Raw genomic sequence first — 55,238 nt, forward strand, 5'->3', positions numbered from 1 at the left:
TCTTCGTCTCGGGCTCGGCGATGCCACCCGATTTGGTCGAGCGCACCCTCGCCGAGTTCGGCCCCGTCCTCTACAACCTCTACGGCTCAACCGAACTCGCGGTCATGACCGTGGCGATGCCCGAAGATCTGAAGCACGATCCGCGCACCGCGGGCCGGGCCCCGGTCGGATGCGCGGTCCGCCTGTACGACTCGGCGGGCCGGCAGATCACCGAACCGGGTGTGATCGGGCGGGTTTTCGCCGGCAGCGACGTGAGCTTCGCCGGGTACACCGACGGTCGAACCAAAGAGTCGATCCATGGGCTGCAGAGCAGCGGCGACGTCGGCCATTTCGACGACACCGGTCGGCTCTACATCGACGGTCGGGACGACGACATGGTGATCTGCGGTGGCGAGAACGTCTACCCGCTGGAGGTCGAGAATTTGATCACCAGCCATCCCGAGGTCGACGAAGTGGCCGTGATCGGGGTCAGTGACGCGGATTTCGGTCAACGGCTCAACGCGTATGTGGTGCTGGTCGACGGGGCCTCTCTGGGCGCCGACGAGATCAAGGACTACGTACGGGCGAACCTGGCCCGGTACAAGATTCCCCGCGACGTCGAGTTTGTGAACACGCTGCCCCGCAACGCCACCGGCAAGGTGCTGCGCGGCCAGCTGACCGGGGGTGCCAAGTGAGCGGCTCAAGCATCCAAGAAGACAACATGAAGCGTGAGGTTGCCGGCCGGATGGGCGACGCGTTCGCGCCGATCCTCTCCGGTGAACTCGACCCCATCGCTGCCGCTGCCGAGGTACGCGCCCGGCTCAAGGCCAGCCGCCGGCCCGCCAAACCCGTGCCGGTGGCCGACATCACGGACCGGACCGTCCCCGGGCCGGCCGGTGACATTCCGGTGCGGATCTACCATCCGCTCGACCCCTCAGAGTCCGGCACCGGTCTGCCGGTGCTCGTGTATTTCCACGGCGGCGGCTTCGTGCTGTGCGATCTCGACTCACACGACTCGTGTTGCCGCAGGCTTGCCAACGGCATTGGTGCAATTGTGGTTTCGGTCGACTACCGGCTCGCTCCCGAGCATCCGTATCCTGCCGCGGTCGAGGACGCCTGGGCGGCAACCGAATGGGTGGCTGCCCATGCCGTCGAGCTCGGCGGTGACCCGGCCCGGCTCGTCATCGCCGGTGACAGCGCGGGCGGCAATCTGGCTGCCGTGGTGGCGATGACAGCCCGGGACCACGGTGGCCCGGCCATCGCATTCCAGGTGCTGATCTACCCGGTTGTGGATCAGCGTCGCAAATCGTCGCTGTCCAGCCCACACACCCGCAGCGGGGTGCTGACCGCCGAGCACATGCAGTGGTTCACCGCGCAGTACCTCGGCGACAGCGGCGCACAGACCGACGTCTCGGCATCGCCGATTCTCGGTGACATGACCGGACTTCCGGACGGGCACGTGCTGACCGGTGCCCTCGATCCGCTGTGCGATGAGGGTGAGGAGTACGCCCGGATGCTCGCCGCCGGTGGCGCGAAGGTCAGTGTCCGGCGCTACGAGCGCGGCTTCCACGGATTCTTCAACCTCGCCGATCACCTCCCCGCCGCGGCCGAGGCCACCGAAGACGTGTGCGCCGTCGTTCGCGACGCCCTGAACAGCCCGGCCTGAACAAACCCGACCACACCTCAAACCCACTGAAAGGCAACCCATGAAGCTGAGGAACTCCCGCGCTCTGGTCACCGGCGCGAGCCGCGGCCTGGGCAAGAGCATCGCCGAGGTGCTCGCCGCACGCGGCGTCGACGTCGCGGTGGTGGCGCGCGACGCAGAGTCCCTGAACCTGCTCGCCAAGGAGATCGACGGCAAGGCCTACCCCGCCGACCTCACCGATCCGGCCACTGTCGAGGCGCTCCTGGACCGGGTCGAGGCCGACGGTCCGGTCGACATCCTGGTCAACAATGCCGGAATCGACCGGGTCGGCCTGTTCCCCGATGCCAGCGCCGCCGACGTGCAGAACCTCCTGCAGGTCAACCTCGCCGCACCTTTGGAGCTGTGCCGCCAGGCCATGCCGCGGATGGTGCAACGGGGCCGCGGTCACATCGTCAACGTGTCGTCCTACGGGGCGATCGCGCAGGGCCCCGGGGTGACGTTGTACGGCACCTCCAAGGCCGGCCTGAGCCATTTCACCGCCGGTATCCGCGCCGAGCTGCGCGGCAAGCCCGTGGGCACCACACTCGTCCAGCTCGGCGAGGTGCGGACCGACATGATCGATCACATCCGGGAATTCACGCCCGCCCGCAAGACCATCGAGCGGTTCGAACGGCTGCGCATGCTGCCCTCGTCGGCACTGGAGCCCGAGGTGGTGGCCACCGCGATCGCCGACGCCGTCGAACGCAACAAGCGCCACGTCGTCATGCCGCGCCAGATCGTGGCGATGGCCAAGGTCACCGAGTTCCCGCGACGCATGTCAGAGATCCTGCTGACCGGCATCGACCAGAACGAGAAGTAGCGATGGCCGGCGCGAAGCTCATGGATCTGTCCGGCAAGGTCGCGATCGTCACCGGAGCCGCCCGCGGCCAGGGTGAAGCCGAGGCGCGGCTGTTCGCCGCGCTCGGCGCCAAGGTGGTGATGACCGACGTCCTCGACGAGGAGGGTGAGCGGGTGGCCGAATCCATCGGTCCCGCAGCACGTTTCGTCCAGCACGATGTCGGCAGCGAAACCGACTGGCACGCGGCCGTCGATATCGCGATGACCGACTTCGGACGCGTCGATGTGTTGGTCAACAACGCCGCCATCTGCAAGGTGGTGCCGCTGGCCGAGCAGGACGCCGACGGATTCGAGCGGATGCTGCGGGTGAATCTCATCGGCGCGTTCCTCGGCATGCAGGCCGTCACCGAACCGATGAAGGCCGCCGGTGGCGGCTCGATCGTCAACATTTCGTCGCAGGCCGGAGTGCAGGGACTCGCCGGCTACACCGCATACGGAGCATCCAAGTGGGGCTTGCGTGGCATGTCGAAGGTAGCGGCAATCGAGCTGGGCCCGTTGGGCATTCGGGTCAACACGGTCTATCCCGGCATGATCGACACGCCGATGATCGCCCATCTCGGAGTGGAACGCGGGCTCGGCGGCCATCCCGGTGCGCCACTCACCCGCGTCGGCACCCCTGACGAGGTCGCCGAAGTCGTCGCGTTCCTCGCCTCGGACGCGTCGTCGTACATCACCGGCGCCGATCTGACCGTCGACGGTGGCGCGAGTGCGGGCCGGATCCCCGTAACCCCGGCCCGCCACGACGTCACGCCCCCGGCAGCACCAGGATCTTGACGTGCGCGTCGGGGTCGCGCAGGGCCTCGAACGCGTCACCCAAGCCGTCCAAACCGACCCGCGCGGTGATGATCGCCTCCGCGTCGATCTCGCCGGACGCCAGCCGTGCCAGCACCTTGTCGTAGGCCCGGTCGTAGGGGCCGTGCCCGAAATTGATCGCGATCTGCCGCATCTGCGCGACCACCGGGATGATGGTCTCCTCGGCGAACGGCGAGGCCACCACCTGGATGCGCGAACCCCACGGCAGCGTGTGGGTCAGCGAGTTGAGGGTGCCGACCCGTCCGCTGCACTCGTAGGCGATCAGGAGGCCCTGCGGATCGGCCGGGTCGGTCTTCCCATTGCTTCTCAACTCGTCGTAGAGCGCAATCGGATCCTGCTCACCGGGGTCGACGACGATGTCGGCGCCCATCTTCGCGGCCAGCTCGCGGCGCTTGGGTGACGGCTCCGAGGCGATCACGGTGTGCGCGCCGGCAGCCTTGGCGGCCAGGATCGTGCCCAGACCGATAGACCCGCAGCCGATCACCAAGGCGGTGTCCGCCGGTGTCAGACCGGACTGCTGCATGTGCATCTCGCCGACGTGGAGCGGCTCGGCCAGGGCGGCGTGCTCCAGCGACAGGCCGTCGGGCACGTGCCGGGCCCAGAAGGCGTCAACGACGATGAATTCGCCGAAGGCGCCGTGGTATTCGTTCGAGTAGCCGATGATCGTCGGCATCCCGTTGCCGTGCTCAGTGGTGATGCCGAGCCCGGTGACCCGGTCCCCCTCGGTGAAATCCTCTACGCCCGGCCCGGTTTCGACGACGGTGCCGGCCCACTCGTGACCGAGCACCACCGGCCGGGTGGCGTCGAACACCGCGAACGGGTAGCCCGCGCCGGCAGCCACCTCGACAAACCGGCACGGATCCTTGGACATGCTCAGATCGCTGCCGCAGATGCCGCAGGCGGCAACCTTGACGCGCAGTTGCCCCGGCCCGGCGGCGGGCGGTTCGGTGACATCGGTGACGGTGAATTGCCCGTCGAAGTACTCCGCCGCGCGCATCACGCCCCCTGCCCGGCGAGCTGCTCGGCAGGCTGGCCGTAATAGTCGGTGTGCGCCTTGGTGATCGCGCCGATGAGACCGCCGAGAAGATATTCGCTGTTGTCCTCGGCGAACTGCAGGCTGGCCTGCCGGCCCGCGTTGCGGTTCTTGAAGTGCGGGACCACCTCGGAAGCGAAGAGTTCGTAGCTGCGCAAGGTGTCATCCCAGCCGGCCATGTCCACATGCATGATCAGCAGCGTGCCGAATCCGCCGGTCTTCTCGACGAGACGCTCGATCTGGGCGATCGCATCCTCCGGCGTACCGATGATCGCCTGGCCGAACTCGCCGAGATTGTCAGTGCGCCACTGGTTGATGATGCCCTCGGGAGTCTGGGCCCACTCGGGGTTGATGCCCTGTTGCCGGTTGACGTATTCGGCGATGGCATGTATCCGGCGGCTGACGGCCCGTTCGGCCTCGGCCCGGGTCTCGGCGATGAACATCGGATTGACCAGGCGCCAGGTGGCGCGGTCCGCCTGATGGCCGTTCTCGGCCGAAACCTTCTCGTACACACCCCAGTTGCGGTCGAGCACGTCGAATCCGCTCGGCGAGCTGGCAGCCAGCGACAGCAGCGACAATCCGTGCGTGCCGGCGAGCACCGATCCGTTCGGCGAGATGGTCGAGGCGGTCGCCACCTCGATGCCCGCGGGATCATAGGTCGGCAGCTGCGCCCGCGCATCGCGCAGAGTGAACCAGTCGGTCTCCATGTCGACGACCTCGCCGCGCAGCAGCCGCAGCACCGCCTCGAGTGCTTCGCCCTGCATGCGGCGCTGGTCGATCGGGTTGATTCCCATCATGTGCGCGTCGAGCGGGATCTTGCCCGGCCCGGTGCCGACGATCAGCCGCCCACGGGTCTGCAGATCGAGCTGGGTGATGCGGTCGGCGGTGACCAGCGGGTGGTGATACGGCAACGACATCACGCCGGTACCGAATCGGATCCGCTCGGTGCGCTCGGCTGCTGCCGCAATGAACACGTCTGGGGCAGGGACGATTTCGGACCCGGTCGAGTGATGCTCGCCCATCCAGGCCTCCTCGAATCCGAGATGGTCGAGGTGCTCCATCAGGTCGATGTCGCGGCGCAGCTGCAGCGCGGGATCAGCGTTGAGGGGGTGATAGGGCGCCAGGAACGCCCCGAACCTGATCGAACTCGAGTTCCACATGTCCGGCACATTATCTGGATCGACTGATTGGATCAAGTGATCCATAAATTTGGGCGTGCCAAGCCCCCGCCGTACTGCCATGACCGGTCAGCCCCCGAGCAGCCGATCGACCCCGCCGACGACGAAACTCACCAGGTCTTCGTAGAAGTCCCGCAACTCGGCCTCGTCCAGGCGGCTCCCGTTACGGCGCCATTCGTCGGCCCGGCTCAGCGCCTGGATGAAGTTCATGATCGAGATGGCCCAGCGCAGCTCCAGGCGCGCCGGGTCCGAATCGGGAAAGGCTCGCTGTACCTGAGCGAAAAGTTCGTCGGGCAGATGCTGTTCGGTTTCGAGCATCACCGGATGGTTCTCCTGCGAGATCTGCGCGATGATCTTGATCCACCGCATCCCGCGGACCCGGTGGCGGAGCAACAGTTTCAGATAGGGCTCGGTGACCGCGCGGACAAGGGCGTCGGCACTCGGCGCAACGGCGTCGGCCGCGAGCAGCGCCACATTGGCCGCGATCTCGTCACGCACCGGCGCACCGACATCGGTGAGCACCGCGCGCAGCAGGTCGTCCTTGGACCCGAAGTGGTAGTGCACGGAGGCCGCGCCGAGCCCGGCGGCCGCGTTGACCGCCCGGACCGACACCGCATCCACTCCCTGGGCGGCGAACAATCGTTCGGCGGCCTTCACCAAGCGCAGCCTCGTGGCCGCGCCCTGCCGGTTCTGGGCGGCGACGGACACCCGACGAGCATGTCACGCGCCGAGCGGGCTGCTGAGCTGCGCTCTACGACGACGGCGTGTCGCCGGCGATCGGGGCGAACCGTCCCTCGGCGTCAGGCGCATAGGTGGTGGTGGTCATCACTGCGTTCACCGGCAGCGGACCGTACAGATGCGGGAACAACATCGCGTCGGGGTCCGTCGGTACACCGGGTTCCCAGCGCACCGGGTCGGCCAGCTTGGCCGGATCGATGTGCAGCAGCACCATGTCACCGCGACCGGAGTAGAGCCGGTTCGCCGGCAGATGCACCTGCTCAGGAGCCGAAAGGTGGACGAAGCCCTGCACACTCAGCGAGTCCGGACGATGCTCCCCGCTACGCTGGGCCGTCAGCCAATCCTCGACACTGCACAAGTGGACCAGGATCCGCGGCGATGGATGCATAGCGTCAGCTTGCCCGGCCAGCAACACGGCAGCCAAGTGAGACACGACACACCGGTGAACCCTTGGGGAACAAGGCCGGAATCCAAAACGTCTGACACAGTAGACATACGCAATCAAGGCGCCTTTGCCGAGATTCGAAGAGCAGAAGACGGAGGAGCCATGAACGCAACTCTGACAAGCCCGGAGCTAACCAGAGCCGATCGCTGCGATCGTTGCGGTGCGGCCGCACGCGTACGCGCGAAGCTGCCTTCGGGGGCCGAACTGCTCTTCTGCCAGCATCACGCCAATGAGCACGAAGCAAAGTTGGTCGAGCTTGCCGCTGTGCTGGAGACCAGCGCGGCAGACGCCTGACCGCCACCGGCCGGCACCACCCGCCTGGGCAGGAGCACGTTTCGTCAGTAATGCTTGACTGGTCATGACTGGCCAGCCACTTCCAGTACCACCATCACGCCACCACATCTGGCACATCACTCGACGCACATTGTCGAAGAGCTGGGACGATTCCATCTTCTCGGAGTCGGCACAGGCGGCGTTCTGGTGCGCGTTGTCATTGCCTCCCCTACTACTGGGGATGCTCGGCAGCCTGGCGTACATCGCACCGATGTTCGGCCCGGACACGCTGCCGACAATCCAGGATCAGCTGATCAACGCGGCGAACAGCTTCTTCTCCCCCAACGTCGTCAACGAGATCATCGAACCGACCATCCGCGACATCGTCAGGGGCGCCCGCGGCGAGGTGGTGTCGGTGGGCTTCGTGATCTCGCTGTGGGCCGGGTCGTCGGCGGTATCGGCCTTCGTGGACTCCATCGTGGAGGCGCACGATCAGACACCGCTGCGGCACCCGGTACGCCAGCGGTTCTACGCGCTGGGCCTGTACGTCATCATGCTGGTGTCTGCCATCGGGGTGGCTCCGCTCCTGGCCCTGGGGCCGCGGGCGATCTCCGAGCACATCCCCGAGAGCTGGGACAACGTGCTGCGGTACGGCTACTACCCGGCGTTGTTCCTCGCGGTGCTGGTGGGCGTGACTGTGCTCTACCGGGTCTCGCTTCCGGCTCCGATTCCGACGCACCGCCTGGTGCTCGGCGCCGTCCTGGCGACCGTGGTGTTCCTGGTCGCCACGTTCGGGCTGCGGATCTACCTGACCTGGATCACCAGCACGGGCTACACCTACGGCGCACTCGCCACGCCGATCGCGTTTCTGCTGTTCGCGTTCTTCCTGGGTTTTGCCATCATGCTCGGCGCCGAACTGAATGCGGCGATACAAGAGGAGTGGCCGGCGTCGGACACGCACGCCAGGAGACTGCGGGAATGGCTGGAGGACAAGGCCCACAACGGCGGCGCTCAGGCACCGGCGGAAACACCCGCGCCCGAGGCCGTCGAACCGCCCGGAGAGCGGCCTACTTCTTGAGCGATTCGTAGATCTTCTTGCAATCCGGGCACACCGGAGAGCCCGGCTTGGCCGATTTCGTCACCGGGAACACCTCGCCGCACAGCGCAACCACATGCGTGCCCATGACTGCACTTTCGGCGATCTTGTTCTTCTTGACGTAGTGGAAAAACTTCGGGGTGTCGTCGTCGGTCCCGTCGTCGACGCGTTCGTCGGTGTCCGGGCGCTCGATGGTCTGGGTCTGCATGGTTTTATTGTGCCTGGCTGCGGGGCATAGGGAAATCCGCATGCCACGACCCGGTCCAGGTGTGGAACAGTAGAGGCATGAAACAAAGCCACGAGCTGAGTTTCGACGACGATTTCGGCGACGATTTCGGCAAGGAAGCCCGCCCGGTTCTCATCACCAAAGCCGCACCCGCCTACGAAGTGCAGCACCGTCAGCGTGTCAGGAAGTATCTGACGCTGATGGCCTTCCGCATCCCGGCGCTGATCCTCGCCGCGGTCGCCTACAACATCTGGCAGAACGGGCTCATCTCGCTCGCGATCATCGTGGTGTCGATACCGCTGCCCTGGATGGCGGTGCTGATCGCCAACGATCGTCCCCCGCGTAGCGCCGAGGAGCCACGGCGTTATGCCGGTCACGGCGAGCGGATCCCGCTGTTCCCCACCGCGGAGCGGCCGGCGTTACAGAAGGACCCGTTTATGCCACCGCAACCGGACGCAGCGCGGCCCGACGGCGATGAGCCCAGCTGAGCGGCTTCTTTAGCCATTCTCAGGACATTCTCAGGTCGTTTCGGAAAAACCCCAGCTCAACGGGTATGAATCCGGAGATCAGCGGGAACTCTCATGGGGTCTGCGACGTTGTAGATCATGACAGTTCGAGCTGATCAGGAGGCCGTCATGGCAAATGCCACCACAAGCCGCGTCGACAGTGATCTGGACGCCCAGAGCCCTGCCGCCGACCTCGTGCGCGTGTATCTGAACGGCATTGGCAAAACGGCGTTGCTCAACGCCGCCGATGAGGTAGAGCTCGCAAAGCGCATCGAGGCGGGCTTGTACGCCCAGCACGTGTTGAACACCAAGAAGCGCCTGGGCGAGAACCGTAAACGCGACCTGGCCGCAGTGGTGCGCGACGGTGAGGCAGCGCGCCGGCATCTGTTGGAGGCCAACCTCCGCCTGGTGGTGTCGCTGGCCAAGCGCTACACGGGACGCGGCATGCCGCTGCTGGACCTGATCCAGGAAGGCAACCTGGGTCTCATTCGCGCCATGGAGAAGTTCGACTACTCCAAGGGCTTCAAGTTCTCGACGTATGCCACCTGGTGGATCCGTCAGGCCATCACCCGCGGGATGGCGGATCAGAGCCGCACCATCCGGCTCCCCGTCCACCTGGTCGAGCAGGTCAACAAGCTGGCCCGCATCAAGCGTGAGATGCATCAGAACCTGGGCCGCGAGGCCACCGACGAGGAACTGGCCGAGGAGTCCGGCATCCCGGTCGAGAAGATCAACGACCTGCTGGAGCACAGCCGTGACCCGGTGAGCCTGGACATGCCGGTCGGCACCGACGAGGAAGCCCCGCTGGGCGACTTCATCGAGGACGAGAACGCGATGTCTGCCGAGAACGCCGTCATCTCCGAACTGCTGCACACCGACATCCGCCACGTGCTGGCCACGCTCGACGAGCGTGAGCAGCAGGTGATCCGGCTGCGGTTCGGCCTCGACGACGGGCAGCCGCGCACCCTGGATCAGATCGGCAAGCTGTTCGGTCTGTCCCGCGAGCGGGTCCGCCAGATCGAGCGTGAAGTGATGTCCAAGCTCCGCAACGGCGAGCGTGCCGACCGCCTCCGCTCCTACGCAAGCTAGGCCTCCCTGGACGATGTGCCCCGCCGGTTTCCGGCGGGGCACATTGCGTATCCGGGCCATGTCGGGGTGTTTCCGGGGCCCCGCCAGCCCGTTCCGGGTCCCTGTCCTGGGGTTTTGCCCCGTTGTGTGAGGTGTCCGACGCCCCGATGTTGCGCCGCAGTTCAAGAGCCGGAAACGGTAGACTGTGCGGTGACGTTGGGGCTGGGAAGGCGCGCATGAACGATCTGGTCGACACCACCGAGATGTACCTGCGGACGATCTACGACCTCGAAGAAGAGGGCGTGGTGCCGTTGCGTGCACGCATCGCCGAACGGCTCGACCAAAGCGGTCCGACGGTCAGCCAGACGGTGTCGCGCATGGAACGCGATGGTCTGCTGCATGTCGCCGGCGACCGCCACCTGGAACTGACCGACAAGGGCCGCGCCCTGGCGGTTGCCGTGATGCGCAAGCACCGGCTGGCCGAACGGTTGCTCGTTGATGTGATCGGGTTGCCGTGGGAAGAAGTCCACGCGGAGGCATGCCGCTGGGAGCACGTCATGAGCGAGGACGTGGAGCGGCGCCTGGTGCAGGTGCTCGACAACCCCACCACCTCGCCGTTCGGCAACCCCATCCCGGGCCTGTCGGACCTCGGCGTCGGTGGGGCGGGCTTCGACGATGTCAGCCTGGTCCGGCTCACCGAACTTCCGGTCGGGTTGCCGGTCGCCGTCGTCGTCCGCCAGCTCACCGAACACGTGCAGGGTGACATCGAGCTCATCGGCCGGCTCAAGGATGCCGGCGTGGTGCCGAATGCGCGGGTCACCGTCGAGGCCAACGACCACGGCGGCGTGATGATCGTGATTCCGGGGCACGAGCAGGTGGAACTCCCCCATCACATGGCGCACGCGGTCCGCGTCGAGAAGGTCTAGCCACTCAACCCACCCGGCGCCGCCACGTCCGTCGAGGCGGCAGTTGAACGCCGAGCTGTTCGGCGAGCCGATAGCCGGTGACCGCCAACTCCCGGATTCGCTCCGGCCGCATGCCTGCTTGCAGCGCGGTGTCGAGCATGCCGGCCATTCGGTGCGTGGGGCGCGCCTCCAACGCAGCGTCGAGCGAAACCCCGGCCAGCGGCCCGTCACCTCGCGCATACGCGGAAAAGGCCAGTAGGACAAGCGCTTCGGCGCGCCATGGGTCCGGCAGACTACGGGCCAACAGCGCCCACAACGCTTCGGCCTGCTCGGCGCACTCGCCGACCGCCAGCGCATAGAGCGTGTCGCGGACCCTGGGATCGGCCAACCCCACGGCCAACTGCGCCAACACGGCGATACCGGGTGGATCCCCCTCGGCAGCTTGCACCGCCGCCCGCATCGCGGCCTCGACATCACCGCGCACCTCGGCGTCGTCCCGGGTATCCGGATACCCGGGACGCTGCGCCACGAGAGCCAACGGCCGTTTCATCGCCGCACTGGCGACCGGATCCGGCCGGATGACCTGCAACAGTTCGTCACGGCTGGCATAGAGCCGGCGACCGTCCAGCACCGCAGCTGCCGCCAGCGGTGACGCACCCGGATCGTCCACCCACCCCTGTTCGCCACAACCGTCGGCGCAGTGCCAGGATCCGCCGGCGGCCACCTTGTCCACCACGTGCGCGGCGTAGAGCTCGATGCCGTCGGCGGCAAGGGCCTGGTCGAGGTCCGCCGCCAGGCCGCGGTAGCGGTCATCGCACGCCCTGCAGTCCCTACTGTGATCGTCCACCACCACGGCGATCACCGCGTCCGCGCCGGCGCCGGCCACGAGATCGACCAGGTGCTCGATGCGTTCGGTCATGTCATCGGCCAGATCGGCGCGCATGACGCAGCCCAGCTCGCCCCGGTCGACGGTGACCAGGACGAGGCTCTGGTGCGGGACGAAGCCGAGTACCGCGGGCAGCGCGGCGATCAGCGCTCCGGGCCGGTTGAGGTGGAAGTCGAAGTCTGGCGAGGAGGGCGATGGTGTTGTCATGGCCCAACGGTGCCAACCTGCGCCGTCACGAACCGCCGCCCGAACCCGGCCGTTGCGGTGAAACCGCTGGAGCTGTGGATGAATTCGACGCTGGGGATAAGCGGTGGCATCTGTTCACTAGGTATTCGGCATGAGGTACATGCGCCGGGCCGGCGAGCCGCGTACACAGTTGTACCGTGGGTTCAGTGCAGGAATTCGACCTCATCGTCATTGGTTCGGGTCCCGGCGGGCAACGTGCCGCCATCGCCGCGGCAAAGCTCGGCAAGACCGTTGCGGTGATCGAGCGGGACATGATGCTCGGTGGCGTGTGCGTCAACACCGGCACCATTCCGTCCAAGACACTGCGCGAGGCGGTCGTCTACCTGACCGGGATGAGCCAGCGCGAGCTTTACGGGACCAGCTACCGCGTCAAAGAAAAAATCACCCCCGCCGATCTACTGTCGTGGACCCAGCACGTCATCGGCAGGGAAATCGACGTCGTCCGGTCCCAGTTGATGCGCAACGGCATCGAGCTGTACACCGGGCACGGCCGGTTCAAGGACGAGCACACGGTCGTCGTCGAGGACCCCAGCCGAGCCGAACTCGTCACTATCCGTGGCACTTTCATCGTCATCGCCACCGGAACCAAACCGGCCCGGCCCGCGGGGGTGCAATTCGACGAGGCGCGAGTGCTCGACTCCGATGGCATCCTCAACCTCACGACGCTGCCCAGCTCGATGGTGGTGGTCGGAGCCGGGGTCATCGGTATCGAGTACGCCTCGACGTTCGCCGCACTGGGCACCAGAGTCACCGTGATCGAGAAACGCGACAGCATGTTGGAGTTCTGCGATCCCGAGATCATCGAATCGCTGCGCTTCCATCTACGCGACCTCGCAGTGACATTCCGCTTCGGCGAAGAGGTGACCGCCGTCGACGTCGGAGCTTCCGGAACGATCACCACTCTGGCCAGCGGCAAGCAGATCCCCGCCGAGACCGTGATGTATTCGGCCGGAAGACAAGGGCAGACCGATCACCTCGATCTGGCCAACGCCGGCCTCGAAGCGGACCACCGCGGCCGCATCTACGTCGACGACAACTTCACCACCAAGGTCGATCACATCTATGCGGTGGGCGACGTCGTCGGCTTCCCGGCGTTGGCGGCCACCTCCATGGAGCAGGGCCGCCTGGCCGCCTGTCACGCCTTCGGCGAGCCCACCAAGGGCATGATGAGCATCCAGCCGATCGGCATCTACTCGATCCCGGAGGTGTCCTTCGTCGGGGCCACCGAATTCGAGCTGACCAAAGACTCGATTCCCTACGAAGTGGGGGTGTCACGCTACCGCGAACTGGCCCGCGGCAAGATCGCCGGTGACTCCTACGGAATGCTCAAGCTGTTGGTGTCCACCGAGGACCTGCGGGTGCTCGGCGTGCACATCTTCGGCACGAACGCCACCGAGATGGTGCACATCGGCCAGGCCGTGATGGGTTGCGGGGGCACCGTCGAATATCTCGTCGACGCAGTGTTCAACTATCCGACATTCTCGGAGGCCTACAAGGTCGCGGCGCTGGACGTGATGAACAAGCTGCGCGCGCTCAACCAGTTCCGCTACTAGCAGTCGGATTCGAGCGCCGCGGGTGCCGCGTCGCCCGGGCCGCCGGCTTCGGCGCGGATCAGCAACCGGGCGATCCGGTCATCGAAGCGCGGCGAATAGGACACGTCGTCATCGCAGCCACCGCCATCGAGTCCGCCCACCAACCCGGTGATCGTCGACCCCGAAACCCATGGGGCGCCACTGAATCCATCGGTCAGGCCCCCACAGGCCAGGGACGGGAACCCCTGCGGTGACGACTCGGTCGCGCCGCGACAGGCCAGCGGGCTGCCGCCCTCACCCATCGGGTAACCGGTCACCGTCACCGGACTGCCCGCCGCAGGCGCCGACCCGAGGGTCAATCCGCCACCGGCCGCGGACGGCAGGCTCACGCCGGAATCCCCGGTCACCTGCACGATCGCGTAGTCCGCCTGGGGGTCCTGTTCAGCGAGCCAACGTGAGTCCAGGTACACCTTGCTCACGTGCCAGGTATCACCCGCACCCGCACCGAAACCGGGGACGAAGGTGGTGTCGACACCGTCGAGCAGGCAGTGCGCGGCCGTCAGGATGAGATCCGCCGACGGGCTCGCCAACACCGAGCCGCTACAGGTGTGCGTCGTGGTGTCGCCCAGGAACAACGCCCCCACCCGCCGATCCGGCGTCACCGACTCCGCCCCGGCCTGCGACAACGCGCTGGCCGCAGCCGCTGAACTGATCGGCGGGGCCGGCTCGGGGCGGCCGGACGGTCCACCGGTCGTGGTGCCCGGAGCGGTGCACGCCGCGGCCCCGGCAACCAGCACGGCTGCCGCGACTGTGAATTTCACCATCCGGGTCACGTACATCATCATGATTTTGCCTGATCGCGGGGATACCCGCCGGAATGCCGGCCCCGGCCCAGCGCGTTCGCATGCACAGGCGGGGCGGAATACACCCGGAACCCGGGTATGCGGGACACTAGATGACACGGTGGTAGGCGCCGTCACAGCGTGCTACCGCAGCGAGGAGACGAAGCGAGATGACCGACAGCAGCGACACCCCCGAGCAGCACTACCAGCCCGATCAGAGCGGCATGTACGAGCTTGAGTTCCCGGCGCCGCAGCTGTCGTCTTCGGACGGCCGCGGCCCGGTGCTGGTCCACGCCCTGGAGGGTTTCTCCGATGCCGGTCACGCGATCCGGCTGGCCGCCGAGCACCTCAAGGACACCCTCGACACCGAACTGGTGGCTTCCTTCGCCATCGACGAGCTGCTCGACTACCGGTCGCGGCGGCCGCTGATGACGTTCAAGACCGACCATTTCACCAGCTACGAGGAACCCGAACTGAACCTGTACGCGCTGCACGACGGCGCAGGCACGCCGTTTCTGCTGCTGGCCGGCCTGGAGCCGGACCTGCGGTGGGAGCGGTTCATCACCGCGGTGCGCCTGCTCGGCGAGCAGCTGGGAGTGCGACAGGTGATCGGGCTGGGCACCATTCCGATGGCGGTGCCCCACACCCGCCCGGTCATGCTCACCGCGCACGCCAACAACAAGGAGCTGATCGCCGACCACACCCCGTGGGTCGGCGAAGTCCAGGTTCCGGCGAGCGTTTCCAACCTGCTGGAGTTCCGCATGGCCCAGCACGGACACGAGGTGGTGGGATACACCGTGCACGTGCCGCACTACCTGGCCCAGACGGCCTACCCGCCGGCCGCCGAGGCGCTGCTGACCGAAGTGGCCCGGACCGGTTCGCTACAACTGCCGCTGGAGAAACTGTCCGAGGCCGGAGCCGAGGTGTACAGCAAGATCAACGAGCAGGTGGAGGCCAGCGCTGAGGTGGCTCAGGTGGTGACCGGGCTGGAGCGCCAGTACGATGCATTCGTTGCCGCACAGGAAAATCGGTCTCTGCTGGCACGCGACGAGGAACTACCCAGTGGTGACGAGCTGGGAGCCGAGTTCGAACGGTTCCTCGCCCAGCAGGCCGGTGACAAGTTCAAAGACGACAAGTACAAAGACGGACGGGACGGCTTCGGCGACGGCTTCCCGAACGGCGACAACCACTCATAACAGCCCGACGCCGGGCCGAGGGCGAGGTTGACCAGCATGACCGAGCGCAAACCGCATCTGCGGACTGTTCGCGAGCTCACCCCGACGCTCGAATACCGCACGATCCACGGATACCGGCGGGCGTTCCGGGTCGCCGGGTCAGGGCCGGCGATCCTGCTGATCCACGGCATCGGTGACAACTCCACCACCTGGCACACCGTGCAATCGGCGCTGGCGCAACGGTTCACCGTGATCGCCCCGGATCTGCTGGGGCACGGCAGCTCCGACAAGCCGCGTGCGGACTATTCGGTTGCGGCCTACGCCAACGGCATGCGCGACCTGCTCAGTGTGCTCGACATCGACGGGGTGACAGTGGTCGGTCATTCGCTGGGCGGTGGCGTCGCCATGCAGTTTGCCTACCAATTCCCACAGCTGGTGGAGCGTCTCATCCTCGTGGGCTCCGGCGGGGTCACCAAGGACGTCAATATGGCGTTGCGGGTCGCCTCACTCCCGATGGGAAGTGAGGCGCTGGCACTGCTGCGCCTGCCCCTGGTGCTGCCGGCGTTGCAGTTGGCCGGCCGGGCCGCGGGCACGGTGTTGGGCTCAACCGGCCTCGGCCGCGATATCCCGGACATGCTGCGCATCCTGGCCGATCTGCCGGAGCCGACAGCATCGTCGGCGTTCGCCCGTACCCTGCGCGCCGTCGTGGACTGGCGTGGCCAGGTGGTGACGATGCTCGACCGCTGTTACTTGACCGAATCGGTTCCGGTCCAGTTGATCTGGGGTGAAAGCGATTCGGTCATCCCCGTCAGCCATGCCGAGATGGCGCACGCCGCAATGCCCGGTTCCCGGTTGGAGATCTTCTCCGGGTCCGGGCATTTCCCGTTCCATGACGATCCCGACCGCTTCGTCGAGGTGGTCGAACGCTTCATCGACACCACCGAGCCGTCGGTCTACGACCAGGAGCGCCTGCGCACCCTGCTGCGTACCGGGCGGACCGATTCGGCGATGAGCGGGACCTTCGACACTCAGATCGCCGTGCTCGACGCGATGGACGCGGACGAGCGCAGCGCAACCTGATCCGCTGACCGCACCGGGTCGGAGACAGCCCGCCCGACGAGCGCATGATGCGACGTAGCATCGGGTCATGGCCATCGACGTCACCGTGTTACGGGTGTTCACCGACTCAGACGGCAAGTACGGCAATCCGCTGGGCGTGGTGGACAACAGCACTGTCGCCCCGGACGACCGCCAGCGGATCGCCACCGAATTGGGTTACAGCGAAACGGTATTCATCGATCTGCCGCAGCCGGGCGGCAACTCGGCCAACGCCCACATCTTCACCCCGGTCGCGGAATTGCCGTTCGCAGGGCACCCCACGGTGGGGGCGTCGTGGTGGCTGCGTGAGGTGGGATCGCCGGTCCGTACCCTGCGGGTGCCCGCCGGGATACTCCAGGTCGAGTACGACGGAGATCGTGCCGTCGTCAACGCGCGGTCCGAGTGGGCACCGGAGTTCGCCATCTATGACCTGAGTTCGGTGGAGGAGTTGTTCGCCGCCGACCCCAACGATTTCGACGACGCCGATGAGAACTACCTGTGGGCCTGGATCGACAAGGCGAACGGCACGGTGCGCGCCAGGTCGTTCGCCCCCCATCTGGGGATTCCCGAAGACGAGGCGACCGGCGCTGCCGCGGTGCGGATGACCGACTATCTCAGCCAGGACCTCACGATCATCCAGGGCAAGGGGTCGGTGATCGAGACACGCTGGAGCCCGGAGGGCTGGGTTCGTCTGGCCGGCCGTGTGGTCAACGACGGGCCTACCCGACTGGATTGAACCTGGACTGAATTACGCCTCGGCGCGGTGCGCGCGCAGCGCCTCGATCTCGCGCTCGAAGTCCTCGGCTGAGGAGAACGACCGGTACACCGAGGCGAATCTCAGGTAGGCGACCTCGTCCAGTTCACGGAGCGGTCCGAGGATCGCCAAGCCGACCTCATTGCTGGGGATCTCCGGCGTGCCGAGGCCGCGGACCGCATCCTCGACCTTCTGCGCCAAAACGTTGAGTGCATCGTCGTCGACCTGTCTGCCCTGACAGGACCGGCGCACACCACGGATGACCTTCTCCCGGCTGAAGGGCTCGGTAACCCCGCTGCGCTTCACCACAGCCAGCACCGCGGTCTCCACGGTGGTGAACCGACGCCCGCACTCCGGGCATGATCGCCGGCGCCGGATGGCCTGGCCCTCGTCGGTCTCGCGGGAATCGACCACGCGCGAATCAGGGTGACGACAGAACGGACAATGCATTACCGCTCCTTCGTCATGCCGCCGGACAACTAGTTCGAGCGCCCTTGAGCGTACCCGCGATGCCCGCGGGAGACTCACCGCCGGGTCCAGTGGCGAGTAGGTGCTCACTCCGACACCGGCCAGTGTGGCTGTCGGCCAGGACGATTCAGCGGACATTGCACTGCTCAGCCAACCGGCGCGAGCAATGTCTGCCCGGAGTCGACCGCCACGGATTCGAGTTGGTTGAGGTCACGGATCTGCTCGACGACCCGGGCTACCGGGGCGTCCGGGGCGACCCGACGCGCCACCTGTTGCAGCGTCTCCCCCGATTTCACCTGGACCACCGCGAGCTCGGTCGGGGTCGGGGTCTCGGCCCCCATCACCCCACCGAATTGGGCCACCAGGCCGAGCCACACCGTGATACCCGCGGCGACCAGGGCCAGCAACACCGTAGTGAGCGGCGTGATGGGCCGGCTGCGATGCGATGCCCGCGACATGAGCACTCCGGTTCCGCGGTAGCGGACCGTCCCGGCGGCGGGTCGGTCGGGGGCCGGCCGCTGCACCCGGCGCACCGGCCGTGCCGTACCGGTACCGAAGGTGGCGCTGCCCCTGGTGCCGGCACCGCCTCTGGCCCGGACGCGCTGCGATGGGGACTGCGGCACGGCCCGAACAGCGCGGGAACGACTATCGGCGGGGATATCGATGATCGCCATCTGACTGCCTTTCGGTGGGACGGTTTCGCTCTTGTGTTCGAACATACTCGCTCAAGTGTTCGATGGATAGAACATGTGATCGAACTGTTGCCAAACGATAGAACAGGGCACCGACAAGTTCGGCCCGCCAACCCGACGCACGGCCGGCAACCGCCCCCCAGCCCGCCCCACCAGCAGACACGCCGCAACACGCGTCGAACACATGTTTGATTAATGTCGGATCAACGACTACATTCGGCCCCATGAGCGACGACCGCAGCAGGGACGGCAAGACCGACAGCCCGGCCGGATCGGATGGCGCGGGTCCACGCCGGGCCGAGGGGCTCACCGACCGGCAACGCACCATTCTCGACGTGATCCGCGCGTCGGTGAACAGTCGCGGCTACCCGCCGAGCATCCGCGAGATCGGCGATGCGGTCGGTTTGACCTCGACCTCGTCGGTCGCCCATCAGTTGCGCACCCTGGAACGCAAGGGTTACCTGCGCCGGGATCCCAACCGCCCGCGCGCGGTCGACGTACGCGGCGCCGACGATCCGGCGGCCGCGGCGCTGGTGTCGACCGACGTGGCCGGCTCCGACGCGCTACCCGAACCGACGTTCGTGCCGGTGCTCGGGCGTATCGCCGCAGGCGGCCCGATCCTGGCCGAGCAGGCTGTCGAGGACGTCTTCCCGCTGCCCCGCGAACTGGTCGGCGAGGGGTCGCTGTTCCTGCTCAAGGTCGTGGGCGACTCGATGGTCGATGCCGCCATCTGTGACGGCGACTGGGTGGTGGTACGCCAGCAGAGCGTGGCCGACAACGGAGACATCGTGGCAGCCATGATCGACGGCGAAGCCACCGTCAAGACGTTCAAGCGGACCCGCGGTCAGGTCTGGCTGATGCCGCACAACCCGGCATACGACCCGATCCCGGGCAATGACGCCGCGGTGCTCGGCAAAGTAGTCACCGTGATCCGCAAGATCTGACCGACCGGAGGCGGACCCGGCTGCACCAGATGGTTGCCGGGTCCTGCCGCTCAGTCCGTGCGCACGAAGCCGTTCGTGCGGGCGAATTCCTCACTGGCGAACCAAATCTCCGCCACTGCGTCGTCATACTCACTGCTGTCTGGTGCCCAGTACCGGCCCGACTGGGTGTCCGCTTTGATCGGATACCCCTCCGGTGCGCGGTGCGGGTCCTCCAGCGGTAGATGAATGGCGGTGGCACTGGGTATCTCGTCGAGTTCGATGGCGGCGTGGCGCCCGCTGTGAGCGTCACCGCCGTGGGTCTCACTGCTGTAGGCCTCACCGCTGTAAGCCTCATTGCTGTAGGCCTCGGCCTCGGTGATGACGCGGGTCGGTGCGGTGTCGACGTTGTCCTGATCGCTGGGCACTGCCAGGCCGCTCAGCGCCGAGAATCCCTGCGCCCCGTGCACTCCGCCGGCCGGACCGCTCAGTGACCCGGTGTCCGCCAGTTCCTCCTCTTCGAGCTCCGCTTCGATGTCGTCGTCGTCGCCCTCGGCAACTTCCTCGAAGTCGGCGTCGATGGGCGTATCGAGGTCCTCGTCGTCGAAGTCGTCGTCCTCGAAATCGGACTCTTCATAGTCGTTTTCGAAGTCGTCATCGTCGTCGTAGTCGTCGAATCCCTGTTCCGGGCCGGCCAGCTGCGAGGAATCCTCCGGTGGTTCCTCGTCCTCGCCAGGTGCCCCGTAAACACCCGCCGCTCCGTTCGGGGCGGCCCATTGACTGACCGGGATGGCGATATCGGTTGGCCCGTCGTACGGAGACGCCGCCCCTGCCGGTTCCGCGCCCGGCCCGGCGAACCGCGCCGTCGCGGCCTCGCCGCCATAGGCGGCGCTCGGCCCATGAACGTTCGCCGCATCGGAGCCGCGATCATCGCGGTACTCGTCGTGGTCATACCCACGCGAGCCGTAGCGGGCCTCGTCGTACCGCTCGTCGTCGTACGACGAATCCCCGGGTCCGCCGTCGTAGTCATCGTCGAACGGGTCGTGGTCGAAGTCGTCGTCGCCACCGGCGCGCCGACGGTGCCACAGCGCGGCCCCCACGATCAGCCCGGCGAGCAGCACAACCGGGACCACCGCGATCAGCCACCACCAGCTCCAATGCCAGGCGAACGGCTTCTTGGTGTCCGCACCGGAAGGCTGCGGCCCCGAGGCCGGGGTCTGACCGAGTCCCGGAACCTGCAGGCCACTCAATTCGGAGGCGAGTTTCGACGGCTCGGTGGTGAACTTGTTGGCGTCGCGGTCCCACGAGATGACTCCCCCGCTGAACCGCTGGCTGACGACACTGCCGTCTTCGGTCTGGTCGGCCATGGGGGCGCCCAATGCGCCCTTCGCCCCGCCGAGCTTCTCCCAGGCCGCGTTCATCGCGCCCCGCACGATCACCGCGCCGTAGTCCGGAGTCCAGAAGATGACGGGGTTGTCGGCAGCGGCGAAGGTGCTGATCCGGCTGTTGGGACCCAACCCGCCCTCGGACTCGCTGGTGGTCGGGAAGCCCAGATCACCCTCGGGGCCACCGACGCTTTCGTACTTCTCGAGCAGCTGGCCGGTGATGGCGTTGGCTCCGGTGGCCGGACTGTAGAAGATCTTGCCGCCGGCGTACTTCTGGCCGAACCCGCCGTCGCCGATCGGATACTGGTCGCCGTCCTTGGCTCCCAGTGGTCCCATCACGCCACCTGCTTCGCGACGCGCGGCGGCGATCGCCGAAGCAGGATCCATCGGTACGTCCAGGCCGGCAAGCTGGTCGGCGAGTTCCGGCGGCTCCGTGGTGAATGCCTTGGTTTTGCGGTTCCACGAAATCTCGCCGCCGGTGAACTTCTGTGAGATGACATCGCCGTCGAACATCTCGTCGTCAGCGGGGACGCCCAGCAATCCGGCGGAGCCACCGAGCTTGTCCCACGCAGCATTGATGGCACCCCGCACCACCCGGGCGCCGGTGGACGGAGTCCAGAAGATGACCGGGTTGTCGGGCGCGCTCAGGGTCGAGTTGCGACTGTCGGCCGCCCGTCCGGCGCCCTCATCGATCGTGGGGAATCCCATGTCGCCGTCGGCCGGACCGCCCAACGACTCGTACTTCTCCAGGATTGCGCCCTGCATGAAATGAGCGCCGGTCGGCTGGGTGAAGAACATCTTGCCCCCGGCGAAGTTCTGCGCGAAGCCAGAACCCACCGCGTACACGTCGCCCTGCCGCGGCCCCAGCGGGCCGCCGTCGCCACCGGTGGCCTCCCACGCGGAGGTGACAGCCGCGTCGGCATCCGCCTCCGGGGTGGCCGAAGCCACCGCCGGCACCACCAAACAAGCGACTACGAGTGCGAGCAGGCCGACCCCCAACCGCCACACGGCTGCGTTCAGCCTCGCTCCCGGCCTAGTCATGCGCCCTCCCCGCTCGTTCGGCAAAGTTTCCTTAGAAATGTCCCGCCCGGACAACTTTGCGTCAGCACGTGACGATAACCAAGGAACGTGGCCGATCATGACCAAAAAAGGCCCAATATCTGGATCCGTTGGCCCAGATATGGGCTTCCGGAGGCGTCACCTGGCCAAAATTGGGGCGATCAGACACCCAGACTGCGTCCGATGATCTCCTTCATGATCTCGGTGGTGCCGCCGTAAATGGTCTGAACCCGCGCATCCAGGTAAGCCCGGGCGACCGGGTACTCACGCATATAGCCGTAACCACCGTGCAACTGCAAGCAGCGGTCGATGAGCTCCACCTGCTTCTCGCTGGAGTACCACTTGGCCATCGCGGCCTGCTCCACGGTGAGTTTCTCGTCGAGGTGCAACCGGATGAACTCGTCGACCATCATCCGCACCACGGTGGCCTCGGTCGCCAGTTCGGCCAACAGGAACCGGCTGTTCTGGAAGCTGCCGATCGGCTTACCGAAGGCCTTGCGTTCCTTGGTGTACTGCAACGTCTGCTCGAGCACCGCCTCCATCGCCGCGGCGGCCATGATGGCGATCGAGATGCGTTCCTGCGGCAGGTTCTGCATCAGGTAGACAAAGCCCTGGCCCTCCTCGCCGAGCAGGTTCTCGACCGGCACCCTGACATCGGTAAACGACAGTTCCGCGGTGTCCTGGGCCTCCAAACCGATCTTGTCGAGGTGGCGGCCCCGCTCGAAGCCCTCCATGCCGCGTTCGACCACCAGCAGCGAGAATCCCAGAGCCCCCTTTTCGGGGTCGGTCTGTGCAACGACGATCACCAGGTCAGCGTTGATGCCGTTGGTGATGAAGGTCTTGGATCCGTTGAGGACGTAGTGGTCACCGTCGCGGACCGCGCGGGTCTTGATGCCCTGCAGGTCGCTACCGGTACCCGGTTCGGTCATTGCGATCGCCGAGATCAATTCACCCGTGCAGAACTTGGGCAGCCAGCGCTGCTTCTGCTCTTCGTTGGCCAGCCGGAGCAGATAGGGCGCGACGACATCGTTGTGCAGGCTGAAACCGATGCCGCTGTAGCGGCCGGCCACGGTCTCTTCGCAGACGATCGTGTTGTACCGGAAGTCGTCGTTGCCGCCGCCGCCGTACTCCTCGGGCACCGCCATCCCGAGAAAGCCCTGCTTACCCGCCTCCAGCCAGACCCCGCGGTCGACGATCTTGTCCTTCTCCCACTGGTCGTGGAACGGCGCGACGTGTTTGTCCAGGAATCCCCGGTATGACTCGCGGAACAACTCGTGCTCGGGCTCGAACAACGTGCGGTCGTACTTCACGACACTGCCCATGGTGTGACCTCCGGTACTGGTTACGGATTTGGGCCAACCTATACCAACCGGGTGGTTGGTCAGCCCGGGGAGGGGTGGGGACCGGCCGTAGACTCCGGTCATGCCCAGGTCGCCCGTGAGCCTCGCGCACTGGGGTGCCTTCACCACGGACATCGCAGACGGCGACATCGCCGCCGTCACCCCACTGGACGGTGACGCCGATCCATCTCCGTTGCTCGGCAACCTCGCGGGCTCGATCCGACACCGCTCGCGGATCGCCGGACCGGCGGTGCGACGCGGCTGGCTGCGCGACGGCCCCGGCCCCAGTACCGAGCGGGGCGTCGACGAGTACGTCTCGGTGACCTGGGATGAGCTCACCGACCTGCTGGCCGGCGAGCTACGCCGGGTCGTCGACACCTACGGCAACGAGGCGATCTACGGCGGCTCCTACGGCTGGGCCAGCGCGGGACGCTTCCACCACGCCCAGAGCCAGGTGCATCGGTTTCTGAAAATGCTCGGCGGCTATACGTTTTCCCGCCACTCCTACAGCCTGGGTGCCACCGGAGCGATCATGCCGCGAGTGGTCGGCACCCACGACGACCTGTTCAAGCGCTCCACCGATTGGGACGTCATCGCCGAACACACCGACCTGCTGGTGTGTTTCGGCGGTGTCGCGATGAAGAACACAGGTATCAATCACGGTGGCACCACGGCACATCCGGCCCGCGGCGCGCTGCACCGGATGCGTGCACGCGGCGGACAGATCGTGTCGCTGAGCCCGCTGCGCGACGATGTCGACGGCGACTGTCGATGGCTGGCTCCGGTGCCGGGTACCGATGTCGCGGTGATGCTCGCGCTGGCCTATGTCCTGGCCACCGAAGGGCTGGCCGACCGGGATTTTCTCGACACGTACTGCACCGGATACCAACGGTTCGAGCGCTACCTGCTGGGCGGCGATGACGGCGTTGCCAAGACTCCACAGTGGGCGTCTCGACTCAGCGGTCTACCTGCCGACGAGCTCACGGCGCTGGCCCGGCGGATGGCCGCCTCACGCACCCTGGTCACCGTCAGTTGGTCGTTGCAGCGCATCAGGTACGGCGAACAGGCGCCGTGGATGGGGCTGACCCTGGCCGCCATGTTGGGCCAGATCGGTATTCCCGGAGGAGGTTTCGGGCACGGCTACGGGTCGATGAACGAGCCGGGGTTGCCACCGCTGCGGTGCGGGCTGCCTGTGCTGCCGCAGGGCCTCAACCCGGTGCAGACGTTCATCCCGGTCGCGGCCGTCACCGACATGTTGCTGCACCCGGGTCAGCCGTTCGATTACAACGGCCTGCAACTGACCTACCCCGACATCAAATGCGTGTACTGGTCCGGCGGCAATCCATTTCACCATCACCAGAACATTCCGAGGTTGCGCCGGGCCCTGTCCCGGGTGGACACCATCGTCGTGCACGACCCGTATTGGACGGCGATGGCCAAGCATGCCGACATCGTGGTGCCCTCGACCACCGCCTATGAGCGCGAGGACTACTCGGGTTCGCGCAACGACCCACTCCTGGTCGCCATGCCCGCGCTGACCCAGCCGTACGCCGACTCCCGCGACGACTACACCACGTTCTCGGCGTTGGCCGAGCAGCTCGGCTTCGGCCCGCAGTTCACCGAGGGTCGCACGGCGCGCGAGTGGCTGGTCCACATGTATGAAAAGTGGTCCACCGGACTGGATTTCGAGGTTCCCGGGTTCGAGGAGTTCTGGGCCGCAGGACAGTTGCGGCTGCCCACCGAGCCGGGACTGACGCTGCTGGCCGATTTCCGGGCGGATCCCCTCGGGCGCCGGTTGGCCACCCCGAGCGGCCGCATCGAGATCTTCTCGGACACCATCGACGGATTCGGCTACGACGACTGTGCCGGTCATCCTCGCTGGTACGAGCCGACCGAGTGGCTGGGAGGTGAGCGTGCCCAGGCATATCCGTTACATCTGCTGGCCAATCAACCTGCGGCCCGGTTGCACAGCCAACTCGACGGCGGCGCAGTCAGTCAGGCGTCGAAAGTGCGAGGGCGCGAACCTATCCGGATCCACCCGACCGACGCCGCGGCCCGCGGGCTCACCGATGGCGACGTGGTGCGGGTGTTCAACGATCGCGGAGCCTGCCTGGCCGGGGTGGTGATCGACGACCGACTGCGTCCGGCGGTGTTGCAACTGTCGACCGGGGCCTGGTTCGACCCGGCCGATCCGGCCGACCCCGACTCGATGTGCGTACACGGCAATCCCAATATGCTCACCGACGATGTCGGTACCTCCTCGCTGGCCCGCGGCTGCACGGGAGCCCATGTGCTGGTGCAGGTGGAGAAGTTCGACGCAGCACTCCCCCCGGTCCGGGCACACGAGCCGCCGGTGATCCGGGCACGCTGAAATCATTGGGCGGCAGGCAGTTCCGCCGTTTGCCCGATGGCGCATACGTGCCGGTGCAAAGATCCCCTCAGCGCTGACGGCGTCGTCAGCAGAAGGAGATCCCGGCCGATGCGATTCTCACCCCGTTCTGCTGCCAGGTCAGTGCTGGTCGGCGCCGTCGCGGTATCCGGCTCGGTGGTCATCGGCCTGACGCCCATCGGCACTGCGGCGGTCGGCCTGGTCGTGGCCGTGACCCCGCTGGTCGTGCCCGGCACGGGAACCCCGAATCCGCAGGACTCCAACAACTACCTGGCCAACGCAGTCGCGTATTACGTACAGCCGAGCGGCAGTTGCGGTGCCCAGGACTGTGCCGCCCCGGTGGCAATCCCCTATATCGCTCAGTTCTGGCCGATCCCGCTCGCGGGCTGGGGCGGGTTGGAGGGCGCCAAGTGGAACGTGTCCGTTGCCAGCGGTGTCAGCCGGCTGACCAGCGAACTCGTAGGCGCCAACAATCCCAGCGCGGCGCACCCGGTGGCGGTCTTCGGCTATTCGCAGGGCGCCACCGTGGCCAGCATCGTCAAAGGCAATCTCGCTGACCTGACCGACGAGCAGAAACAGAACCTGAGCTTCGTCCTGATCGGTAACCCGAACCGCCCCGACGGCGGGCTCTTCGAACGGCTGGCGATCCTGGGTACCGTCCCCATCCTCGATGCGACGTTCGGCCAACCGACCCCGACGGACACGGGCATCGAGACCTACGACATCGCGCTGCAGTACGACGGTGTCGCCGATGCTCCCTCCTGGGTGCTCAATCCGCTCGCCTTGGCAAACGCGCTGGCCGGATTCCAATACGTGCACGGCACCTATCTGGATCCCAGGGGCGATGACCCCGACACCGCAACCCCGTACGGCTACACGCCGGAGCAGGTGCAGGCCGCGATCGAGAACGCCAAGGCGAGCTGCACCACCGAAACCCACTGCCAGAAAGTCGACGGCAGCGACACGTACTACGTCACCCTGCCGGCGAAGACCTTGCCGATCATGCAGCCCTTCCTCGACCTGGGTGCCGCGACCGGCACGTCGGCCCTGGTGGTTCCGCTGGTCGACCTGGTTTCCCCGATCGCGCAGACCCTGATCGAAACCGGTTACACCAGAACCGACTACAGCACGCCGACGCCGTTCCAGCTGCTGCCCCGGGTCAACCCGGTGAAGTTGGCCGGCGACCTCATCAACGACATCCCCGAGGGCGTCCGGGCGGCGCTCGACCCCGGACTCGACCCACTGCCCGGCTGGACCGACCCGACCCAGTCCGGCGATACCGTCACGGTGCAGGGCACCCCCGACGACGCCGTTCTCGCCACCACGAAGATCGCCGCGACGTCCGACCGCAAACCGGTGGTCCGGGTGAGCACGGTCGCCAAGCCGGAGACCGCGCTGAGCACACCCGATGACGACCAGACCACAGTTCCCGAGCCGGCCCGTCCGTCGTTGCGTAAAACCCTTGGCATCAAGGGACATCCGGCGCGCGACGCGGCGAAGTCCATCGGCAGCACGGTGCGTAAGGCCCTGGGTCAGGACACGGCAAAAGACGACGCCAAGCCCGCCCGCGCCAACGCCAAGAAGAAACCGGCCGCCTGACGCTCGTGCTCAGAAGGTGGCGAACTCGCTCAGGCCGGCGGCCAGCGCCATGGGTACCCGCGCCTTGATGCGGGTGCCATCGGCGGTGTGTTCGGTGGCGTCCACCCGGCCCTCGGCGTGCACCCGCGCCACCAGATCCCCACGGTCGTAGGGAATGGTCACGTCCACCGTGGCGTCGGTTGGCGGAATCATCTCCGCCATGCGGGCCCGCAACCGGTCCAGCCCGTCACCGGTGTGCGCGGAGACGAACACCGCGTCGGGCAGGGCACGCCGCAGCGCGGCGAGCCCGAGATCGGTGGCCGCGTCGATCTTGTTGACTACCAACAACTCCGGCGGTGGGGTGATGTTGTATTCGACAACCACCTCATTGACCACCTGCCGGACCGCGTTGACCTGCGCCAGCGGATGCTCGTCGGAGCCGTCCACGACGTGCACCAGCAGGTCGGCGTCGACCACTTCTTCGAGCGTCGACCGGAACGCCTCGACCAATTGGGTGGGCAGGTGCCGGACGAAGCCGACGGTATCGGTCAGCACGAACGGCCGCCCGTCGTCGAATTCGCCACGCCGCGTGGTGGGTTCGAGGGTGGCGAACAGGGCATTCTCGACCAGCACGCCGGCCCCGGTCAATGCGTTGAGCAGGCTGGACTTGCCGGCGTTGGTGTAGCCGACGATGGCCACCGAAGCGGAATCCGAGCCCAGCCGTCGGCTGCGCTGGGTGTCGCGGATCTTCTTCATATCGCGAATCTCGCGGCGCAGCTTGGCCATCCGCTCACGGATGCGGCGACGGTCGGTCTCGATCTTGGTTTCGCCGGGTCCGCGGGTGCCCACACCACCACCGGCGCCGCCGGCGCGACCGCCGGCCTGGCGCGACATCGATTCACCCCAACCGCGCAGCCGGGGCAGCATGTACTCCATCTGGGCCAGCGACACCTGCGCCTTGCCTTCCCGGCTGGTGGCGTGCTGGGCGAAGATGTCCAGGATCAGTGCGGTGCGGTCGATGACCTTGACCTTGACGACCTTCTCCAGCGAGTTGAGCTGGGCAGGCGAGAGTTCGCCATCGCAGATGACGGTGTCCGCGCCGGTCGCCAGCACCACCTCGCGCAGTTCGATGGCCTTGCCCGAGCCGATGTAGGTGGACGGGTCGGGTTTGTCTCGGCGCTGGATGAGCCCCTCGAGTACTTCCGAGCCGGCGGTCTCGGCGAGGGCCGCCAACTCGGCCAGGCTGGCGTCGGCGTCGGCCGCACTGCCCTCGGTCCACACTCCGACCAGGACCACCCGCTCCAGCCGCAGCTGGCGGTATTCGACCTCGGTGACGTCGGCGAGTTCGGTGGAGAGCCCTGCGACGCGGCGCAACGAGGCGCGGTCTTCGAGGGCAAGCTCACCGGTGCTGGGGGTGACGGGGTGTTGTGGATGAGTCATATGTACTTACAGGGTGTCACGTGGATCGGGCCGCGCGCACCCCAATTAGGCGTGCGCAGCGTTCCACCACTGCTCGGACAGGTCACCGCGTGCCACCAGTACGGAGGGGCCGCGCAGATAGCTGGTGGAGTCGGTGATGGTCACGGTGACCTCGCCGCCCGGGATGCGCACCCGCAACGTCCCGGTATCGACACCCTGGTGGGCCAGGGCAGCCAGCGTGGCCGCGACGGTGCCGGTGCCGCAGGAGCGGGTCTCGCCGACGCCACGCTCATGCACGCGCATTGACACTGCGCCGTCGAGCGGAACCGTGAGGACCTCGACGTTGACGCCCTCGGGGAACAGGTGCGTGTCGAAGGACACGGGCGCACCCACATCCAGGTCGGCCAACTCGTCCTCGGTCAGGCCGACACATGCCAGGTGCGGATTGCCCACGTCGACGGCCAGCCCGCTGACACTGCGGCCCCCGACCACCGCGGTCCCCGCCCCGAATTGGTTGGCCTTGCCCATCTCGACCGTGACGTCCGCAGTGGTGGCGCCGACGCTGTGCAGCACCACCGGACGCGGCCCGGCCAGCGATCCGACCACGAACTCGTCGGCGGATTCCAACCCCGAGGCCCTCAGGTAGTGCGCGAATACCCGCACCCCGTTGCCGCACATCTGCGCGATCGACCCGTCGGCATTGCGGTAGTCCATGTACCAGTCGTTGGCCGCAACCCCGTCAGGCAGCCTCTCGAATACTCCGGCAGCATGTGCGGCACCGGCCGTCGTCACCCGCAGCACGCCGTCTGCGCCCAGGCCACGGCGCCGGTCGCACAGTGCGGCCACGGCGGCCGGTGTCAGTGACACCGCAGCGTCGAGGTCGGGCAGCACCACGAAATCGTTCTGGGTGCCGTGCCCTTTCACAAAGCCCACGCCGTCGAAGATCACCTGATCAGGATACGTGCCGCCACACTCGCAGTGCGTCGTGCACCAGCCCGTCGGCTGCGCCGTCCAGCCACACCACCCGGTGGTCACGCCGGAACCAGGACCGTTGCCGGCGCACATAGCGCCGGGTGCCTATAAACGTGGCACGTCGGGCCTCACGGAAATCCGAACCATCGCCCCCGGCATCGAGGTCAGCCAGCACCTGCGCGTATCCGAGTGCCCGCGCCGCGGTGACCCCGTCGCGCAGTCCGCTGTCGATGAGCCCGCGCACTTCGTCCACCAGTCCGGCGTCGAACATCAGGTCCGTGCGTCGCTGCAGACGTTCATCGAGAATGGCTGTGTCCCAGTCCAACCCGATGATCACGGTGTCCCATCGGGGTGCGCCGATGCTCGGCGCCGACGCCGCGAAGGGCTGACCGGTGAGCTCCACGACTTCCAGGGCCCGCACGATTCGCCGACCGTCGGTCGGCAGGATCGACGCCCCCGCCGCTGGGTCCACCCGGGTCAGCTCGACATGCAGGGCGGCCACCCCCACCTCGGCCAACCGGGCCTCCCACCGGGCCCGTACCTGCGGGTCGGTGGCGGGGAACGTCCATTCGTCCAGCAGTGACTGGATGTAGAGCATGGAACCGCCCACGATCACCGGAACCGCGCCGCGAGCCGCGATGGCCTCCACGTCAGCCGCGGCATCCCGTTGGTAACGGGCCACCGTGGCGGTCTCGGTGACGTCGAGGACATCGAGTTGGTGGTGCGGGATGCCGCGCCGCTCGGCGACCGGCAGCTTCGCGGTGCCGATGTCCATCCCGCGGTACAACTGCATCGCATCGGCGTTCACTATTTCGGCGCCTCGTGCCCCGCCCAGATTCTCGGCCAGGGCCAGCGCCAGTGCCGACTTCCCCGTGCCGGTCGGCCCGATGACCGCGATGGGCCTGGTCACGGGAGCCATTCGCCGACGAAGTAGCCGACGCCGTACGGCGCTCCACGGTAGAGCTCACGGGCCGAGCCCGGCTCGGGTTCGGTCAGCCCGGCCAGCACCTGGTAGGCGACCCGGCCGAGGACGGTCCCGGGCTGTTCGGCCAGCGCTGACAGGTCTCCGGTGGCCAATGCGTCGTCGAGCTGCTGTTGGACCGGAACCGAGTCCGGATCATGGCCGCCGGGGGCCGTCGGGGTGAGCGTGTTCAGGCCGTCGGCGACCACGAGGACACCGACCGGATCCGGCGATTCTTCGAGTCGGGCGCGCAGGACCCGGCCGCGGGCCAGCGCCTCACCGACGGGGTGTGAGGCAGCGTAGGCGTGCACTTCGATGCCGACACCGGGTGTGGCCTGTCCGCGGATCCAGCCGGCGACCAGCGCACACAGCGGTAGCTCAACCGGCTCCCCCACGGGCCCGGGACCGAGTGCCACCGGGACGTCGACGCCGTAGCCGGCGAAAGTCCCGGCACAGTCCGGCCCGTACACCGCGTCGCGGGGGCCGGCGCCGATCGCCAGCCACTTCGGCGGCAACGAGCCCGCGGCGGCAATGACGGCCTCACGTAACCCGGCGACCTCGACCGTGGCCGCGCCCACCAGTTGGGGCACCAGAACCGGTGTGGCGGGGACGATCGCGATGGCGCTCAGCACCTCACCAAACTAGTGCGCGGCCACGGCTGCGCTGCGCGCCGAGGGCCGGTAGGACGCTCAAGAACGGCCCGTCGCGGGCACCGCGCATCCGAGTTTGTCAGGGCATTGCGCCGAAAGCCGTGGGCACGGCACAGCACGACCTGCTTCAATAGCGGACAAAGCGACAGCATCAGGCGCCGCGTCGCGCGGCAGATGCGCGGGTAACCGTGCGGAGTACGAGGAGCGGATATGACAACCAGTGAGCCAGGCGAAGCCACCCCCCCGACCACCTCCGGGCCCGCGCCGAAGCCAACGCCTTCATCTATCCCAAGGCCCGGACCACCCCGCCCCGTTCCCCGCCCGAGCCGGGTCGCGCCGGTGGTCGCGGTGGCACCGACGGGCGATCCGCACGAATTCGGTCGAGTGGATGCCGACGGCACGGTGTGGCTGGTCAACGGATCCGGCGAACGTGTCATCGGCTCGTGGCAGGCCGGTGACACCGAATCGGCGTACGCGCACTTCGGCCGGCGCTTCGATGATCTGCACACCGAGGTCGCTCTGCTGGAACACCGGCTGTCCTCCGGCACCGGCGATGCCCGCAAGATCAAGTCGGCGGCCGCCACGCTGGCTGAAAGTCTGCCCACCGCAGCGGTTCTGGGCGACGTTGATGCGTTGAGCGCACGCCTGGCCGCAATTCTGGAGCACGCCGACGCGGCTGCGGCGACCGAGCGCGCCCAGCGTGACGAGCATCGCGCCGCCCAAACCGCACGCAAGGAAGCGCTCGCCGCCGAGGCCGAGGATCTGGCTGCCAACGCCACCCAGTGGAAGGCCGCCGGTGACCGGCTGCGCGAGATCCTCGATGAGTGGCGCACCATCACCGGGCTGGACCGCAAGCTCGACGACGCGCTGTGGAAGCGCTACTCGTCGGCTCGCGAGACTTTCAACCGCCGTCGCGGGTCGCACTTCGCCGAACTGGACCGCGGCCGCGTGGGCGCCCGTCAGGTCAAAGAGGCGCTGTGCGAGCAGGCCGAGCAACTGTCCGGCTCGACCGATTGGGGCGCCACCGGTGCCGCGTTCCGTGACCTGCTGGCCCAGTGGAAGGCCGCCGGGCGCGCCGCCAAGGACGTCGACGACGCGTTGTGGCACCGGTTCAAGGCCGCTCAGGACACGTTCTTCGGGGCCCGAAACGCCGCCCACGCCGAACGTGACGCCGAGTTCAAGGCGAATGCCGCCGCCAAGGAGGCGTTGCTGGTCGAGGCGGAGAAGATCGACACGACCGATCTGGATGCGGCCCGCGCGGCTTTGCGCACGATCGGCGACAAGTGGGACGCGATCGGCAAGGTTCCCCGCGAGCGAGCCACCGATCTGGAGCGACGCCTGCGTGCCGTGGAAAAGAAGGTCCGCGACGCTCCGACGGGCGGTGTCGACCCCGAGGCCAAGGCTCGTGCCGACCAGTTCCGCTCACGTGCCGAGCAGTTCGAGAAGCAGGCCGAGAAGGCCGAGGCCGCCGGCCGCGCCAAGGACGCAGCCGACGCCAGGGCGAGTGCCGAACAGTGGCGTCAGTGGGCAGATGCCGCGGCCGCCACGCTCGGAGAGCGCAACTAGGCGAAACTAGGTCTGATCCGGCTGGTCCGGCTTCTCGCCGGCCGTATCGGGCTTGGTGACGTCGGTGGTGGTGACGTCGGTTCCGGTGTCGCCGCCGGGCATAGGGATGCCGAGCACGTTGCGCTGCTGATGCTGCGCGGCTTCGCGGCGCCGATCCGCCTCGGCCGCCAACTGCAGTGCGGTACGCGACCACACCACGCGGGCCCAATGGAAAGTCAGCACGATCACGGCCAGCCAGCCGATGATCAGCCCGATTCCGGGGCCCGGATGGCCTGCAGCGGTCTGACGCGACCACACCGCAAGCATCCCGAGCGCACTTGCCACGGCCGAACCGGCCAGCGCGGTCCAGGCCAGCGCCCAGCGGCGAGTGATCAGCGCCAGGGTCGAGAACCCCACCGAGAACACCAGCGCCAACCAGGTGAACACCCGCGACGGCAGTGAGATGCCGTCGTTGATCGCCGTGGCGTCACCGACCAGGACGTCGAACCCCTTGGTGGAGCCCGTGTGCGGCAGCACGAACGACAGCAGTACCACGAACACCAGGATGGCCACGACCATCGCCCGCGGACCCGAGTCGAACTCGCGGGTGACCTTGCGTTCGACGGCAGCCAGGTCGTCCTTGAACCGGTCGAAGTCGCTTTCGTTGTTCAACAGCCACATCCTCCTGATGACGGCAGGGATTCCGGCGCACCGATCCGCGGCAACCCGAGACCGACGCCGGTACGCGGGCGCTGCCCCGCCTCGTGGGCGTCACCGGCGCGGGTGCGCCGATGGGTGGCCAACGGGGCGTCGGCGATCAGATGGTGCGGCGCGGCGCCGGTCACGGTCGTGGTGACGATGTCGCCGGGCCGGATCCGCTCCGCGTCGGCGCCGGGGCTGAAATGCACCAGCCTGCCGTCACGTGCCCGGCCCGACATGCGGGCGGTGCTGGCGTCCTTGCGGCCCTCGCCCGTGGCGACCAACAGTTCCACCGCCCGGCCGATCTGAGCTTGGTTCTCCTCCAGGGAAATTCGCTCCTGTAGCTCGATCAGCCGTTGATAGCGTTCGGTGACAACCGCTTTCGGCAACTGATCGGGCATCTCGCCGGCCGGGGTACCGGGCCGGATGGAGTACTGGAACGTGAACGCGGTGGCGAACCGCGACCGCTCCACGACGTCGAGCGTGGCCTGGAAGTCTTCCTCGGTCTCGCCCGGGAAGCCGACGATGAGGTCGGTGGTGATCGCGGCGTGCGGGATCGCGGCGCGGACCTTGTCGATGATGCCCAGGTAGCGCTCGGCCCGGTACGAGCGGCGCATTGCCTTGAGGATGCGGTCCGACCCGGACTGCAGCGGCATGTGCAGTGTCGGGCAGACGTTGGGGGTCTGCGCCATCGCCTCGATCACGTCGTCGGTGAACTCGGCCGGGTGCGGTGAGGTGAACCGCACCCGCTCCAACCCTTCGACCTGGCCGCAGGCGCGCAGCAGCTTGGCGAATGCACTGCGGTCGCGGGACACTTCGGACCAGTTCATCGGGTCCTCGCGCAAGCGCTCGTCCGCGGCAAAAGACACGCCGTAGGCGTTGACGTTCTGGCCCAGCAGGGTGACCTCGAGCACGCCCTGGGAGGCGAGGGTCTGTACCTCGGCCAGGATGTCCCCGGGGCGGCGGTCGACCTCCTTGCCGCGCAGCGACGGCACGATGCAGAACGTGCAGGTGTTGTTGCAGCCCACTGAGATCGACACCCATGCCGCATAGGCGGACTCCCGCGTCGCGGGCAGAGTGGACGGAAACTCCTGGAGCGCTTCGACGATCTCGACCTGGGCGGCGCGGTTGTGGCGGGCCCGCTCCAGCAGCGTGGGCAGTGACCCGATGTTGTGGGTGCCGAAGACCACGTCGACCCACGGGGCGCGGCGCAGGACCGCATCGCGGTCTTTCTGGGCCAGGCACCCGCCGACGGCGATCTGCATATTCGGATCGGCCTGTTTACGCGGAGCCAGGTGACTGAGATTGCCGTAGAGCTTGTTGTCGGCGTTCTCGCGCACCGCACAGGTGTTGAACACCACGATGTCGGCGTCGGCTCCGTCGGGGGCCCGCCGGTATCCGGCGTCCTCGAGTAGGCCCGACAGCCGCTCGGAGTCATGCACATTCATCTGGCAGCCGTAGGTGCGGACCTGATAGGTGCGTGCGCAGCCGAGGGCCGGGTCAGCCGATGCGTCCCGGTTCACCATCGTCGTCACGGCCTCAATGGTACGGAGCCCCCGGAAACGTTAACGCGGCGGATTCACGAGATCCGGGCAGGCAGGGCGTTCCCTGGGTAAGGTCACCTGCCATGGGTAGCCCCGGCGAGCAGCCGCAGGTCGACGACGCAGCAGCACCAGATGTGCCGATGATCTCACTGTCGGGAGTCAACAAACACTTCGGACCCCTGCATGTTCTCAACGACATCAACCTCGATGTGGCCCGCGGCCAGGTGGTGGTGGTGCTCGGCCCGTCAGGTTCTGGCAAGTCCACGTTGTGCCGCACCATCAACCGGCTGGAGACCATCGACTCCGGGCAGATCGCGATCGACGGTCAGGCGCTGCCGGCCGAGGGCCGAAAGTTGGCCCAACTGCGTTCGGATGTCGGCATGGTGTTCCAGTCCTTCAACCTGTTCGCGCACAAGACAATTCTGGAGAACGTCATGCTCGCACCGTTGAAGGTGCGCAGGAAGTCCAAGGCGCAGGCCCGCGAGAGCGCGATGGCCCTGCTGGATCGCGTCGGGGTGGCCAACCAGGCCGACAAGTACCCGGCTCAACTGTCGGGCGGTCAGCAGCAACGCGTCGCCATCGCGCGCTCACTGGCGATGAACCCGAAAGTCATGCTGTTCGACGAGCCCACCAGCGCACTCGATCCCGAGATGATCAACGAGGTTCTGGCCGTCATGACGTCGCTGGCCGGCGAGGGAATGACGATGGTGGTGGTCACCCACGAGATGGGCTTCGCCCGCCGGGCGTCTGACCGCGTGGTGTTCATGGCCGACGGCGCCATCGTCGAGGACTCACCACCAGCCGAGTTCTTCGACAACCCGAAATCGGACCGCGCAAAAGATTTTCTCGGCAAGATCCTTCACCACTGACGCTCCGCCGAAAGGAACCCGCAAATGCCCTCCGTGCCGTTCAAGTTGGTCGGTACCCTCGCGCTCGCGATCGCACTCCCCTTCACCGCGACCGCATGCGGCGGCGGTGGCGACTCCAGCAAGATCATCATCGGCAGCAAGTACGACCAGCCCGGCCTCGGCCAGAAGAAGCCTGACGGCACCATGTCCGGGTTCGACGTCGACGTGGCCAAGTATGTGGCGAACGAACTCGGCTACCCCGAGGACAAGATCGAGTGGAAGGAAGCCCCCTCGCCGCAGCGCGAGACGCTGATCCAGAACGGTCAGGTCGAATACATCGTCGGTACCTACTCGATCACCGATGCCCGCAAGGAGAAGGTCGACTTCGCCGGCCCGTACCTGCTGACCGGGCAGAGCCTCCTGGTCCGCGCCGACAACACCGACATCACCGGGGCAGCATCGCTGGAGAACAACAAGAAGCTGTGCTCGGTATCGGGATCCACCCCGGCGCAGAACATCAAGGACAAGTACCCGAAGGTGCAGCTGCAGCAGTTCGACACCTACTCGGCGTGCGTCGATGCGCTCAAGAACGGCATCATCGACGCGGTGACCACCGACGAGGTGATCCTGGCCGGCTTCGCCGCGCAGAGCCCGGGCACCTTCAAGATCGTCGGTGACACGTTCTCCGAGGAGCGTTACGGCATCGGCCTGAAGAAGGGCGACACCGAGCTGCGCAAGAAGATCAACGACGCGCTCGAGAAGATGGAGTCCAGCGGCGCCTGGAAGGAAGCGTTCGAGCGCAATCTCGCACCGGCCGGTATCCAGACCCCGGCGCCACCCGCCGTCGACCGAAACTGAGCCGGAGACAGCACACCGACCGTGGAGATTTTCGACGCACACCGCGACCAGATATTCGCGGCGTTCTGGACCACGATCCAGCTGACGGTGTACTCCGCGATCGGTGCGCTGATCCTGGGCACGGTGCTGGCCGCGATGCGGCTGGCACCGACGCCGGTGATGAACTGGCTGGGCACCACCTACGTGAATATCGTGCGCAACACACCGTTGACGCTGATCATCCTGTTCTGCTCGTTCGGGGTGGGCCAGACGCTGGGCATCACCCTGGTCGACCCTCATTCACCGACTTCGATCGCAGACAGCAACTTTCGTCTGGCCGTGCTCGGGTTGACCGTCTACACCGCGTCTTTCGTGTGTGAGACGGTGCGGTCCGGGGTCAACACGGTTCCGCTGGGCCAGGCCGAGGCGGCCCGCTCACTGGGCCTGAGTTTCGGCCAGAATCTGAGGATCATCCTGTTGCCACAGGCTTTTCGGTCGGTGATCATCCCGCTGGGATCGGTGCTCATCGCATTGGCGAAGAACACCACCATCGCCTCTGCGATCGGGGTGGCCGAGGCCGCACTCTTGATGAAGGAGATGATCGAGAACACCGCCGCCCTGTTGACGATCGGCGTGATCTTCGCGACCGGGTTCGTGATCCTGACCCTGCCACTGGGGCTGGTCTTCGGATGGTTGGGTAAGAGACTGGCGGTGGCCAGGTGATGAGCGCTTGCGCGAAGAACGGACAGACACAGTGAGCAGCGCATCGGTTCTCTTCGACGCACCCGGCCCACGGGCCCGAATCCGCAATCGTCTTCTCACCCTGCTGACTGTGGCCGTCGCTGCTGTGCTGCTGGGTTTCGTGATCTGGCGGATGTCGGCCAAGGGCCAGCTCACCAGTCAGAAGTGGGAGCCGTTCCTGACGGCCGACCTGTGGCAGACGTACGTCCTGCCCGGCGTGCAGGGCACGCTGACCGCCGCGGCGGTCTCCATCGTGTTGGCGTTGATCCTGGGTGTGCTGCTCGGGGTAGGCCGACTGACCCCGATTGCGCCGATCCGTTGGGCGTGCGCGGTGATCGTGGAGTTCTTCCGCGCGGTTCCCGTGCTGATCATGATGATCTTCGCGTATTTCCTGTTCGCCGTTTACGACGTGTTTCCGTCGAAGCAGCTGGCGCTCGCCGGTGTCATCACGGGGCTGACGCTCTACAACGGTGCCGTGATCGCCGAGATCGTACGGGCCGGCATCAATACCCTGCCCCGCGGTCAGCATGAGGCCGCCGCGTCGCTCGGCATGTCCTGGGGACAGACAATGCGGTTGATCCTGCTACCGCAGGCGGTCACCGCCATGCTGCCGGTCCTGGTATCCCAACTGGTGGTGGTACTCAAGGACACCGCGATCGGCTATCAGATCACCTTTGTCGAGATGGTGCGCCAAGGCACGGTCATCGGGTCGGCATACGGCAACTACCTCCCGGCGCTGATCGTTATCGCCATCTTGATGATCACGGTGAACTTCACGCTGTCCTGGTTCGCGACCTGGCTGGAACGGCGCCTGCGCCAATCTGCTCGCGGCCCCGCCCCGATGGAGGCCGAGGCCGTCGAACAGGAAGGTGCACCGGGCGCGCAGGTGCTGCACACACAACGCGATTGACGGGCTCAGACCTCGCCTTGATCGGACTGGGCGATACCGTCGCCGCCACCGGACGTAAAGACTGACCTACACCCGGCGGCGCTCCCGCTCGCCGGCTAGCTCGACGCTGACGACGTCGAAGGCCATCGACTGGTTGTAGCCGCGTCGCGCCAACATGCCGACGAGCCGACGCGTCACCTTCACATCGCCGTCATCGTCAGTGAGCCGCTCGCGACGCAGCTTGTCCCGAACCAACTGTTCGGCCCGTTGCCGTTCGGCCGCCGGATCCAGGTCAGCCAGCGCGGCGTCGATGACCTCCTTGTCGACGCCCTTCTTGCGAAGCTCGACGGCCAAGGCGCGCTTGCCTTTTCCTGAGTTGGCGTGCCGGGACCGCACCCACTGCTCGGCGAAGTCCTCGTCATTGATCAGCCCGACCTCGGTCAGCCTGCTGAGCACGGTGGCACTGAGGTGCTCGTCATAGCCCCGTTTGGTGAGCTGTTCGGTCAACTCGGCGCGGGTGCGGGCCCGCACGGTGAGCAGGCGCAGGCAGACATTCTTGGCCTGCTCCTCGCGTTTACGAGGATCCTCCGCCTGCTCCCCCTCGGGCTTACCCGACGGCTCAGAAGTCAACCGGGGCGGGAAGGACGTCATCAGCCTTCACCTCGGCGGTCACGACAGCACCGATACCGAGCTTTTCCTTGATCTTCTTCTCGATCTCGTTGGCGACATCGCCGTTCTCCAACATGAACTTCCGGGCGTTCTCCTTGCCCTGACCCAACTGCTCACCCTCATAGGTGAACCAGGATCCGGACTTGCGGATGAAGCCGTGCTCGACGCCCATGTCGATGAGCGAACCTTCGCGGCTGATGCCGTGGCCGTACAGGATGTCGAACTCAGCCTGCTTGAAGGGCGGCGAGACCTTGTTCTTGACAACCTTGACACGGGTCCGGTTACCGACCGCGTCGGTACCGTCCTTGAGCGTCTCGATACGACGAACGTCCAGACGGACCGAGGCGTAGAACTTCAAAGCCTTACCACCCGTGGTGGTTTCGGGTGAGCCGAACATCACACCGATCTTCTCGCGAAGCTGGTTGATGAAGATCGCGGTGGTACCCGAGTTGTTCAGCGCACCGGTCATCTTGCGAAGGGCCTGGCTCATCAGGCGGGCCTGCAGACCGACGTGGCTGTCACCCATCTCGCCTTCGATCTCGGCGCGGGGCACCAGCGCCGCCACCGAGTCGATCACGAGGATGTCCAGGGCGCCCGAGCGCACCAGCATGTCGGCGATCTCCAGCGCCTGCTCACCGGTATCGGGCTGACTCACCAGCAGCGAATCGGTGTCCACACCGAGCTTCTTGGCGTACTCGGGATCCAGGGCGTGCTCGGCGTCGATGAACGCCGCGATACCGCCGGCGGCCTGGGCGTTGGCCACCGCGTGCAGCGCCACAGTGGTCTTACCCGAGGATTCCGGGCCGTAGATCTCGACCACGCGGCCACGCGGCAGGCCGCCGATACCGAGTGCCACGTCCAGGGAAATCGAACCGGTGGGGATCACCGAGATCGGCTGGCGCACCTCCTCGCCGAGGCGCATCACCGAGCCTTTACCGAAGTTCTTGTCGATCTGGGCCATCGCCAGTTCGAGCGCTTTTTCGCGATCAGGGGCCTGTTGCGCCATGATGGTGCCTCTCCGAGTAGTCGTGCTGACCGGTGTTCCGATCGGTTGGCCGTGACGCTAAAGCAAGCCACCGACAACCTCGGTTTTCCAGCCGAACACCGCCCACACTAGACGAACATCTGTTCGATTCAAGAGGACACGCCGGAGATGGCCCCGGTCAGCGACGCCAGTTGGGAAAGTTGTCGAGATCCCGCAGCGTCATGACGAACCCGAATGCGCCAACGGCGATGGCCACGAAATATCCGAGAGCGGCCTGCCATCCAGCCAGAGTTGACGCGACCAACCAGCACAGCAGCACTGCTGCGATCACCAGCAGGACACCGTAGAGGGGCGTCCGCATCGGATGGTCACCGAGACCCATGACTCCGGTATACGCCGAAAATTCACATAGTGGAAGCCGGTCGGCTCACCGCGGATTCACCACAATTCGCGCGGGACATCGAAGTCGGCGCACAGCGCCCGCCACACATTGCGCGGGTCCACCCCGTCCTCGATGGCCTGTACGGCCGTGCGGCCGTCGAGAGCAGTGAGCACGTGGTCGACGAGCAGCGAACGACCCCGCATCTCGCCGAACTGGCCGTCTACGAGCTCATTGAATTCCGTCAACCGCACGAGCTCAAACCTACCCAGTTCCGGTGAGAGCGTCTTGGCACACCCGTACCGGATCTGCCACCTCGGCCAGCGAGGCGCCGGCGCGCTGCGCAGCCACCCGGTAGGAGGAAGACCCGAGCACGGTGCCGACCGCGGCCGTCAACGCCTCTCCGGACAGCGGCCGCACCAGCTGCGCACTACCTTGGCGCACAACACGATTGGCGATCTCCCACTGATCACCGCCGCCGGGCACCACCACCATCGGTACACCCGCGAGCAGCGCCTTGGACACCAGGCCGTGCCCGCCACCGCAGATCACCAGGTCGGCGTGCGACAACAACTCGTCCTGGCGGCCGAGGCCCACCGCCGCCCACGGGGGCACGTCGACATCGGCCCCGCCCAGCCGCGACACCACCACGCGGGCCCCTTCCGGCAGCGTCTGGCCCGGGCGCAACGAATCGAGAACCAGTTCGGCCATCCCCTGCGTCCCGGTGGTCGCGGTGGAGGGCGCCACCATCACGACCGGCCCCGAACCCGGCGGCACGGTCAGCACCGCGTCGGTCGGCTCGAAATGCAGCGGGCCCACCACCACGGCCTCGGCCGGCCAATCCGGACGGGGCACCTCCAATGCCGGCAGCGTGGCGATCAACCGGCGCAAGGGCCCGGGGTCCTGCGCGGGCAGGCCGATCGCGGCCCGCACCGCGGCCCGCTCAGCCAGCCCTGCCCGCACGGACCGTGCGGTCAGCGCCCGCATCACACCGTCGCGCAGTCGTCCCCGGATGCCGACACCGGCGGCCAGCCCGCTGCCGAGCGGCGGGAGCCCCTTCGACGGCAGGTACAGCGGGTGTGGGCTGAGCTCTACCCACGGCAACCCGAGCAGCTCGGCAGCCAGCCCGCCACAGGCGGTGATCACGTCGGAGACCACGAGATCCGGGTGCAGCTCCGCCAGCCCGGGGACGTTGAGCTGCGCCATCCGCCCGGCGCGCTGGTGGATCTTGGACCCGGCGTCGGCATCGTCGTCGACATCGGTCGGATCGAGACCGACGAGCTCCACCGCATCGATGCCGGCGGCCCGCGCGGTGTCGAGCCATTCCACCCCGGTCAGCAGCGTCGGGATATCGCCCGCAGCCAGGAACTTCAGGCACAACGCAAGGGCCGGGAAGGCATGTCCGGGATCGGGTCCGGCGACGACGGCTACGCGCACCGGCCTACCTTGCCACAGCCGTGCCCACTAGGCTTCGGGCATGTCTGACCAATCCACCACCGCAACGCAGACCCCGACCGCGACGGTCGAGACGTTCCTCAACGCGCTGCAGGAGCAGGACTTCGACACCGCCGAGAACGCGCTGGCGCAGAACCTCGTCTACCAGAACGTGGGCCTTCCGACCATCTACGGACGCCAACGTGCGATGAAGCTGTTCCGGTCGATGCAGGGCAAGACCGGATTCGAGGTGAAGATCCACCGGATCGCCGCCGACGGCGCCGCCGTGCTGACCGAACGCACCGATGCCCTGGTTTTCGGGCCGGTACGCCTGCAGTTCTGGGTATGCGGTGTTTTCGAGGTGCACGAAGGCCGAATCACCCTCTGGCGGGACTACTTCGACTTCTTGGACATGTTCAAGGCAACTCTGCGTGGCTTGGCCGGCGCGGTCGTGCCGTCGCTGCGTAGCTCGATGTAGCGATTCAGGCGCGGCGCAGCTGACCGAGCTCGTCGAACGCCTGCGCCCAGCCCACCAGACGATCGGTGGCGCTGGTCAGTTCGTTGCGGTAGCGCTGTTGCGACAGTGGCGACGCCGCGGCCTGACCACTGTTCACCGTTGACACGAGTTGCGCTGCGGCAGTGACCATCTCGTTGTACTGCCGCACGCCCTGGCCGAGCTGGGCGGCGAACGCGTTGATGGTGGGCACCAGATGCTGGCGCGACTGCGGAGCATTGCTGATCGCGCGCTCCATCGAGACCACCTCGGTGGCGGTGGCCGCCATCGTCCGCGCGGTCTGGTTGGCCACCGAGGTCAACTCCCGCAGTTCGCCGGCGGGCAGAACCCGCCCGCGCTCCAGCACGCCGAGTAGCGAGAACATCCCCCGCTCAGAAGCCATCAGCGCCGCCATGGGCTGACGGGCCGCCGAGCCCCAGGGCGGCAGCCGGCGTCCCGAGGCCGGCCGCTCCGCCGGGAGCGGCTCGGCACGCAGCCACCGGTAGCGCAACCAGAACAGCGTCGCCGGGAACGCCGCGCCCGCCGCGATCGTGCCGGTGATGATCAGGCCCCAGACCGGTGTGCTCCACGACGCCAGCAGCGCCGTCACCAGCACCCAGAACCCACTCGAAAGGGTGAAGAACACCCCGAAGCGCAACGCCCACCGCCGCTTGCGCAGCAGCTTTGCGCGCGGATCGGCGGCAGCGCTGAGCTTTTCGGTGAGGGCCCCGGACAGGTCTGCCGCGGTGTCAATCCCCCGTTGCACCAACGACTTCCAGGCGTCGGGTCGACCGGTCTTGGTAGCCATGATCTGGGACACTCGAATCTCTACTGGCCGAGCGGGTTTTCAGGGGTGGCAGGGGTTTGGTTGGCCGCCGGGGAGGCCGGTGTGGCCGGGGAGGCACCGCCGCTGGGCAGGGAATCACCGCGCATCGACGCCCGGATCTGCTCGAGGCGGGAATGGCCGGCCATCTGGACGCTGGCCTGCTGCACCTCCATCATGCGGCCCTGCACCGAGTTCTGCGCGAGCTCGGCCTCGCCCATGGCGTTGGCGTAGCGGCGTTCGATCTTCTGGCGCACTTCGTCGAGGCTCGGGGTGTTACCCGGCGCGGCGACCTCACTCATCGACCGCAGCGAGGAACTGACCTGCTCCTGCATCTTGGCCTGCTCCAGCTGCGACAACAGCTTGGTGCGCTCGGCGATCTTCTGCTGCAGCATCATCGCGTTCTGCTCGACGGCCTTCTTGGCCTGGCCGGCAGCCTGCAGGGCCTGGTCGTGCAGACCCTTGAGGTCCTCGACGCTCTGCTCGCTGGTGACGAGCTGGGCGGCGAATGCTTCGGCGGCGTTGGTGTACTCGGTGGCCTTGGCCGCGTCACCGGCAGCTGTGGCCTGGTCGGCCAGGTTCAGCGCCTGCCGGACGTTGACCTGCAGCTTCTCGATGTCGGCGAGCTGGCGGCTGAGCCGCATCTCCAGCTGGCGCTGGTTGCCGATGACCTGCGCGGCCTGCTGGGTGAGCGCCTGGTGCTGACGTTGCGCGTCCTCGATGGCCTGCTGGATCTGCACCTTCGGGTCGGCGTATTCGTCAACCTTGGAGCTGAACAGCGCCATCAGGTACTTCCACGCCTTGACGAACGGATTGGCCATGGGTTCGTTCCGCCTTATCTGTCGGGCTTGTCTGCCAGGCCCCTAATCGGGCCATGTCGTTCAGGTTGCCGCAATTCCTCTGATGCCAACTTATCGGTTCTGGACATGCAGCCACAGCCCCGCAGCCTGTTCGTCTGGGCGTTTTGCGAAAATTCGCGCCTCCGGCACGAACAGCACAATCAGGCCGGCGTCGAAACCGCACTCATGTCACGCAACGGCCATCGACACGACCTGCGGAATGACCACCTTGGTCGCGGCATCGATGTGGGCGAGATGGGCGTGCGCCGGCACCTCAACCGCTGCGGATGCGTGTTCGCGCTCGGCCAGGTTCTCACCCGCATCGGTGAGCACCTGCGACAGCGGGACATCCAGCGCGTCGCAGATGGCGCTGAGCAGCTCGCTGGAGGCCTCCTTGCGGCCCCGCTCGACTTCGGAGAGATACCCGAGGCTGACCCGGGCCGAGTCGGACACTTCACGCAACGTCCGTCCCTGTTCGGTGCGGGCGTGACGCAGCACGTCGCCGATCACCTCACGCAGCAATGCCGTCATCGTGCCCTCCTTCGACTGGCGGGTCGCAAGTCCGCTTACTGACCAACGCCGCGGAACACCGCATGGTTCCCGAAAGGTCCGGCTGCTGAATGTGGCTACTGGTTCTCGACCAGGAAACGCAGCCGGGCGATCGCCGCGTCGACGGCGGCGCGGCGGATGTCCCAGCGCGAGCCGGACAGGGACAGCTCGACTACCTCGGTATCGACCGGCCCGGCCAGCCCGATGAACACCTTGCCCACCGGGTGTCCGCCGTGTGGCTCCGGGCCGGCCACGCCCGTGAGGCCGACGCCCCACGTAGCTGCGCAACGCTGCCTGGCGCCGACGGCCAGTGCCCGCGCCGTGGGCGCCGCGACCGGGCCCACCGCGTCCAGCACCTGCGGAGCCACTCCTGCCAGCCAGATCTTGGTGTCCTCGTTGTAGGTGATCAGTCCGCCCTGCAGGACCGCGCTGGCACCGGTGACGCCGGCCAGCGTCGCCGCGAGCAGTCCGCCGGTCAGCGACTCGGCGGTCGCCACGCTCTGTGAACGCACCGTCAGGTCGGCGACCAGCACCCTGGCGTCGTCACTGAGCAGCGGATCGTCCACGGGAATCCCTGATCGCGGATATGACGTAATCGGCGCCGGTGAGCACGGTCAGCACCACAGCGGCCCACATGATCACCCAGGCCACGTCGAGCCAGATGTCGGGCCACGAATGCAGCGGCAGCACGAACAGCCCGATCGCCACGGCCTGCACCAGGGTCTTGAGCTTGCCACCGCGACTGGCCGGGATCACCCCGTGACGGAGCACCGCGAATCGCAGCACAGTGATTCCGATCTCACGGGTCAACACCACCGCGGTGATCCACCACGGCAGGTCGTGAAGCATCGACAGGCCGATCAGCGCCGCCCCGATCAGCGCCTTGTCGGCGATCGGGTCGGCCAGGGTGCCGAATTCGGTGATCATGCCGTAGCTGCGGGCCAACGCGCCATCGAGATGGTCGGTGATCACCGCCACCGTGAACACCGTGAAAGCGGCGATCCGCCAGACGGATTCATGACCGTCGCCGACGAACAGGAATACGAGGAAGACCGGAACGAGCACCATCCGTACACCGGTGAGCACGTTGGCGAGGTTGGCCACGCGCGCACGCGGGACCACCGGATCGGTTGAAGGTTGGCCCGGCACCGCAACAGAATATCGGTTGCCGTAACGGATACTCTTGCGCCTGTGACCCCAGGCAGTGCCGAGCCGGCCCCGCACCCCGTGGTTCGCCGCGCCAGCACGTCCGATGTCCCGGCCATCAAGAGCTTGGTTGACGTCTACGCCGGCAGGATCCTGTTGGAGAAGAACCTGGTCACGCTGTACGAGGCGGTCCAGGAATTCTGGGTCGCCGAACTCGACGGCGAACTCGTCGGATGCGGTGCGCTCCATGTGCTGTGGGCCGATCTGGGCGAGGTGCGCACCGTGGCGGTACATCCGAAAGTCCGCGGCACCGGCGTCGGGCACGTTCTGGTCGAGCGGCTGCTCGACGTCGCGCGCGATCTGCATCTGAGCCGCATCTTCGTGCTGACCTTCGAAGTCGACTTCTTCGGCAAACACGGATTCGAGGAGATCGACGGGACTCCGGTGACCGCCGAGGTGTACGAGGAGATGTGCCGCTCGTACGACACCGGCGTGGCGGAGTTCCTCGACCTGTCCTACGTCAAGCCCAATACCTTGGGCAACACCCGAATGCTGTTGACGCTCTAGGCGATTTGTGGAGTCTTACCCGTACTGGTCACGGGTAGGACTCCACAAATCCCGGGCTAGAACTCGTCCGGATCGTCGTCGGCATCGGCACCGTTGGCGTCGGCCCCGCCGCGGATCAACGCCAGCGTGCCGGCCAGCTCGTCGGGCTTGACGAGCACCTCGCGCGCCTTCGAGCCCTCGGACGGCCCGACGATCTGGCGCGTCTCCATCAGGTCCATCAACCGGCCCGCTTTGGCGAACCCGACCCGCAGCTTGCGCTGCAGCATCGAGGTGGAACCGAATTGCGAGGACACCACCAGTTCGACGGCCTGCAGGAGGACGTCCATGTCGTCGCCGATGTCGGGGTCGACGTCCTTGCGTTCCCCGGCCTTCACGGCGGTGACGCCCTCGACGAACTCCGGCTCGGCCTGGGTCTTGGTGGCCTCGACGACGGCGTGGATCTCCTCGTCGGTGATGAAAGCGCCCTGCATGCGCTTGGGCTTGTTGGCGCCCATCGGCAGGAACAGGCCGTCGCCCATGCCGATCAGCTTCTCGGCGCCCGGCTGGTCCAGGATGACGCGGGAGTCGGTGAGCGACGAGGTGGCGAAGGCCAGCCGCGAGGGCACATTGGTCTTGATCAGACCGGTGACGACGTCCACCGACGGTCGCTGGGTTGCCAGCACCAGGTGGATACCGGCGGCGCGGGCCTTCTGGGTGATCCGCACGATGGCGTCCTCGACGTCACGCGGCGCGGTCATCATCAGGTCGGCGAGCTCGTCGACGACCGCGAGGATGTACGGGTAAGGCTTGTAGACCCGCTCACTGCCGAGCGGGGTGCTGATCTCCCCGGAACGCACCTTGTCGTTGAAGTCGTTGATGTGACGCACCCGGGACGCCTTCATGTCCTGGTAGCGCTGTTCCATCTCCTCGACCAGCCAGGCCAGCGCTGCCGCAGCCTTCTTGGGCTCGGTGATGATCGGCGTGATGAGGTGCGGAATGCCTTCGTAGGGCGTGAGTTCCACCATCTTAGGGTCGATCAGGATCATCCTGACCTCTTCCGGGGTGGCCCGTGCCAGCAGTGAGACCAGCATCGAGTTGACGAAGCTGGACTTACCCGAACCGGTGGAACCGGCCACCAGCAGGTGCGGCATCTTTGCCAGGTTGGCCGAGACGAAGTCGCCCTCGATGTCTTTGCCCAGCCCGATGACCAACGGGTGGTGATCGCGCCTTGTCGAGGCTGCGGTCAGCACGTCGGCCAGCCTGACCATCTCGCGGTCGGTGTTGGGCACCTCGATGCCGACGGCGGACTTGCCGGGGATCGGCGCGAGCATGCGGACGCTCTCGGTAGCCACCGCGTAGGCGATGTTGCGCTGCAGGGCAGTGATCTTCTCGACCTTGACACCCGGGCCGAGCTCGACTTCGTAACGGGTGACGGTGGGCCCGCGCGTGCAGCCGGTGACGGCGGCGTCGACCTTGAACTGGTCCAATACCGAGGTGATGGAGTCGGCCATCTGATCGTTGGCGGCGGTGCGCAGTTTCGGTGGATCACCGGCGATCAGCAGATCCAGCGAGGGCAGCATGTAGGGCCCCTCGACCACCCGGTCCATCACCAGGGTGTCGTCGGGTTTGGGCTTCGGCTCCGATTTGGCTTCAGCCTTCTTGCGCCGGGATTTGACCGCGGGCTCGGGGACGGTGGGCGCGTCCTCGACCAACGGGTAGTTGTCCAACGGCGTGCCGGTCGGAGCCTTGGGTGCCTCGATGGCGGCTGTCGGCCAGGTCTGAGCCTGCGTGTCACCGCGTGCGGTGTCGTCGTCGTAGTAGCCGTCGGACAGGTCGTCGTAGCCGTCCTCGTCATCGAATTCGTCGACGTAATCGCCGTCGTATTCGTCGTCGTAGTCATCGTCGTGGAACGCCCGCGTGCTGAACATGGTCCGCAGGGTCGAGGGCACCTCGCGGATCGTCGTGCCGGTGACGAGCAACAGACCGAACAGCGCGCCCATGAACAGCAGGGGCGCGGCGATCCACTCGGTCAGGCCGTCCGAGAGGGGCCCGCCGATGGCAAAGCCGACGAATCCGGCGGCGTGCTGACGAGCGATGGGATCCTGCGGCGATCCCGACCACAGGTGCCACAGGCCGAGCAACGGCAGCGCGATCATTGCCGATCCCAGGATCAGCCGGGGTCGCGACTCCGGATCCGGCTCGGTGCGCATCAGGACGACGGCGACGGCACCCAGGACGACGGGAACCAGGACAACCGGGCCTCCGATGAGGGTGCGCAGCGCCGTGTCGATCCACTGCCCCACCGGACCGGCCGCGTGGAACCACGAACTCGCGGCGACGACGACCGCGATTCCGAGCAGTGCCAATGCCAGGCCGTCCCGACAATGTCCGGGTTCGATATCACGGGCGCGGCCCACCGAACGGGCGGTCGAACCGGCGCCCTTGGCGAGCATCAGCCAACCCGCGCGGGCTCCCTGACCGAGCTTCTGTCCGGCGGCGGAAACAGGTGAGGCCTGTGGCCGGCGTGCGGGCTTGCGCCGTGGCGCTGCCGGGCGGCCCTTACGGGCCGGCGCCTGACGCCGCGAACCGCCCCGCGAGCTGGCGTTCGACCTGCTCGAACGCGGTCCGGATCGGCCGGCGGTCTTGTTAGCCATGCCCGCAAGCCTAGTCGCATATGCCCCACAATCACCATCTGCCACACGGGTCACAAGACGGTATCGAATGACACTTAGCCATACGAACCGAATCCACCGGCCCATCGCTTAAGGTGGACACTCGTCCAGTTTCGGCACTCATCGAGGAGTTCTGCACCTATGCCTGTTGTCGTCGTCGCCACCATGAAGGCCAAGCCCGAGTCCGTCGACGCCGTGCGCGAGGCCTGCACCAACGCCGTCGCGACCGTGCACGACGAGCCAGGCTGCCAGCTGTATTCACTGCACGAGTCCGACGGCACGTTCGTCTTCGTCGAGCAGTGGGCCGACGCCGATGCCCTCAAGACCCACAGCACCGCGCCGGCCATCGGCACGCTGTTCGGCTCGATCGGCGAGCTGCTCGACGGCGCTCCCGATATCAAAATGTTGCAGCCCGTCGTCGCCGGTGACCCGGCCAAGGGCCAGTTGCGCGCCTAATGAGCAGCGAGGCTCCCCTGGCCGGGAAGGTCGCATTCATCACGGGCGCCGCGCGCGGCCAGGGTCGGGCCGAGGCTCTGCGGCTGGCCACCGACGGGGCCGACATCATCGCGATCGATCTGTGCGAACAGATCGAGTCGGTGCCCTATCCCCTGGCCACACCCGATGATCTGGCTGCCACGGTCAAGCTCGTCGAGGACGCGGGTGGCCGGATCATCGCGCTGCAGGCCGATGTCCGTGACGAGCAAGCCCTAGGGGCGGCGCTACAGACAGGTGTGGACCAGCTCGGCCGGCTCGACATCGTCGTCGCCAATGCCGGGATCGCGCCGATGCAGTCGGGCCCCGACGGCTGGCGCGACGTCATCGACGTCAACCTGTCGGGTGTGCACCACACCGTCGAGGCGGCGATTCCGATCATGGTCTCCCAGGGTGACGGCGGGTCGATCGTATTGATCAGTTCGGCGGCCGGACTGATCGGTGTGGGTGGCGGCGACCGCGGCTCGCTGGGTTACACCGCAGCGAAGCACGGTGTGGTCGGACTGATGCGGGCCTACGCCAATTTCCTTGCTCCACACAGTATTCGGGTCAACACAATCCACCCCACCGGGGTGGACACCCCGATGATCAACAACGAGTTCACCCGTGGGTGGCTGAAACACATCGCCGAGGAGTTGAACGCGCCGACCGATTTCAGCAATGCCCTACCGGTGCAGGTCATCCAATCGGAAGACGTTGCGAATGCGGTGGCCTGGCTGGTGTCCGATCAGGCGCGCTACATCACCGGCGTGACACTTCCGGTGGACGCCGGCATCGTCAACAAACGATGAGCAACCCCGTCGCCGCAACCGCACTCGGCCCGATGGTGCTGGCCGCCGTCGAGCAATACGAACCGGTGCAGCAACGGCTCGTCGACGACGACATGGCGTTGTCCTTCCTGCCGGCCGGGCTGCGCGCGTTCACCCGGACCACACGCTGGTCAGTTGCCCGCAGGCTTCTGATCCTGGCCACCGAGCGCTCCGGCCCGGGACTGTGGGCGAATCTGACCGGCCGCAAGCGATACATCGGGGACAAGCTCACGCAGGCGCTGCCCGATATCGACGCCGTGGTGATTCTCGGCGCAGGCCTGGACACCAAGGCTTACCGGCTGGCACGGCACAGTGCGATGCCAGTGTTCGAGGTGGACCTGCCCGTCAACATCGAGCGCAAACGCTCGGTGGTGCACAGCGCGCTGGGAGCCGTGCCGGACTCGGTACACCTGGTGCCGGTGGATTTCGAACGCGACGATCTGGCGGCCGAACTCGAGCGGCACGGCCACCGCGGTGAACACCGCACCTTCTTCGTCTGGGAAGGCGTGACTCAGTATCTGAGCGCCGACGGCGTCGAGGCGACGTTCCAGTTCCTTCGTTCGGCAGCGCCGGGCAGCCGATTGGCATTCACCTACGTCCGCAGCGATTTCATCGACGGCACCAACCGCTACGGGGCCGAATCGCTGTATCGCCGGTTCCGCGTTCGGAGCCAACTGTGGCAGTTCGGGTTGGACCCAGACCGGGTGGCAGGGTTCATCGAGCCCTACGGTTGGCAGTTGATCGAGCAGGCCGGGCCCGATTACCTCACCGAGCACTACATTTCGCCATCTGGCCGGAAGCTGACCGCCTCGCAGGTGGAATGGACCGCTTACGCCGAAAAGCGTTAGCAGGCCAGAGCGTCGAGTTCAGCGGCATCAGAACCGGCCAGTCTCCGGTGCATGGCCCTGGCGATGCGGCCGGCCTGGAGCTTGGCCCGCTCGGCATGCGGGCCCTCGAAGAGCTCGTCGACGGTATCGGTCCACAGGGTCAGCCAGCGCACGAAATGCTGTGCCGCCAGCGGATGACGAGCATGCAGTTCACGATGAACAGTCAGGGCGCTGCCCCGGTAGAGCCCGGCACGGAACAGCACGGTCTCCCAGAAGTCGCCCATGACCGGGATGTGGGACCGCAGCCCTTTGGCGCGCAGCTCGGCGAACGGCTCGGCAAGCACGGGGTCGGACAGCGCCTTGCTGTAGAACCGCCACAGCAACAGCTCCACGTCGTCGCGTCCTGCCAGGTCTTCAGCCATCGGACGGACCCCTTTCCAGGCGGTGACACATAGTTTTTACAATTAATTCTTGTATAAACTCTAGCCGTGATCACCGCGCCGATCCACCTCGGATCGATGCAGGGACTTTTGGAAAGCTGGCAGGCGCCCGCCGACAGGAAACCGGCCGAGCAGTCGGCCCACTGGGAGGTATGTGATGAACGCCGGTTTGGCCGTGGCGGTTGCAATCGCCTTCTGCTGGCTGGGCATGGTGCTGGCGATCTCGTTCCTCGAGGCGCCGCTGAAGTTCGGTGCCCCGGGTGTGACGCTACAGATCGGACTCGGCATCGGACGCAGGGTTTTCCGCGCGCTCAACGCGGTGGAGACCGCATTCGCCGTCGTCATCATCGTGACCTTCGCCATGCACCGCCCGTCGGCAGCGGTGATCGCGGCCTTCGCAGTTGCCATCGCGGCACTGGCGGTGCAATTGATCGCGGTGCGGCCCAAGCTGATTCAGCGGTCCGACGCCGTGCTGGCCCTCGCCCCGGGCGAAGAGGCGGCGCCACGTTCGCACGCGCACTACTACTACGTCGGGTTCGAGCTCATCAAGGCGATCGCACTACTGGTCGGCGGGGTCCTGCTACTGGCCGGCTGACTCCGGGCTGGGCGTATTTACCTGGACCACAACACCGTTCGTATACGGCCGGTGCGGGTCGCGCGGATTCGTCTCGGGAAGTATCAGGCGCCACCCCTTGTCCGGGTTCTTGTCCCGGGCCACCAGGAACCCACCCCGGGCGCCCGGGCCGGCGAGTTCGTCGGCACTGCGAATCGGACCGTCTGCGAACAGACCGCCGGCCTGAGCCTGCCCCGCCGGGTCCGCGGCTGACCGCGCGAGCCAGGTGGCGATCGCGTCGTGGACATACGCCGCCTGCGCGTCGGACAGCCGGGTGTCGATCAGGATCGCGGCTTTGGCATCGGGGAAACCCGCCCGGTACACGTCACACAGCACGCCACCCTGCATCACCCGGTCGTAGAAGCGCCGCATCAGGACGGACGGCATGAGCCTCGACCCCACCAGGACAGTGGCAAGCGCCACCACGAAGACGATGGTGACGATTGTGTCGGGTCCGTGCTCTCGGACGACGACCGCATACAGCGCCCAAGGGAACATGAGCGCGCACAAGACGCCACCTACGACGAGCAGATATCGAAGAAAGTAGGGGTACTCCACAGCACGCTTGATCTCTTCCGCCGAACTGTGCGGGGGCATCGGACGACGTCGTGCGAATGGCACCTCAGGTGCGGGGCGGCTCACCTCCCCAATCTAACCGCACCGGCAGATGGCTCAGCGCACCAATTCGGCTAGATCTCGATGACGGTCGGAACGATCATCGGCTGGCGCCGGTAGGTCTCGCCCACCCACTTGCCCACGGTGCGCCGGACAGCCTGGGCGATTCGGGTCGGGTCGGTGATGTTATCTGCGGCAAGGGTTTCCAGCTCCCGCTCGACATTGCGGGCGACTGACTCCAGCGCCTTCGGATCCTCGGAGAATCCACGGGAAGACAGATGGGCCGGCGCGGCGGGCTTTCCGGTTTCACGGTGCACGACCACTGTCACCGCCACGAAACCCGAAGACAGGATGAGGCGTTCACCGAGCGTGGCGTCGCCGACATCCCCCGTCACCAATCCGTCGACGAACATCTTGCCGACGGTCACCGCGCCGGAGATCGACGCCTTACCCGCCACCAGGTCCACACTCACACCGTTCTCAGCCAGGACGATGTTCTCCGGCGGCACCCCGGTACTGGCGGCCAGCGCCGCGTTGGCGCGCATGTGACGCCAGGTGCCGTGCACCGGCATTACATTGCGTGGCCGCACCCCGTTGTAGAGGAACAGCAGCTCACCTGCGTAGGCGTGGCCGGAAACATGAACGCGCGCTTGGGCATTGGTGACGACACGAGCACCGATCTTGGCCAGCGCGTCGATGACGCCGTAGACCGCTTCCTCATTACCCGGAATCAGCGATGAGGACAGGATGATCAGATCGCCCGCCGTCAGCGTGATGCTGCGATGCTCGCCGCGCGACATCCGCGACAGCGCGGCCATCGGCTCACCCTGGGTACCGGTGGTGATCAGGACGACCTTCTCGGCCGGCATCATCTCCGCCGCGCCGATGTCGAGGATGTCGGCATCGGTCACCCGTAGGAGGCCGAGCTCACGGGCGATACCCATGTTGCGCACCATCGAGCGCCCGACGAACGAGACCCGTCGACCCAACGCCACCGCGGCGTCGACGATCTGTTGCACGCGATCGACGTTCGAAGCAAAGCAGGCCACGATCACGCGGCCCTCGGCACCGCGGATCAGCCGGTGCAGTGTCGGACCGACCTCACTCTCGGACGGGCTGACGCCCGGGTGTTCGGAATTGGTCGAGTCACACAGGAAAAGGTCGACGCCGGCGTCACCGAGCCGGGACATGCCGGGCAGGTCCGTAGGGCGGCCGTCGAGCGGTTGCTGGTCGAGCTTGATGTCTCCGGTGTGCAGGACGGTGCCGGCGCCGGTGTGGATCGCGACGGCCAAGCATCCCGGGATGGAGTGGTTGACCGCAAAGTACTCGCATTCGAAGACGCCGTGCTGGCTGCTCTGCCGCTCGGCGACCTCGACGAACACCGGTTTGATGCGGTGCTCGCGGCACTTCTCCCGGATCAGCGCGATGGTGAACTTCGAGCCGACCACCGGAATGTCCGGACGCTGCTTGAGCAGGAACGGGATCGCCCCGATGTGGTCCTCGTGGGCGTGGGTGACGACGAGTGCCTCGACATCGTCGAGCCGGTTCTCCACGTGACGCAGGTCCGGCAGGATCAGGTCGACACCGGGTTCGTCGTGTCCCGGGAAGAGCACCCCGCAGTCCACGATCAGCAATTTGCCCAGGTGCTCGAACACCGTCATGTTGCGGCCGATTTCACTGATTCCACCCAGCGCGGTAACTCGCAGACCGCCGGGGACCAGTGGCTTGGGGGGCGCGAGTTCGGTGCTCACTATCGCAACACCGCCGCCGCACGCATATCGATAGCCAGCGCCTCGATTTCAGCGGGCGTGGCTGGGATCTGCGGCAGCCGTGGCACGCCGGCGTCGAATCCCTGCAACCGCAGGCCCTCCTTGGACATGGTGACCCCGCCCAGGTGGGCCTGGGCACGGGCCAGTGGGGCCAGTGAGAGGTTGATCTTGCGGGCCGTCGCGATGTCACCGGAGTTGAACGCGGTCAACATGTCTCGCAACTGACCTGCGGCCAGATGCCCCCAGACGCTGACGAAACCGACCGCACCCATGGCCAGCCAGGGCAGGTTCAAAGTGTCGTCACCGGAGTAGTACGCCAACCCGGTCTCGGCGAGGATCTGGCCACCGCCGTGCAAATCGCCCTTGGCGTCCTTGACGCCCACGATGTTCGGGTGCGCGGCCAAAATGCGGATGGTCTCCCAGGCGATCGGGATCGAGGATCTCGGTGGAATGTCGTAGAGCAGGTTCGGCAGATCGGTGGCGTCGGCGACCGCATTGAAGTGCGCGACGAGACCGGCCTGCGGAGGACGTGAGTAGTACGGCGTCACCACGAGCAGACCGTGTGCCCCCTCGGCTGCGGAGGCCTTGGCCAGGTGCACGCTGTGCGCGGTGTCATAGCTGCCTGCTCCGGCGACGATGCGGGCCCGGTCCCCCACGGCCTCCAGCACGGCGCGCAGAAGCGCCAGCTTCTCGTCGTCGGTGGTGGTGGGCGATTCGCCCGTGGTACCCGAGAGCACAAGACCATCGCAGCCGGCGTCGACCAGGCGATTGGCCAGGCGAGCGGCAGTTTCGAGATCGAGCGAACCGTCGGGCTTGAACGGAGTTGCCATTGCGGTCAACACCGTGCCCAACTGGGCTGTTACATCG

Annotated in this window: 59 protein-coding genes (2 of these 59 only partly in view); 27 read left to right on the forward strand and 32 right to left on the reverse strand. The window is 66.8% G+C overall.

The genetic code is table 11. From position 1 onward, the window contains the following. The 4 genes in view from ACZY08_RS16590 to ACZY08_RS16605 are tightly spaced (at most 40 nt apart) and all read left to right on the forward strand, a layout consistent with a single transcriptional unit that may run on beyond the window. Positions 1–674, forward strand: the final stretch of a protein-coding gene (locus ACZY08_RS16590) for an AMP-binding protein (protein ID WP_463745578.1). 973 nt of this gene lie to the left of the window's left edge; only the last 674 of its 1,647 coding nucleotides appear in the window; the start codon falls outside the window, past its left edge; it ends in the stop codon at positions 672–674. 26 nt (positions 675–700) lie between these two features. Next, complete coding sequence (locus ACZY08_RS16595; RefSeq protein WP_463745577.1) at positions 701–1,645, forward strand: alpha/beta hydrolase; 945 nt, start codon at positions 701–703, stop codon at positions 1,643–1,645. 40 nt (positions 1,646–1,685) lie between these two features. After that, the gene (locus ACZY08_RS16600) at positions 1,686–2,483 is read left to right on the forward strand and encodes an SDR family NAD(P)-dependent oxidoreductase (RefSeq protein ID WP_463745576.1); all 798 of its coding nucleotides are present in this window, start codon (positions 1,686–1,688) and stop codon (positions 2,481–2,483) included. 2 nt (positions 2,484–2,485) lie between these two features. Beyond that, positions 2,486–3,295, forward strand: a complete 810-nt coding sequence (locus ACZY08_RS16605; RefSeq protein ID WP_463745575.1) for a glucose 1-dehydrogenase — start codon at positions 2,486–2,488, stop codon at positions 3,293–3,295. Here the strand turns inward: ACZY08_RS16605 and ACZY08_RS16610 are convergent. The 4 genes from ACZY08_RS16610 to ACZY08_RS16625 form a co-directional block, all read right to left on the reverse strand. Beyond that, positions 3,267–4,331, reverse strand: a complete 1,065-nt coding sequence (locus ACZY08_RS16610; RefSeq protein ID WP_463745972.1) for an alcohol dehydrogenase catalytic domain-containing protein — start codon at positions 4,329–4,331, stop codon at positions 3,267–3,269. The genes ACZY08_RS16605 and ACZY08_RS16610 overlap by 29 nt on opposite strands. After that, positions 4,331–5,527, reverse strand: coding sequence for an LLM class flavin-dependent oxidoreductase (locus ACZY08_RS16615; protein ID WP_463745574.1), 1,197 nt, complete (start codon positions 5,525–5,527; stop codon positions 4,331–4,333). Before ACZY08_RS16615 ends, ACZY08_RS16610 begins: the two co-directional genes overlap by 1 nt. Before the next feature lie 87 nt (positions 5,528–5,614). Then, complete coding sequence (locus tag ACZY08_RS16620) at positions 5,615–6,253, reverse strand: TetR/AcrR family transcriptional regulator (RefSeq protein ID WP_463745573.1); 639 nt, start codon at positions 6,251–6,253, stop codon at positions 5,615–5,617. 43 nt (positions 6,254–6,296) lie between these two features. Next, positions 6,297–6,671: a DUF952 domain-containing protein gene (locus tag ACZY08_RS16625; RefSeq protein ID WP_463745572.1), complete on the reverse strand. Its 375-nt coding sequence runs from the start codon at positions 6,669–6,671 to the stop codon at positions 6,297–6,299. 159 nt (positions 6,672–6,830) lie between these two features. Here ACZY08_RS16625 and ACZY08_RS16630 point away from each other — a divergent pair, with 159 nt between their 5' ends. Both ACZY08_RS16630 and ACZY08_RS16635 read left to right on the forward strand, forming a co-directional pair. After that, complete coding sequence (locus ACZY08_RS16630) at positions 6,831–7,022, forward strand: DUF7455 domain-containing protein (RefSeq protein WP_055113266.1); 192 nt, start codon at positions 6,831–6,833, stop codon at positions 7,020–7,022. Positions 7,023–7,086: 64 nt separating this feature from the next. Then, on the forward strand, positions 7,087–8,079 hold the full coding sequence (locus tag ACZY08_RS16635) for a YihY/virulence factor BrkB family protein (protein ID WP_463745571.1): 993 nt from the start codon (positions 7,087–7,089) through the stop codon (positions 8,077–8,079). Here the strand turns inward: ACZY08_RS16635 and ACZY08_RS16640 are convergent. Continuing rightward, positions 8,069–8,305 carry a DUF3039 domain-containing protein gene (locus tag ACZY08_RS16640; RefSeq protein ID WP_044517849.1) on the reverse strand — a complete coding sequence of 79 codons (237 nt, stop codon included), beginning with the start codon at positions 8,303–8,305 and terminating at the stop codon, positions 8,069–8,071. The genes ACZY08_RS16635 and ACZY08_RS16640 overlap by 11 nt on opposite strands. A gap of 77 nt (positions 8,306–8,382) precedes the next feature. Here ACZY08_RS16640 and ACZY08_RS16645 point away from each other — a divergent pair, with 77 nt between their 5' ends. The 3 genes from ACZY08_RS16645 to ACZY08_RS16655 all read left to right on the forward strand — a co-directional run bounded on the left by ACZY08_RS16645 (position 8,383) and on the right by ACZY08_RS16655 (position 10,823). Next, a complete protein-coding gene (locus ACZY08_RS16645; protein ID WP_463745570.1) occupies positions 8,383–8,811 on the forward strand; it encodes a DUF3099 domain-containing protein in 429 nt (142 codons plus the stop codon). A 117-nt stretch (positions 8,812–8,928) separates the two neighbouring features. Further along, positions 8,929–9,918: a sigma-70 family RNA polymerase sigma factor gene (locus ACZY08_RS16650; RefSeq protein WP_463745569.1), complete on the forward strand. Its 990-nt coding sequence runs from the start codon at positions 8,929–8,931 to the stop codon at positions 9,916–9,918. A gap of 215 nt (positions 9,919–10,133) precedes the next feature. Beyond that, positions 10,134–10,823, forward strand: coding sequence for a metal-dependent transcriptional regulator (locus tag ACZY08_RS16655; RefSeq protein WP_463745568.1), 690 nt, complete (start codon positions 10,134–10,136; stop codon positions 10,821–10,823). Positions 10,824–10,827: 4 nt separating this feature from the next. On the opposite strand, the gene ACZY08_RS16660 is transcribed toward ACZY08_RS16655, so the two are convergent. Beyond that, the gene (locus ACZY08_RS16660; RefSeq protein ID WP_463745567.1) at positions 10,828–11,895 is read right to left on the reverse strand and encodes a DUF4192 domain-containing protein; all 1,068 of its coding nucleotides are present in this window, start codon (positions 11,893–11,895) and stop codon (positions 10,828–10,830) included. Between the two features lie 176 nt (positions 11,896–12,071). Between ACZY08_RS16660 and sthA the strand changes: the two genes are divergently transcribed. After that, positions 12,072–13,487, forward strand: coding sequence for a Si-specific NAD(P)(+) transhydrogenase (gene sthA, locus ACZY08_RS16665; protein ID WP_463745566.1), 1,416 nt, complete (start codon positions 12,072–12,074; stop codon positions 13,485–13,487). Here sthA and ACZY08_RS16670 read toward each other — a convergent pair. Beyond that, the gene (locus ACZY08_RS16670; RefSeq protein ID WP_463745565.1) at positions 13,484–14,290 is read right to left on the reverse strand and encodes a trypsin-like serine peptidase; all 807 of its coding nucleotides are present in this window, start codon (positions 14,288–14,290) and stop codon (positions 13,484–13,486) included. The two genes, sthA and ACZY08_RS16670, sit on opposite strands and share 4 nt — an antisense overlap. A 188-nt stretch (positions 14,291–14,478) precedes the next feature. Here ACZY08_RS16670 and ACZY08_RS16675 point away from each other — a divergent pair, with 188 nt between their 5' ends. From ACZY08_RS16675 to ACZY08_RS16685, 3 genes are all read left to right on the forward strand, one after another. Then, positions 14,479–15,504, forward strand: a complete 1,026-nt coding sequence (locus tag ACZY08_RS16675) for a proteasome assembly chaperone family protein (RefSeq protein ID WP_463745564.1) — start codon at positions 14,479–14,481, stop codon at positions 15,502–15,504. Between the two features lie 36 nt (positions 15,505–15,540). After that, a complete protein-coding gene (locus tag ACZY08_RS16680) occupies positions 15,541–16,563 on the forward strand; it encodes an alpha/beta fold hydrolase (protein ID WP_463745563.1) in 1,023 nt (340 codons plus the stop codon). A gap of 67 nt (positions 16,564–16,630) precedes the next feature. Further along, positions 16,631–17,317 carry a PhzF family phenazine biosynthesis protein gene (locus ACZY08_RS16685; protein ID WP_463745562.1) on the forward strand — a complete coding sequence of 229 codons (687 nt, stop codon included), beginning with the start codon at positions 16,631–16,633 and terminating at the stop codon, positions 17,315–17,317. A 12-nt stretch (positions 17,318–17,329) separates the two neighbouring features. Here the strand turns inward: ACZY08_RS16685 and nrdR are convergent, their stop codons facing one another. Together nrdR and ACZY08_RS16695 are read right to left on the reverse strand one after the other, a co-directional pair. Further along, entirely contained in the window at positions 17,330–17,785 is a 456-nt protein-coding gene (gene nrdR, locus ACZY08_RS16690; protein ID WP_463745561.1) for a transcriptional regulator NrdR, read from the reverse strand. Between the two features lie 164 nt (positions 17,786–17,949). Further along, positions 17,950–18,477 carry a LysM peptidoglycan-binding domain-containing protein gene (locus ACZY08_RS16695; RefSeq protein ID WP_463745560.1) on the reverse strand — a complete coding sequence of 176 codons (528 nt, stop codon included), beginning with the start codon at positions 18,475–18,477 and terminating at the stop codon, positions 17,950–17,952. Positions 18,478–18,719: 242 nt separating this feature from the next. Between ACZY08_RS16695 and lexA the strand changes: the two genes are divergently transcribed. Then, complete coding sequence (gene lexA / locus ACZY08_RS16700) at positions 18,720–19,439, forward strand: transcriptional repressor LexA (RefSeq protein WP_463745559.1); 720 nt, start codon at positions 18,720–18,722, stop codon at positions 19,437–19,439. Between the two features lie 50 nt (positions 19,440–19,489). Here lexA and ACZY08_RS16705 read toward each other — a convergent pair whose 3' ends face one another. Together ACZY08_RS16705 and ACZY08_RS16710 are read right to left on the reverse strand one after the other, a co-directional pair. Continuing rightward, positions 19,490–21,841: an LGFP repeat-containing protein gene (locus ACZY08_RS16705; RefSeq protein WP_463745558.1), complete on the reverse strand. Its 2,352-nt coding sequence runs from the start codon at positions 21,839–21,841 to the stop codon at positions 19,490–19,492. Positions 21,842–22,020: 179 nt separating this feature from the next. Continuing rightward, positions 22,021–23,181, reverse strand: a complete 1,161-nt coding sequence (locus tag ACZY08_RS16710; protein WP_463745557.1) for an acyl-CoA dehydrogenase family protein — start codon at positions 23,179–23,181, stop codon at positions 22,021–22,023. A 100-nt stretch (positions 23,182–23,281) separates the two neighbouring features. On the opposite strand from ACZY08_RS16710, the gene ACZY08_RS16715 reads away from it, so the two are divergent. Together ACZY08_RS16715 and ACZY08_RS16720 are read left to right on the forward strand one after the other, a co-directional pair. Next, positions 23,282–25,570: a molybdopterin-dependent oxidoreductase gene (locus ACZY08_RS16715; RefSeq protein ID WP_463745556.1), complete on the forward strand. Its 2,289-nt coding sequence runs from the start codon at positions 23,282–23,284 to the stop codon at positions 25,568–25,570. 108 nt (positions 25,571–25,678) lie between these two features. Then, positions 25,679–27,187 (forward strand): PE-PPE domain-containing protein, encoded by a 1,509-nt coding sequence (locus ACZY08_RS16720; protein ID WP_463745555.1) that lies wholly within the window; start codon positions 25,679–25,681, stop codon positions 27,185–27,187. 9 nt (positions 27,188–27,196) lie between these two features. Here ACZY08_RS16720 and hflX read toward each other — a convergent pair whose 3' ends face one another. The 4 genes from hflX to ACZY08_RS16740 are packed head-to-tail and all read right to left on the reverse strand — an operon-like array spanning position 27,197 to position 31,150. Further along, the gene (gene hflX, locus ACZY08_RS16725; RefSeq protein ID WP_463745554.1) at positions 27,197–28,606 is read right to left on the reverse strand and encodes a GTPase HflX; all 1,410 of its coding nucleotides are present in this window, start codon (positions 28,604–28,606) and stop codon (positions 27,197–27,199) included. 45 nt (positions 28,607–28,651) lie between these two features. After that, on the reverse strand, positions 28,652–29,518 hold the full coding sequence (dapF, locus tag ACZY08_RS16730) for a diaminopimelate epimerase (RefSeq protein WP_463745971.1): 867 nt from the start codon (positions 29,516–29,518) through the stop codon (positions 28,652–28,654). 19 nt (positions 29,519–29,537) lie between these two features. Next, positions 29,538–30,476, reverse strand: a complete 939-nt coding sequence (gene miaA, locus ACZY08_RS16735; protein ID WP_463745553.1) for a tRNA (adenosine(37)-N6)-dimethylallyltransferase MiaA — start codon at positions 30,474–30,476, stop codon at positions 29,538–29,540. After that, on the reverse strand, positions 30,464–31,150 hold the full coding sequence (locus ACZY08_RS16740) for a class III extradiol ring-cleavage dioxygenase family protein (protein WP_463745552.1): 687 nt from the start codon (positions 31,148–31,150) through the stop codon (positions 30,464–30,466). Before ACZY08_RS16740 ends, miaA begins: the two co-directional genes overlap by 13 nt. A 228-nt stretch (positions 31,151–31,378) precedes the next feature. Between ACZY08_RS16740 and ACZY08_RS16745 the strand changes: the two genes are divergently transcribed. Continuing rightward, entirely contained in the window at positions 31,379–32,734 is a 1,356-nt protein-coding gene (locus ACZY08_RS16745) for a DUF349 domain-containing protein (RefSeq protein ID WP_463745551.1), read from the forward strand. A 6-nt stretch (positions 32,735–32,740) separates the two neighbouring features. Here ACZY08_RS16745 and ACZY08_RS16750 read toward each other — a convergent pair whose 3' ends face one another. Together ACZY08_RS16750 and miaB are read right to left on the reverse strand one after the other, a co-directional pair. Beyond that, positions 32,741–33,394 carry an Rv2732c family membrane protein gene (locus tag ACZY08_RS16750; RefSeq protein WP_463745550.1) on the reverse strand — a complete coding sequence of 218 codons (654 nt, stop codon included), beginning with the start codon at positions 33,392–33,394 and terminating at the stop codon, positions 32,741–32,743. Then, complete coding sequence (miaB, locus tag ACZY08_RS16755) at positions 33,382–34,938, reverse strand: tRNA (N6-isopentenyl adenosine(37)-C2)-methylthiotransferase MiaB (RefSeq protein ID WP_463745970.1); 1,557 nt, start codon at positions 34,936–34,938, stop codon at positions 33,382–33,384. Before miaB ends, ACZY08_RS16750 begins: the two co-directional genes overlap by 13 nt. A 158-nt stretch (positions 34,939–35,096) precedes the next feature. On the opposite strand from miaB, the gene ACZY08_RS16760 reads away from it, so the two are divergent. From ACZY08_RS16760 to ACZY08_RS16775, 4 genes are read left to right on the forward strand one after another with little or no spacing between them, the layout of a single operon-like run. Next, on the forward strand, positions 35,097–35,825 hold the full coding sequence (locus ACZY08_RS16760) for an amino acid ABC transporter ATP-binding protein (protein ID WP_463745969.1): 729 nt from the start codon (positions 35,097–35,099) through the stop codon (positions 35,823–35,825). A 24-nt stretch (positions 35,826–35,849) separates the two neighbouring features. Beyond that, positions 35,850–36,662, forward strand: coding sequence for a glutamate ABC transporter substrate-binding protein (locus ACZY08_RS16765; RefSeq protein WP_463745549.1), 813 nt, complete (start codon positions 35,850–35,852; stop codon positions 36,660–36,662). Positions 36,663–36,683: 21 nt separating this feature from the next. Beyond that, positions 36,684–37,364, forward strand: coding sequence for an amino acid ABC transporter permease (locus ACZY08_RS16770; protein WP_463745548.1), 681 nt, complete (start codon positions 36,684–36,686; stop codon positions 37,362–37,364). Positions 37,365–37,395: 31 nt separating this feature from the next. After that, positions 37,396–38,292, forward strand: a complete 897-nt coding sequence (locus ACZY08_RS16775; RefSeq protein ID WP_463745547.1) for an amino acid ABC transporter permease — start codon at positions 37,396–37,398, stop codon at positions 38,290–38,292. 66 nt (positions 38,293–38,358) lie between these two features. Here ACZY08_RS16775 and recX read toward each other — a convergent pair whose 3' ends face one another. The 5 genes from recX to ACZY08_RS16800 form a co-directional block, all read right to left on the reverse strand. After that, entirely contained in the window at positions 38,359–38,922 is a 564-nt protein-coding gene (gene recX / locus ACZY08_RS16780) for a recombination regulator RecX (protein WP_463745546.1), read from the reverse strand. Further along, positions 38,891–39,946: a recombinase RecA gene (gene recA / locus ACZY08_RS16785; RefSeq protein ID WP_463745545.1), complete on the reverse strand. Its 1,056-nt coding sequence runs from the start codon at positions 39,944–39,946 to the stop codon at positions 38,891–38,893. Before recA ends, recX begins: the two co-directional genes overlap by 32 nt. A 157-nt stretch (positions 39,947–40,103) precedes the next feature. Further along, positions 40,104–40,307 carry a hypothetical protein gene (locus tag ACZY08_RS16790; RefSeq protein ID WP_463745544.1) on the reverse strand — a complete coding sequence of 68 codons (204 nt, stop codon included), beginning with the start codon at positions 40,305–40,307 and terminating at the stop codon, positions 40,104–40,106. Positions 40,308–40,363: 56 nt separating this feature from the next. Further along, positions 40,364–40,558 carry a DUF3046 domain-containing protein gene (locus ACZY08_RS16795; RefSeq protein WP_463745543.1) on the reverse strand — a complete coding sequence of 65 codons (195 nt, stop codon included), beginning with the start codon at positions 40,556–40,558 and terminating at the stop codon, positions 40,364–40,366. A 10-nt stretch (positions 40,559–40,568) separates the two neighbouring features. Continuing rightward, entirely contained in the window at positions 40,569–41,741 is a 1,173-nt protein-coding gene (locus ACZY08_RS16800; RefSeq protein WP_463745542.1) for a glycosyltransferase, read from the reverse strand. Positions 41,742–41,781: 40 nt separating this feature from the next. Between ACZY08_RS16800 and ACZY08_RS16805 the strand changes: the two genes are divergently transcribed. Beyond that, complete coding sequence (locus tag ACZY08_RS16805; RefSeq protein WP_463745541.1) at positions 41,782–42,216, forward strand: limonene-1,2-epoxide hydrolase family protein; 435 nt, start codon at positions 41,782–41,784, stop codon at positions 42,214–42,216. A 4-nt stretch (positions 42,217–42,220) separates the two neighbouring features. Here the strand turns inward: ACZY08_RS16805 and pspM are convergent, their stop codons facing one another. The 5 genes from pspM to pgsA form a co-directional block, all read right to left on the reverse strand. Beyond that, positions 42,221–43,039: a phage shock envelope stress response protein PspM gene (gene pspM / locus ACZY08_RS16810; RefSeq protein WP_463745540.1), complete on the reverse strand. Its 819-nt coding sequence runs from the start codon at positions 43,037–43,039 to the stop codon at positions 42,221–42,223. 20 nt (positions 43,040–43,059) lie between these two features. Continuing rightward, complete coding sequence (pspA, locus tag ACZY08_RS16815) at positions 43,060–43,875, reverse strand: phage shock protein PspA (protein WP_463745539.1); 816 nt, start codon at positions 43,873–43,875, stop codon at positions 43,060–43,062. A gap of 207 nt (positions 43,876–44,082) precedes the next feature. After that, complete coding sequence (gene clgR / locus ACZY08_RS16820; RefSeq protein WP_463745538.1) at positions 44,083–44,424, reverse strand: transcriptional regulator ClgR; 342 nt, start codon at positions 44,422–44,424, stop codon at positions 44,083–44,085. A 95-nt stretch (positions 44,425–44,519) separates the two neighbouring features. Next, positions 44,520–45,008: a CinA family protein gene (locus ACZY08_RS16825; RefSeq protein ID WP_463745537.1), complete on the reverse strand. Its 489-nt coding sequence runs from the start codon at positions 45,006–45,008 to the stop codon at positions 44,520–44,522. After that, positions 44,986–45,591 (reverse strand): CDP-diacylglycerol--glycerol-3-phosphate 3-phosphatidyltransferase, encoded by a 606-nt coding sequence (gene pgsA, locus ACZY08_RS16830; protein ID WP_463745536.1) that lies wholly within the window; start codon positions 45,589–45,591, stop codon positions 44,986–44,988. The genes ACZY08_RS16825 and pgsA overlap by 23 nt, the downstream gene beginning before the upstream one ends. Before the next feature lie 42 nt (positions 45,592–45,633). On the opposite strand from pgsA, the gene ACZY08_RS16835 reads away from it, so the two are divergent. Further along, complete coding sequence (locus ACZY08_RS16835; protein WP_463745535.1) at positions 45,634–46,155, forward strand: amino-acid N-acetyltransferase; 522 nt, start codon at positions 45,634–45,636, stop codon at positions 46,153–46,155. Between the two features lie 56 nt (positions 46,156–46,211). Here ACZY08_RS16835 and ACZY08_RS16840 read toward each other — a convergent pair whose 3' ends face one another. Continuing rightward, complete coding sequence (locus ACZY08_RS16840) at positions 46,212–48,788, reverse strand: DNA translocase FtsK (RefSeq protein WP_463745534.1); 2,577 nt, start codon at positions 48,786–48,788, stop codon at positions 46,212–46,214. A 159-nt stretch (positions 48,789–48,947) separates the two neighbouring features. Here ACZY08_RS16840 and ACZY08_RS16845 point away from each other — a divergent pair, with 159 nt between their 5' ends. From ACZY08_RS16845 to ACZY08_RS16855, 3 genes are read left to right on the forward strand one after another with little or no spacing between them, the layout of a single operon-like run. Next, entirely contained in the window at positions 48,948–49,262 is a 315-nt protein-coding gene (locus ACZY08_RS16845) for a putative quinol monooxygenase (protein WP_463745533.1), read from the forward strand. Further along, positions 49,262–50,089, forward strand: coding sequence for a mycofactocin-coupled SDR family oxidoreductase (locus ACZY08_RS16850; RefSeq protein ID WP_463745532.1), 828 nt, complete (start codon positions 49,262–49,264; stop codon positions 50,087–50,089). The genes ACZY08_RS16845 and ACZY08_RS16850 overlap by 1 nt, the downstream gene beginning before the upstream one ends. Beyond that, on the forward strand, positions 50,086–50,955 hold the full coding sequence (locus ACZY08_RS16855; protein WP_463745531.1) for an SAM-dependent methyltransferase: 870 nt from the start codon (positions 50,086–50,088) through the stop codon (positions 50,953–50,955). Before ACZY08_RS16850 ends, ACZY08_RS16855 begins: the two co-directional genes overlap by 4 nt. Here the strand turns inward: ACZY08_RS16855 and ACZY08_RS16860 are convergent. Beyond that, complete coding sequence (locus ACZY08_RS16860; protein WP_463745530.1) at positions 50,952–51,356, reverse strand: group III truncated hemoglobin; 405 nt, start codon at positions 51,354–51,356, stop codon at positions 50,952–50,954. The two genes, ACZY08_RS16855 and ACZY08_RS16860, sit on opposite strands and share 4 nt — an antisense overlap. Positions 51,357–51,531: 175 nt before the next feature. Between ACZY08_RS16860 and ACZY08_RS16865 the strand changes: the two genes are divergently transcribed. Then, entirely contained in the window at positions 51,532–51,969 is a 438-nt protein-coding gene (locus tag ACZY08_RS16865) for a hypothetical protein (RefSeq protein ID WP_463745529.1), read from the forward strand. On the opposite strand, the gene ACZY08_RS16870 is transcribed toward ACZY08_RS16865, so the two are convergent. The 3 genes in view from ACZY08_RS16870 to dapA are tightly spaced (at most 47 nt apart) and all read right to left on the reverse strand, a layout consistent with a single transcriptional unit that may run on beyond the window. Continuing rightward, a complete protein-coding gene (locus tag ACZY08_RS16870) occupies positions 51,955–52,629 on the reverse strand; it encodes a hypothetical protein (RefSeq protein WP_463745528.1) in 675 nt (224 codons plus the stop codon). The two genes, ACZY08_RS16865 and ACZY08_RS16870, sit on opposite strands and share 15 nt — an antisense overlap. A gap of 47 nt (positions 52,630–52,676) precedes the next feature. Then, complete coding sequence (locus ACZY08_RS16875; protein ID WP_463745527.1) at positions 52,677–54,353, reverse strand: ribonuclease J; 1,677 nt, start codon at positions 54,351–54,353, stop codon at positions 52,677–52,679. Beyond that, a protein-coding gene (dapA, locus tag ACZY08_RS16880) for a 4-hydroxy-tetrahydrodipicolinate synthase (RefSeq protein WP_463745526.1) crosses the window boundary here: on the reverse strand, positions 54,353–55,238 show its 3' portion. 17 nt of this gene lie beyond the right edge of the window; the window shows 886 of its 903 coding nt (coding positions 18–903); its start codon lies off the right edge, out of view; it ends in the stop codon at positions 54,353–54,355. Before dapA ends, ACZY08_RS16875 begins: the two co-directional genes overlap by 1 nt.

This window comes from Mycobacterium sp. IDUB_9 (assembly GCF_055419505.1).

Coding starts and splice junctions, on each gene's coding strand:
- ACZY08_RS16595 (WP_463745577.1), top strand. CDS start 701: ATGAAGCGTGAGGTTGCCGGCCGGATGGGCGACGCGTTCGCGCCGATC.
- ACZY08_RS16600 (WP_463745576.1), top strand. CDS start 1,686: ATGAAGCTGAGGAACTCCCGCGCTCTGGTCACCGGCGCGAGCCGCGGC.
- ACZY08_RS16605 (WP_463745575.1), top strand. CDS start 2,486: ATGGCCGGCGCGAAGCTCATGGATCTGTCCGGCAAGGTCGCGATCGTC.
- ACZY08_RS16610 (WP_463745972.1), bottom strand. CDS start 4,331: ATGCGCGCGGCGGAGTACTTCGACGGGCAATTCACCGTCACCGATGTC.
- ACZY08_RS16615 (WP_463745574.1), bottom strand. CDS start 5,527: ATGTGGAACTCGAGTTCGATCAGGTTCGGGGCGTTCCTGGCGCCCTAT.
- ACZY08_RS16625 (WP_463745572.1), bottom strand. CDS start 6,671: ATGCATCCATCGCCGCGGATCCTGGTCCACTTGTGCAGTGTCGAGGAT.
- ACZY08_RS16630 (WP_055113266.1), top strand. CDS start 6,831: ATGAACGCAACTCTGACAAGCCCGGAGCTAACCAGAGCCGATCGCTGC.
- ACZY08_RS16635 (WP_463745571.1), top strand. CDS start 7,087: ATGACTGGCCAGCCACTTCCAGTACCACCATCACGCCACCACATCTGG.
- ACZY08_RS16640 (WP_044517849.1), bottom strand. CDS start 8,305: ATGCAGACCCAGACCATCGAGCGCCCGGACACCGACGAACGCGTCGAC.
- ACZY08_RS16645 (WP_463745570.1), top strand. CDS start 8,383: ATGAAACAAAGCCACGAGCTGAGTTTCGACGACGATTTCGGCGACGAT.
- ACZY08_RS16650 (WP_463745569.1), top strand. CDS start 8,929: ATGACAGTTCGAGCTGATCAGGAGGCCGTCATGGCAAATGCCACCACA.
- ACZY08_RS16655 (WP_463745568.1), top strand. CDS start 10,134: ATGAACGATCTGGTCGACACCACCGAGATGTACCTGCGGACGATCTAC.
- ACZY08_RS16660 (WP_463745567.1), bottom strand. CDS start 11,895: ATGACAACACCATCGCCCTCCTCGCCAGACTTCGACTTCCACCTCAAC.
- ACZY08_RS16670 (WP_463745565.1), bottom strand. CDS start 14,290: ATGGTGAAATTCACAGTCGCGGCAGCCGTGCTGGTTGCCGGGGCCGCG.
- ACZY08_RS16675 (WP_463745564.1), top strand. CDS start 14,479: ATGACCGACAGCAGCGACACCCCCGAGCAGCACTACCAGCCCGATCAG.
- ACZY08_RS16680 (WP_463745563.1), top strand. CDS start 15,541: ATGACCGAGCGCAAACCGCATCTGCGGACTGTTCGCGAGCTCACCCCG.
- ACZY08_RS16685 (WP_463745562.1), top strand. CDS start 16,631: ATGGCCATCGACGTCACCGTGTTACGGGTGTTCACCGACTCAGACGGC.
- nrdR (WP_463745561.1), bottom strand. CDS start 17,785: ATGCATTGTCCGTTCTGTCGTCACCCTGATTCGCGCGTGGTCGATTCC.
- ACZY08_RS16695 (WP_463745560.1), bottom strand. CDS start 18,477: ATGGCGATCATCGATATCCCCGCCGATAGTCGTTCCCGCGCTGTTCGG.
- lexA (WP_463745559.1), top strand. CDS start 18,720: ATGAGCGACGACCGCAGCAGGGACGGCAAGACCGACAGCCCGGCCGGA.
- ACZY08_RS16705 (WP_463745558.1), bottom strand. CDS start 21,841: ATGACTAGGCCGGGAGCGAGGCTGAACGCAGCCGTGTGGCGGTTGGGG.
- ACZY08_RS16710 (WP_463745557.1), bottom strand. CDS start 23,181: ATGGGCAGTGTCGTGAAGTACGACCGCACGTTGTTCGAGCCCGAGCAC.
- ACZY08_RS16715 (WP_463745556.1), top strand. CDS start 23,282: ATGCCCAGGTCGCCCGTGAGCCTCGCGCACTGGGGTGCCTTCACCACG.
- ACZY08_RS16720 (WP_463745555.1), top strand. CDS start 25,679: ATGCGATTCTCACCCCGTTCTGCTGCCAGGTCAGTGCTGGTCGGCGCC.
- hflX (WP_463745554.1), bottom strand. CDS start 28,606: ATGACTCATCCACAACACCCCGTCACCCCCAGCACCGGTGAGCTTGCC.
- miaA (WP_463745553.1), bottom strand. CDS start 30,476: ATGGCTCCCGTGACCAGGCCCATCGCGGTCATCGGGCCGACCGGCACG.
- ACZY08_RS16745 (WP_463745551.1), top strand. CDS start 31,379: ATGACAACCAGTGAGCCAGGCGAAGCCACCCCCCCGACCACCTCCGGG.
- ACZY08_RS16750 (WP_463745550.1), bottom strand. CDS start 33,394: ATGTGGCTGTTGAACAACGAAAGCGACTTCGACCGGTTCAAGGACGAC.
- miaB (WP_463745970.1), bottom strand. CDS start 34,938: ATGGTGAACCGGGACGCATCGGCTGACCCGGCCCTCGGCTGCGCACGC.
- ACZY08_RS16760 (WP_463745969.1), top strand. CDS start 35,097: ATGATCTCACTGTCGGGAGTCAACAAACACTTCGGACCCCTGCATGTT.
- ACZY08_RS16765 (WP_463745549.1), top strand. CDS start 35,850: ATGCCCTCCGTGCCGTTCAAGTTGGTCGGTACCCTCGCGCTCGCGATC.
- recX (WP_463745546.1), bottom strand. CDS start 38,922: ATGACGTCCTTCCCGCCCCGGTTGACTTCTGAGCCGTCGGGTAAGCCC.
- recA (WP_463745545.1), bottom strand. CDS start 39,946: ATGGCGCAACAGGCCCCTGATCGCGAAAAAGCGCTCGAACTGGCGATG.
- ACZY08_RS16790 (WP_463745544.1), bottom strand. CDS start 40,307: ATGGGTCTCGGTGACCATCCGATGCGGACGCCCCTCTACGGTGTCCTG.
- ACZY08_RS16805 (WP_463745541.1), top strand. CDS start 41,782: ATGTCTGACCAATCCACCACCGCAACGCAGACCCCGACCGCGACGGTC.
- pspM (WP_463745540.1), bottom strand. CDS start 43,039: ATGGCTACCAAGACCGGTCGACCCGACGCCTGGAAGTCGTTGGTGCAA.
- pspA (WP_463745539.1), bottom strand. CDS start 43,875: ATGGCCAATCCGTTCGTCAAGGCGTGGAAGTACCTGATGGCGCTGTTC.
- clgR (WP_463745538.1), bottom strand. CDS start 44,424: ATGACGGCATTGCTGCGTGAGGTGATCGGCGACGTGCTGCGTCACGCC.
- ACZY08_RS16840 (WP_463745534.1), bottom strand. CDS start 48,788: ATGGCTAACAAGACCGCCGGCCGATCCGGACCGCGTTCGAGCAGGTCG.
- ACZY08_RS16845 (WP_463745533.1), top strand. CDS start 48,948: ATGCCTGTTGTCGTCGTCGCCACCATGAAGGCCAAGCCCGAGTCCGTC.
- ACZY08_RS16850 (WP_463745532.1), top strand. CDS start 49,262: ATGAGCAGCGAGGCTCCCCTGGCCGGGAAGGTCGCATTCATCACGGGC.
- ACZY08_RS16855 (WP_463745531.1), top strand. CDS start 50,086: ATGAGCAACCCCGTCGCCGCAACCGCACTCGGCCCGATGGTGCTGGCC.
- ACZY08_RS16860 (WP_463745530.1), bottom strand. CDS start 51,356: ATGGCTGAAGACCTGGCAGGACGCGACGACGTGGAGCTGTTGCTGTGG.
- ACZY08_RS16865 (WP_463745529.1), top strand. CDS start 51,532: ATGAACGCCGGTTTGGCCGTGGCGGTTGCAATCGCCTTCTGCTGGCTG.